Below are 54,464 nucleotides of genomic sequence, written 5' to 3'. Positions count from 1 at the left end.
CGAACAGCACGGCATCGAAGGGGAAGGGGGCCATGGGGGACTCCGGGTAACGCGAGGTCCGGAATTGTCGCACGCTGATGGCGCGACCGCTTTGCTCTGGTAGTGGGCACGCTGTTCGCGGGGCGCCGCTGCGCGCGAATCGCTCTGGTAGGTGCCCACCTTGGTGGGCACGCTTCGCGATTCAGTGCCAACCCAGGTTGGCACCTACAAGAGCCTGCGCGGAGTAGACTGCCCCGATGACGCACTGCCAGGAGGGCGAATGAAGGCGATCACGATGGCACGCACGGCGGTCTTGCTGCTGGCAGTCGCTGCGGCAGGCTGCAGCACCTTCGCACGGCCGCCGTCGCCGAATCTGCGTCTGGTCACCCTGGTGCCGGCCGAAACGAGAGTTCTGCTGACCGCTGCGGCTAGCGGCACCATCGAGCCGATAGGCGAGTGCGTGTACTTTGTCAGTGCATCGGGACATCGCAGCCTGGCGCTGTGGCCAGACTATTTTGAACTGGCCAGGCAGGGTGGTGTCCCTATCGGGGTGCGCAGCACGTCCAGCAACACTGTCGTGGCGTTTGGGCAGACGCACACCTTTGGCGGCGGAGAACTATCCCCAATGCCGCAGATGCTGACCCGACCGTTGCCAGCAGGCTGCCGCGGTCCGGCGATGATGCTTTACTTCCATTAGGGCAGCTGGTGCTGCGGCTTTGGTGGGCACGCCTTGCGCTTGAGTGCCAACCAAGGTTGGCACCTACCAGGGCAGTGCACCCCGACGCTGCGGTAGGTGCCCACCTTGGTGGGCACGCTTTGCGCTTCGGTGCCAACCAAGGTTGGCACCTACCAGGGCAATGCACCCCAACGTTTCGGTAGGTGCCCACCTTGGTGGGCACGCTTTGCGCTTCAGTGCCAACCAAGGTTGGCAACTACCAGGGTAATGCACCCCAACGTTTCGGTAGGTGCCCACCTTGGTGGGCACGCTTTGTGCTTCGGTGCCAACCAAGGTTGGCACCTGCCAGGGCAGTGCACCCCGACGCTGCGGTAGGTGCCCACCTTGGTGGGCACGCTTTGCGCTTCGGTGCCAACCAAGGTTGGCACCTGCCAGGGCAATGCACCCCAACATTTCGGTAGGTGCCCACCTTGGTGGGCACGCTTTGCGCTTCGGTGCCAACCAAGGTTGGCACCTACCAGGGCAGTGCACCCCGACGCTTTGGTAGGTGCCCATCTTGGTGGGCACGCCTTGCGCTTGAGTGCCAACCAAGGTTGGCACCTACCAGGGCAATGCACCCCGACGCTGCGGCAGGTGCCCACCTTGGTGGGCACACTTTGCGCTTGTGTGCCAACCAAGGTTGGCACCTACCACGGCAAGTAAGGTTGGCACCTACCGGGTTAGTAGTGGCTGTCAGCTCAGGTCGCAGCCGCTCGGCAGCGGCCAGCTGGTGGCCGGCAGCATGTTCTTCAGCGAGGCTGGTGCATTGATCGCCACGTAGCTGGCGCCCAGCAGCTCTTCCAGATCGGCGATTGTCACCAGGTAGTCATCCAGGCTGCCCAGGCCGGCTTCGTTGGGGAAGATCCAGCTGATCGCCTTGGCGGTACCGGTGTTGGGGTCGCGGGTGATGATGGTCTTCCAGAAGAATTCCGGCGTGGGAATGCCGTGGCTGCTCAGGAAGTAATCGTTGCTGGCATCGCCATACACAACGCCGCCGTACACATCCACCGGCGCGATATCGCGGTAGCATTCGGCCACGTTCTCGGCCTTCACCCAGATGCCCTGGTTGAAGCCGGACACCTGCGGAACGATGTTGGTCATGTAGTTGGCGCGGCGGATGTAAGTACTGTCGTAGTCCATGTGGTTGGAGGTGACCAGGTGGCCGCGGTCATAGCCGGATTTCACGCTGGCGTAGGAGCCGGTGCTGGTCTGGCCCTGGCAGCCTGTGGGCAGATCCGGGTCCTTGTAGAAGCTGGACGGGCGCGCGGCCGAGCCGGTATCGGCCAGCAGCGTGTATTCGTAACGGGTGGCGCTGTGGATGCCGCAGTCGTAGGTCAGCACGAAACCGCCCTTGTTCAGGGTGACGGTCTGGGCGTGTGCGGCGCCGGCGAAGGCGCTGATGACAAGCGCGAACAGGAACGTTGCAGAGCGCATTGGGTGATCTCCTTGAAGTTTCCAGGACGCAGTTGCCCGTGCCGGCGAAACCGCGTTTCGACGGAGTTGGGCGCTGCGACGGATGGGATGAAGCGGACTGCCGTTGAATCGGACTGACGTTGAAGCCCGGCCTTGGCCGGCGGTGCTGCGGAATCGCAACCGCGCCCCTTAGGCCACGATGTGGCGCGCGGTGGCGTAAGCGTCAATTGCTGACGCTCTCAGGTCAACGCTGGATGTCCCAAGGTGTGACTTCGCGCAAGGAGTGCGCTGTGTCGAGCCGGATCATGTCCGGCGCACTTCCTGTTCAGGCGAGGTCGGAGTACACGCTCGGCCCTGCACTCACACTACGGCGCTTGGGGCGCCGCTGCACCGTTCGCTCTGGTAGGTGCCCACCTTGGTGGGCACGCCTTGCGCGTGAGTGCCAACCAAGGTTGGCACCTACCGGGCAATGCACCCACGCTACGGTGCTTCCTGCCGCAGTTTCTTCGCCTGCGCCGCATTCACCGCGCTGGCCTTGTTGCCGAAGTCCTGGCGGATGAAGGTCGCCAACTGCGCGATCTCTTCATCGCTCAACCGATCGGCGAACCCGGGCATGCCCAGGTTGGACGGCCGCTGCGCAGTGGAAGGCAACGCGCTGCCGTGCAGCAGCAGGCGCACCAGCGTGGTCGGATCGTCGGCCAGCACCGTGGGGTTGCCGGCGATGGCCGGGAACACGTTGGTATAGCCCTTGGCATCGGTGCGATGGCAGGCGGCGCAGTTGTCCACGTACAGTTCGGCACCTCGGCTGTCATTCACCCCGGCCTGCAGCTTGCGCGCGGTGGCATCGTTCTGGGCGTATGCAGAAGGATCGTTCGCGCTGGCCGGCAGGCTCTTCAGATAGACCGCCATGGCCTGCAGGTCGGCATCGGTCAGGTGCTGGGTGCTGTGCACCACCACGTCGGCCATCGGCGAACCCACCACCGCGCTGTGTGCATTGCGTGCGGTACGCAGTGTATCGACGATATCCTGCGTGCTCCAGCGGCCCAGGCCATCGGCGTTGTTGCCGCGCAGGTTCACCGCGTTCCAGCCATCGATGATCTGCCCGCCGGCCAGGTACGCGCTGCCCGATTCATCCAGAGCCTGTTCCTGCAACGCCAGCCCGCGGGGGGTGTGGCAGCTGCCGCAATGGCCCAGGCCCTGCACCAGGTACGCGCCACGCGCCAGTTCGGCGCTGCCATAGCGGCTGGGGTCGAAGGCCACCGCATCCGCATCGGGGGCGAAGGTCTTGCGCCAGATCGCCAACGGCCAGCGCATCGACAACGGCCACGGAATGTCGGCGGCCTGGTTGGCCTCCTTCACCGGGGCGATGTCACCGTGCAGGAAGTAGGCATGCAGCGCCCGCACATCGTCATCGGTCAGGCGTGCATAGGACGGGTAGGGCATGGCCGGGTACAGCGTGCGGCCATCGGGGGTGATGCCGTGGCGCACGGCCCGGTCGAAATCATCCAGCGAATAGCCGCCAATACCGGTGTCGCGGTCCGGGGTGATGTTGGTGCTGTAGATGTTGCCCAGCGGCGAGGCCACCGCCAGACCGCCGGCGAACGGCTTGCCGCCGGGCCGGGTATGGCAGGCGGTGCAGTCGCCAGCCGCAGCCAGGTAGCGGCCGCGTTCGATCAGCGCCGCATCGGCCGCCGGCGCATCGCCCAGTACCCGCGTGCGGGTCGGCACGAAGGCGTAGACCAGGGCCAGCAACAGCAGCACCAGGGCAAGCACCACGATCCACAGGAGAAGCTTCTTCATGGGCGTCTCCTCAGGCCTGTACCAGCGGGCCCGGATCGGGCAGGTACTTTTCGCGGATGGCGGTGGCCGCCCAGTACGCCAGCCCGCCGACCAGCCCGGTGGGGTTGTAGCCGTTGTTCTGCGGGAACGCGTTGGCGCCGATCACGAATACATTCGGCACGTCCCAGCTCTGCAGGTAGCGGTTCAGTGCCGAGGTCTTCGGGTCGGCGCCCATGATCGCGCCACCGCAGGTGTGGGTGCTCTGGTACTTGGTGATGTTGTAGTGCTCGCGGTCCTTCTTGGCATCACCGCTCATGGAAAGCGGATTCAGCACGCGGCTCATCTCCATGGCCTTGCCGACGAAGAACTGCGAGGCCTTGATCTCGTTGGGGTGCCAATCGAAGGTCATGCGCAGCAGGGGCCGGCCGAAGCTGTCGGAGTAGTTGGGGTCCAGGCTGAGGTAATGCTGGCGATAGGCCATGCACGCGCCCTGTACTTCGTAATAGAAGTTGTGGCGGAAGTTGTCCGCAGCCGCCTTCTTCCATGCCGCGCCCCAGCTTGGCGTACCCGAAGGCACGTTGATGCCGCGCACCGGGCCGGCGCCGGGCTGGCGCGCCCAGACCAGACCGCCACCGACGAAACCGGCCTTGGCGTTGTCCAGCTGATTGCCGTTCAGATCGTCCATGGTGGTGCCCGCACCGCCAATGCCGATGAAGCCGTTGGCCTGCACGCTCTTGTCGAAGAACAGCACCACCCGGTTGAGGTTCTGGTAGGAGTAGTTGCGCCCCACCGTACCGGTGTTCGATTCGGGGTCGTAGGGCGTACCGATGCCGGACAGCAGCATCAGATGCACGTTGTACAGCTGGAAGGCGCACAGCAGCACCAGGTCGGCCGGTTGCTGCACCTCACGGCCCTGGGCATCCAGGTAGGTCACGCCGGTGGCCTGCTTGCCGGTGTTGTCCAGGTCCACCTTCAGCACCTGCGAATGAGTGCGCAGTTCGAACTTCGGGCGCTGGCGCAGCACCGGCAGGATGCAGGCGTTGGGGCTGGCCTTGGAATAGTTCAGGCAGCCGTAATCGCTGCAGAAGCCGCAGGCATTGCATGGGCCCAGCTGGCAGCCATAGGGGTTCACATACGGGCCGGAGGCATTCGAGGCGGGAATGGGATAGGGATGCCAGCCCATTTCCTTGGCTGCCTTGTAGAACAGTTCGCCGCCCAGGTAATTGGGGTTGGGGCCCAGCGGATATTCGGCCGAGCGCGACCCTTCGAACGGGTTGCCGCCGGCCTGCACCACGCCATTGATCACACCGGCCTTGCCAGAGGTGCCGCAGACCAGCTCGAACATGTGCAGGTGCGGTTCCAGTTCGGCGTAGCTCAGCGGGAAATCCTGGATGGTCATGTCATCGGGAATGAAGCGCTTGCCGTAGCGTTCTTCCACGTTGGTGCGCAGCTTCATGTCTTCCGGCAGCGGGCGGAAATGCGCGCCCGACCAGTGGCTGCCCGCACCGCCCACGCCGGTGCCGGGCTTGAACGAGCCCATCTGCCGGTAGGGTACGGCGGTGTCGGCCGGGGTGTGGCGAATCGTGACGGTTTCCTGCGCCAGGCTCTGCAGATAGCGACGGTGCACCGAACCTTCAAGCTCGTCCACCACGTTGGGATAGGCGAAATCAGGTTGGGTATCGCGGTCGCCGCCGCGCTCCAGCGCGACCACGTGCAGGCCGGCGTCGGTCAGTTCCTTGGCCAGGATCGCCCCGGTCCAGCCCATGCCGACGATCACAGCGTCTACTTTCGGTTTCGTGATGGCCATGCGCTCAGCCCCTCCGCCCGGCCAGATCCACCGGCGGCAGTGGGTAGGCCTTGTCGCGCACCCCGATCCAGTCCAGGTAGTCGGCACGCACGCCGGGGTAGCCGATCATCTTCCACGCGGCCATTCCCTTGTTGGCCCCGTACTTGGGGTCGGCGAAGTAGCCGTTCTTCACTTCACCCAGCAGATTGGAGAAGAACAGCTTGCTGGAAATGGCGTCCAGCTCCAGCTTGCCGCCCTCGGCGGCCTTCAGCAGGGTTTCCTGCTGGGCGTGGTCCAGCTGGGCGAAGGTCTTGCCCTGGAACTGTGCGCGGCAATGCGCATCGAAGGCGCCAATGCCCACGCGCACGATATCGCGCAGCGGCAGCTTGCCCTGGTAGCCGAATTCACTGGGCGCTTCCAGGAACGGGCCCTGCATGTACCAGATGGCGCCAGCCGCATAGGGCGTCTGCATGTGCCGGTCGAGGAACTCGGGCACCCCCGATTCCACAGCGCCGGGGCCGGTCTCGTCGGCGGGGATCAGCCGATCACAGGCCGCAACGATGAAGGCCCATTCGGCGGCATTGAAGAATTCGGGGCGGTAGTCGGCGGTATCAGCGGCAGGTGCCTGCGCGTCTGCCGCCGGCGTGCCGGGCGCACAGGCGGGCAGTGCGGCGGCTACGGGAATCAGGGTCAGGCCCTGGAAAAAGCGGCGGCGGCTCAGCGCCGGCGCCATCGGTTCGGCGTCATCGTTCATGGGGGGTGGCTACCTGTGGGGTGGCTGGTGCACAGCTTTGCGCGCGTCCTGTCGCGGTGGCGTGCTCGACATCGGGCCCGGCGCCGACCGCTCCCCGGCCGACATGGATCGATCCATTGTGTTGCTGCGTGACGCTTTCCGGAATGGCAATATGGGAAAGGTGCTGTTGCCTGAAAGGAAAGAATCGCGATGATCGAAGACCTGAGCGAACTGCGGACCTTCGATCGCATCGTGCATGGCGGCAGCCTGTCGGCCGCCGCACGTGACCAGGGTGTGTCGCTGGCAGTGGTCAGCAAGCGGCTGTCAGCGCTGGAGCGCCGGTTGCAGGTGCGCCTGCTCAACCGCAGCACGCGCCGGGTCTCGCTTACCGACGAGGGCAGCGTGTTCCACCAGCACTGCCGCCAGGTACTGCAGGCAGTGGAAGCGGCCGAAGCGGCGCTGGCGCAGCGCCAGGACCTGGTGGCCGGCGTGTTGCGGGTGACCGCCCCGAATGGTTTCGGGCGGCGGCACGTGGTGCCGGCGGTGCGGCGGTTCCAGATGGCGCACCCCGGCGTGCGCGTGCATCTGTCGCTGCGCGATGAGATCGTGGATCTGGTGGGCGAGGGCATCGAACTGGCCCTGCGCTACGGCACGCTGGACGATTCGCGCCTGGTCGCCCGGCAACTGGCGCCGAACCGGCGGGTACTGTGCGCATCGCCAGATTACCTGCAACGGCGCGGCATGCCGCGCAGCATTGCCGATCTGCAGCAGCACGACTGCATTGCCTCGGGCAGTCCGCCGGTCAGCCACTGGCGCTTCGGCCAGGGTGATGCCGCGCTGGCCCTGCCGCTACAGGCCAGCACGCTGTGCGACGACGGTGAGGCTGCGCATCTGATGGCGCTGCAGGGCGCCGGCATTGCACGCAAGTCGATCTGGGACGTGGCCGAAGACCTGCAGGCCGGGCGTCTGGTGGAAGTGCTGCCCGACCATGCCCTGGCCACCTCGCCGCTGAGCGCGGTGCATGGTTCAGGCAAGCAGCTGGCACCGCGCGTGCGCGTATTCCTGGACCACCTGCTGCAGCACCTGCGCAGCACGGTGGCCTGGCGCTACGCCAACGCCGATTAGCCGCGCGCGTCCTTGGCGTTGGCCAGCGCCTGGTCGGCGCGCACGAACACCGCGGTGGTGCTCTCGTCGCGGGTGCCGGTGGCCGCGCCCAGCAGCAACGGGCGGCCCAGGCGGCTGGCGGCTTCATCGGCCACGCCCTGCAGCGCATGCAGGGTGGCATCGGCCTGGTCGGAGCCGAGCACGGCAATGAACTCGCCGCTGCCGGTTACCCGGTTGATGCTGTCGCCACGCTCGGTCTGCAGGCAACGCTCCAGCGCCGCATCCAACTGCTGCAACTGGCGGTCCAGGCCGCGCTCGCCCAGTTGTTCGGCCAGCGCGGCCAGATCCTGCAGCTCCAGAATCACGATGGTGTAGGGCGTGCCCGCCGCGGTGTCGTTGCCGATGGGCTCGGCGGCGACCGTCTGTTCCAGCAGAGCGACCACTTCCTGCTCGCGTTCGCGGCTGCGCGCTTCCATCAGGTTCATGGTCAGCCGCGCCAGCGCCTGCAGGGCCTCGCGTTGCACCGGGGTAAGCGAGCGCGGTGACAGGTCGACCACGCACACACTGCCCACCGCCGCACCGCTGCCGGTCACCAGCGGCATGCCTGCGTAGAAGCGTGCGCCGATCTCCTTCAGCACCGGGTTGTCGGCAAAGCGCGCGTCCTGGCTCAGATCACCGACTTCCAGCAGTTGGCTGGGCTCGCGGATTGCATGGTCGCAGACCGCTACATCGCGGTCGGTCTGGCTGCCGTCCACCCCGGTGCGCGCCTTGAACCACTGGCGGTCGCGGTCAATCAACGTGACCAGCGCCATCGGCGTGCCGCACACGGCGGCGGCCACTTTCACGATGTCATCGTAGGCCGGCTCGGGCAGGCTGCCGACAATGTGCAGGGCATCGAGCGCACGCTGGCGTTCGGTTTCGGAAAGGGCGGTCGAAGCGTGGTCGGTCATCGTGTTCCCGGGCAAGCGTTGGACACCACCATGCTAGAACACGCGCGTAAGCGCTGGATGAACCACTGCCGCACCTCAGCCGCAGGCGGGCGGCGGCAGCGAGAGCGCCTGCAGATCAGCTGTGCCGTGTACGATCTGCATCGCCCCGAGCACGAGCGCATGCATGCCCTGGGCGAACTCCCGTTCGATTTCCGCCGCATCACGCGCGCGCTCATCGTCAGACAGTCCATCTTCCCGCATGCCGGCGTACAAGGTGTTGGCTGCGGCCACGCAATGGAAGGCCACGGTCGACAGCAGCCAGCGTGCCTGCGCCAACGGCAGGCCGTAGGCGGCCGCAACGGTCTGCTGGTGCGCGGCGATGCGAGCACTTATCGACGGCGAGGCCACCGAGAGGCGCAGCAGATGGGGGGCAAGGCCGGGGTGGGCGATCACCAGATCGCGCAGCGATGCGATGAAGGCGATTAGGTAACGCGGCAGGTCCTGCCCCTTGCCATCGTCGACCGGCGGCATGGTCCAGCCCTCGAAGATCGCATCGGCCACGGCAGCCTTCAGTGCTTCCAGGCTGGGAATGTGGTTGTACAGGGTCATGTGGGTGACACCCAGCTGCCCGGCCAGCCCGACGAATGTCAGGTCACGCAGGCCCATGGCCATGCCGGCCTCGACGATGCGTGCATGGCTGAGTTTCTTCGGGCGCCCCCGCGCCGGGGCTTGCTGGCTGTCGGTCATCGGTTTTCCATTGGTGCGGGCAAGGCCATTCGGCGTCGTCGCCGGATGGCTTGACCATTTATTTTATAGCAATGATAATTAATCGCATCGCGCAGCACATCGCCAGCGCCAAGGCGTGATCGTGGCAATCGCGCCCACCTGCTCCCAGCCAGGCATCGGCCCAGCCAACAACCTCCGCCTGCACCAACGCACTCCCCCCGTCGGGCTCCCGGCCACGGCGCAGGCTTCGTCATGCCCAGGAATACCGATGACGTCCGATGTCCGTTGCCTCCCTCCCTTGTACTGCGGGCGCGCAGGTGCAGCCAGCCCGCTGCGGTTCGCGCTTGCCGCCATGCTCGTGCTCCCGGCGCCTTCGGTGCTGGCACAGGCCGTTGCTGCAGCCACCACCGACGCACCCACGGTGTCGACCCTGGATTCGGTGAACGTGCGCGAGACCCGGGGTGTCACCGATCCCTACGCCGGCGGCCAGGTAGCCTCCGGCGGGCGCATGGGCCTGCTGGGCAACCGCGATTTCATGGATACCCCGTTCAACACCATCAGCTATACCGAGGCCTACATCGCCGACCGGCAGGCGCGTGACATCACCTCGGTCATCGCCGCTGCCGACCCCACAGTGTTCACCAACAACGCCTCGGGCGCGTGGAGCGAGAACTATTCCATCCGCGGCTTCGCCTCCAGCACCACCGACATGACCGTGGACGGCATGTTCGGCATGGCGCCGTTCTACCGTACCTCGCCAGAGATGTTCGAGCGCATCGATGTGTTGAAGGGGCCCTCGGCCCTGCTCAATGGCATGCCGCCGGGCGGTTCGGTCGGCGGCACCGTCAACCTGATCCCCAAGCGCGCGGCCGATGCGCCGCTGACGCGGGTGAGCGCGGATTACAGCTCTGACGCTCAGTTCGGTGGTCACGTGGATGTCGGCCGCCGCTTTGGCAGCAGCAAGCAGTGGGGCGTGCGCTTCAATGGTGTGTACCGTGACGGCGAGGGTGCCGTACGCCACCAGGACAAGGGCTACCAGCTGGGTGCGCTGGCCTTGGACTGGCGCGGCGAGCGCAGCCGAGCATCGCTGGATGTCTACAGCGCCGAGGACCGCATCCACGGCCCCACCCGTGGCGTCAGCCTGGCGCCCGGCGTGACCGTACCGAAGCCGCCGCGGGCGGACGTGCTGATCAACCCCGACTGGGGCAGGGTGGAGAGCCGCGACAAGGGCGCGCTCGCCCGTGGCGAGTTCGACTTCAACGAGCACGTGATGGGCTACGCGGCCTTCGGCGCCAGCGACACACGCTACAGCTACAACGGTGCCATCAGCGCCCTGGTGCTCAACGATGCCGGTGACTTCCGCACCACCGTGGCGCAGTTGGCGTTCCACACCCGCAAGCAGTCGGCCGATGTGGGTGTGCGCGCCCGTTTCAACACCGGGCCGGTCAGCCACCAGCTGGCCGCCAATGCCACCGCCTACCAGCACAAGCAGGATGACTACGGTCGCCGCAGCGTGCCTGAAGCGAGCTGGGTCACCAACCTCTATGCCCCGGTCTGGAACGAGGCGCCGCCGTTCATCACCCCGCACATCATGCAGACCGAGGTGAAGCTGCGCAGCATCGGCCTGGCCGACACGATGGGCTTCGCCGGTGATCGCCTGCAGCTGACCCTGGGCGTGCGCCGGCAGCAGGTGCAGAGCGATGCGTTCGACATCAGTTCCGGCGCACTGTCCTCGCGTTACAAGCAGAGCGCCACCACGCCGGCGGCAGCGGTACTGTTCAAGCTGGGCCGCAGGGTTTCGCTGTATGCCAACAGTATCGAGGGCCTCAGCCAGGGCGCCACCGCACCCACCACCGCAGCCAATGCCGGCGAAGTGTTCCCGCCGTTCAAGACGAAGCAGGCGGAGCTGGGGCTGAAACTCGATGCCGGTCGCTTCGCGCATTCGTTCAGTCTGTTCCAGATCAAGCGGCCCAGCGGCTTCACCGACCCGGTGTCGAACCTCTATTCCTTCGGCGGCGAACAGCGCAACCGGGGTGCGGATTGGAGCTTCTTCGGTTCACCGTTGGACGGCGTGCGCCTGATGGGCGGCGTGGCCTATGTGCAGCCCAAGCTGACCCGTACCCAGAGCGGCATCAACCAGGGCAAGCTGGCCACCGGCCTGCCCAAGCTGCAGGGCAAGCTGGGTGCCGAGTGGGATCTGCCGATGCTGGAAGGTGCCAGCCTCAACGCCGGCATCACTTCCATGTCCAAGCAGTTCATCAGCGCCGACAACACCCAGTGGGTGGCCGGGCACACCGTGTACGACCTGGGCGCGCGCTACAGCACGCAGTTCGCCGGGCGGCCGCTGACCCTGCGCGGCACGATCAACAACCTGACCAACAAGGCGTATTGGGGCCAGCCGCTGCTTTCCAGCCTCGCGCTGGGTGCACCGCGGACATACACGTTGTCGGCGACCCTCGATTTCTGATGGGTACGGCTCCCTCCGGCATGCCGGTTGTGCCGGAGGGGATGCATCAACGACACATTTCGCAAGATTTCACTAATTGATAACCATTCTGAATTGGCATAGCATTCCGTCCGCCAGCCCCGGACCTTCGTCTCGCCAGCGCCCACGCTCTCCGACACGAAGGCCCCATGAAGACTCTTTCCCTGCTCGCCGGCGCTGCGCTGGCGCTGGCTGCATCCCTGCCGGCACACGCCCACACGCCGTACCTGTCGCCCAGCACCTATGCACCGCGTGCGGGGCAGATGGTGGCGCTGGACGCCTCGTTCGCCGAAGTCTTCTTCGTGCCGGAAACCGCGTTCGACGATAGCCAGTTCAGCGTTACCGGCCCGGACGGCAGGACCGCCGTGCTGCCTGCGCAGGTGATGAAGACCCGCACCGTGGCCGAGTACACGCTGCCGGCCGGCACGGGCACCTACCGCCTGAGCACTGGGCAACGCCTGGGCGCGCTGTTCCGCAAGTGGGAAATCAATGGCAAGCGCGAAAGCTCGCGCGATCCCGCAGTAAAGATTCCGGCCGGCGCCAAGGTGATTTCCGATTTCCAGTCGCGCACGCTGGCCGAGACGTACGTGACGGCCGGCAACCCCGACCGCGCGGCGCTCGCGCCACACAACCAAGGCATCGAGCTGGTGCCGGTCACCCATCCCAACGATCTGTACGTGGGCGAGGCATTCGAGTTCATCGCCCAGTACGACGGCGCGCCGCTGGCCAGCCAGAAGATCGAGATCACCGAAGCGGTCTGGAGCAGTGACCGCACACCGCAGGTGGTGACCGTCACCACCGACGCCAAGGGCCATGGAAGGTTCCCGCTGACATCTGCCGGCACCTGGATTGCGCTGACCCGCCACCGCACGGCCGCGCCGGCCGGGGCCACGGTGGCCGAGTACAGCAACAGCTACACGCTCAGCTTCCGCGTGCTGAACCCCTGATCCCTTCCATCGTTCGTTCCTGAGGTCACCATGAAGATCACCCTGCTTGCCAGTGCGTGCGCCTGCACGCTGCTGCTGTCGTCCGCTGTCCACGCCCAGACCGCCCCGCGGCCGCTGGTGGGCGGGCACGGCAACAATGTCACCGCGTTCATCGGCGAACATGATGACAACGCCGATGGCAAGGTCACTTGGGCCGAGTTCGAGGCCTTCCGCCGCGCCCGTTTCGATGGCACCGACAGCAACAAGAACGGCACGGTGGATGAAGACGAGTATGTGGCCGAGTTCGACCAGCGCATGACGGCCGAGATCGAACGCGAACGTGTCGCCCAGGTCGAACAGACCCGTGCCCGCTTCGCCGCACTGGACACCGACAAGGACGGCAGCGTGTCGCGCGCCGAGTTCGACGCCGCAGGCGAGAAGACCTGGCAGGGCGGGCAGAAGGCGCTGGCCAACCGTGGCAAGGACAAGGCCGCGCCGGCCGCCGGTGGCACCGAAGCCCGCACGGCGGCCGGTGCGCAGCGCTTCGACAACCGCCGCAGCCGCCTGAACATGCCCACCAGCCACACCGCCGAAGGCTTCCTGGAGCTGTACGACGGCAATGGCGATGGCAAGGTGGACAAGGCCGAGTTCGACAAGTCCCGCGACGAGCAGTTCGCGCGCACCGATCGCAATGGCGACGGCCGCCTTTCGCTGGATGAATACTTGGGCGAGTTTCAAGAGCGCCTGGACCGCCGCGCCGCCTCGCTCACCCAGGGCGATGATCGCCAGGTGCACGTGCGCTTCGGTGTGCTCGATGCGGACAAGAGCGGCGAAATGACCTTCGCCGAGTACCAGGTGTCAGGCAAGCGGTTGTTCGACACCGCCGATCGCAACAAGGATGGCGTGGTCGATGCGACCGATGCGGCACTGCCGCCGCCGGCTGCGCCGCGCCGCTGAGTCCTGTGCGGGGCCCGTTGCCACGCGCCCCGTTGTTGCGGATTTCCGCGCACTCCCCAGTTGCTTCCCATGTTCCGTCGTACCTCCCGCCTGCTGCTGGCCCTGGCCGCACCGCAGATCTTCCATCGCGACGATGTGCTGGGCACCTCGCTGGATATCAGCGTGGACGCCAGCGAGGCGCCTGCGCAGTCCGCGCTGCAGGCCGTGCTGGCCGAGACCGCGCGTCTGGACGGTGTGCTCAGCCGCTGGCGCGATGACAGTGAGTTGAGCCGGTTCAATACGCGCAGCGGCGCGCAGGCGGTGTCGCCCGATCTACGTGCGGTGTTGCAATTGTGCGAGCACTGGCGGCAGCGCAGCGAGGGTATCTTCAGCTGCCGGCTGGGCCGGGTGGCCGAACGCTGGCGCGATGCCGCGACCAGCGGCGTGCTGCCGCCGCGCGATGAACTGCGTGCGTTGGCGTCGGCCGCGGCACAGGCTGAGTTCGAGCCGGCGCGCGGCGGCGCGCTGACCCGCCCCGAGGCGGTGGTGTTCGATGTGGACGGCGTAGCCAAGGGCTACATCCTGGACCGGGCGCTGGACGTGGCGCGCAAGGCCGCACCGGCAGCACGTGCCATCAAGATCGATATCGGTGGCGATGCGCGCTACTGGCAGGCGGCTGGCGAAACCGCGCCGTGGCAGGTTGGGGTGGCCGATGCGCGCCGCCCGCGTGACAACGGCACCCCGCTGGCCACACTGGCCTTGCGTGACGGCGCCATTGCCGGCAGCGGCCATGCCACGCGCGGCTACACGGTGGGCCGGCGCCACTACAGCCATATCCTGGATCCATTCTCGGGCTGGCCCATGCAGTTCGCGCCCGCCGCGACCGTGGTGGCGCCCGATGCCGCCAGTGCCGATGTGCTGGCCACCGCGCTGTCGGTCATGCCGATCCGCGATGGGCTGGCCCTGGCCGATGCACTGCCGGACGTCGCCGCATTTGTGTTGAGTGATACCGGCATTCCGTTCGTGTCGCAGCGCTGGCCGGCATTGCTTGCTGACGCACCACCGCGCGCGGCGAACGAGGAGCGGCTGATGGTGGACTACCAGATTCCACAGATCGCAGCCCAGCGCTATTTCGCGCCCTATCTGGCGCTGTGGGTGACCACGGTCGACGGCACGCCGGTGCGCCAGTTGCTGGTGCTGGGCACGCGCTCTCGTTACCTGCAGTCGCTGCCACAGTGGTGGCGGCGGTATGGCCGCGACGATCTGCCCGCCATCCAGGGCATCGCGCGGCCCACCCGATTGCCGGGCCAGTACTCGCTGGCCTGGGACGGGCGCGACGACCGTGGCCAGACCGTCGCCGATGGCGCGTATCTGCTGCAGGTCGAGGCCGCGCGCCAGGCCGGTGGGCATGAGTTTCTGTCATTGCCGTTCACGCTGAAACAGGGCAGGGCGGTGGACAGCCAGCGCCGTGGCCAGAGCGAAATCGGCACGCTCAGTCTGCATCTGACCGGGCGCTAGCGCCGGTCCTGCTTCACCCCGAACTGTCAGTACCCCTTCCCAGCAACGCACGCAACGCCATCGCAATGGCGCCCCGCAGCCAGGAAACCACCGCCGCTCCAATCGGAGCGACGGAACGCCCCTTTCCACCCCTCTGCGGAGTCATCCATGCACCTTTCACCCTCCCTGCTTGCGCTGGCGGTAGCCACCAGCCTCTCACTTCCCGTTGTTTCCCGTGCGGCTGCTGCCGATGCGGACAGCACCCTGGATACCATCCAGGTCACTGAAACCCGCAAGAAATCCGACAACCAGAACGTCACCACGCTTTCGGCCAAGACCCTGCAGCAGCAGGGTGCGCAGAGCATGGAAGACGCCATCCGCTACGTGCCCGGCGTGGAGATGGTCGACCTGGGCCGTGCCGGCTTCAATGGCTTCAACATCCGTGGCCTGGAATCGGATCGCGTGGCCATCACCCTGGACGGCCTCAGCTTCCCGCAGAGCATGGACCCGGGCACCTACCAGCCTTATGAGTTCTTCCGTTCCGGTCGCGGCAGCGTCGACCTGGAAGCGGTGAAGAGCGTTGAAATCATCAAGGGTGCCGATGCGATCACCGCCGGCAGCGGCGCGCTCAGCGGTGCAGTCATGTTCACCACCAAGGACCCGTCCGATTACCTGAAGGCCAGCGGCAACGACAGCTTTGGTTCGGTGAAGTACGGCTACACCGGTTCCAGCGACGAGAACATGGGTTCGCTGACCTTTGCCAACCGCACCGGTCGTTTCGAATCGCTGCTGGTCTACACCAAGCGCGATGGTCACGAAACCGAATCGTGGTACGACACCACCCGCGCCCAGCTGGGCCCGGACCGCCGCACGCCGGACCCGGTGGACCGCGAGAGCGACAACCTGCTGGCCAAGGTCAACTTCCTGGCCACCGACACGCAGACGCTGGGCATCGTCTACGAGCGCGCCCGCGCTACCAACGACGTGGACAACTGGACCCGCAGCGATGGCGTGGGTTCGTACTACTTCCGCAGCGCCGAAGACCGCAGTGACCGCGACCGCTACGGCCTGAAGTACACCTGGCGCGCCAACAACGCGCTGTTCGACAGCCTGGAAGCGACCGCCGACCACCAGAAGAACTACATCCAGGGCCAGACCAACGTGCTGGTGGCCAACGGCACGGCGGCCACCTATGGCACGCGCTGCTCGGTGGCGGCACCGTGTGCGCGCCAGGAAGACCGCTGGGATACCCAGAAGCGCAACCGCGTGGCGCTGGATTTCGACAAGAGCATCGAAGCCGGCGGCGTGCGCCATGACCTGGTGTACGGCGCAGCGTGGCAGCAGGCCAGGATCCACTGGAACTCGGTGGATTCGCGCTGGGGCAACGATGGATCGCTGTTCACCCGCGATACCGACCCGTCGCTGTGGCCTGACACCAAGGAAACCGACTTGACCGCCTACGTGCGCGACCGCGTGCGCCTGCTGGATGATCGCCTGAGCCTGACCGGTGGCCTGCGCTACGACAGCTACAAGTACACCCCGGAAACCTCGGCCGGCGGCAATGGTGACTCTGGTTATGTAGATGACGGCGGCAGCGTGGGCACCTCGAAGTTCGCCGCGCCGACCTGGAACCTGGGCGCCGAGTTCAAGTTCACTGATACCCAGTCGCTGTGGACCCAGGTGGGCCGTGGCTTCCGCGCGCCCGGTGTGAACGACATGTACGGCACCTCGTCCACGACTGAAGTCACGCATGTTTCCGACGGCGCCACGGTCACCGTGCCCGACGGCAAGAGCAACCCGGACCTGGACGCCGAGCGCAGCCTGAACCTGGAACTGGGCTGGCGCTACCAGAGTGATCGCCTGCGCCTGGGCGTGTCGCTGTTCCGCGACAAGTACAGCAACTTCATCGACACCGCCCAGTTCGTCGGCGATGCCGGCACCCAGTACAGCACCACCGTGCGCGGAGTCACCACGGTCACCAATGGCTACACCTACACCATGCCGATCAACCGCGGCGAAGTGGTGGTGAAGGGCGTGGAGGCCGAGGGCCTGTGGTTGCTGGCCGACGACTGGCTGGCGCGCGTGGCCTATTCGTACAACGAAGGCACCGACAATGACGGCCGTCCGCTGGCCAGCATCATTCCGGCCAAGGCCGTGGCCGGGCTGACCTACAACGCCCCGTCGCGGCGCTGGAGCGTGACCGCCAATGTCACCCACCAGGACCGCAAGGACCCGTCCGACTACGGCCTGAGCGTGACCAACGCCAGCTACGGCGCCGAAGTGCTGCCGGTGTATGCCTACAAGGCGCGCGAGTACACCTTGCTGGATGTGTTCGGCAGCTACAGCATCACCCCGCGCATCCACCTGACCGCCGGCGTGTACAACGTGTTCAACAAGGAATACTACCTGTGGAACCGCGTGCGCACCGCCGGTGGCGGCACCGCCATCTTCCAGGGCGCCACCAGCTACGAAGGTATCGGCCGCTGGTCGCAGCCGGGCCGTAACGTGCGCTTCACCCTCAGCTACGACTTCCTGTAAGCCGGGCAGGGGTCAGATCCCTTTCCGCCAGGAAAGGGATCTGACCCCATGGATGGCTCGCAGTAGATCCACGCCATGCGTGGATGCTCCATGGGTTATCGCGAGCGCCAGTCGAGCAAGCTCGACTCTACCGAACTGCGGCGGGGTCAGAGCCCTTTCCGCTAGGAAAGGGCTCTGACCCCATGGATGGCTCGCAATAGATCCACGCCATGCGTGGATGCTCCATGGGTTATCGCGAGCGCCAGTCGAGCAAGCTCGACTCTACCGAACTGCGGCGGGGTCAGATCCCTTTCCGCGAGGAAAGGGCTCTGACCCCAACCACCGAAAATATCCACGCGCGACGTGGATCTACTGGATAGTGCCGCAGTAGATCCACGCCATGCGTGGATGCTTCGCGATCGGTCAAGCGTTGCAGTCGAGCAAGCTCGACTCTACCGGACGGTGCTCAGGCGCAGCAGTTCCTTGGCCACCCATTCGGAACTGGCCGGGTTCTGCCCGGTCACCAGCAGGCCGTCGGTCACGCCATGCGGCGCCCAATCCGCGCCCTTTTCGTATGCAGCGCCCAGCGCGATCAGCTCGTCCTCCACCAGGAACGGCACGATATCGGTCAACTCGACCGCCGCTTCCTCGCTGTTGGTGAATCCCGTCACCTTGCGTCCCTTCACCAGGGGCGAACCGTCGGCCGCCTTGACATGGCGCAGCACGCCCGGCGCATGGCAGACGAACCCCACCGGCTTGCCCGCACGCTCGAAGGCTTCGATCAGCGCGATGGATGCCTTCGATTCGGCCAGATCCCACAGCGGCCCATGGCCGCCGGGGTAAAACACCAGGTCGAAATCCTCCTGCTTCACACTGTCCAGCTTCACGGTGCTGGCCAGCGCTTGCTGCGCCTTCGCATCGCCCTTGAATCGTTCGGTCAGCGCGGTCTGGAAGTCGGGCAGGTCGCTCTTCGGGTCCAGCGGTGGCTGGCCACCAGCGGGGGAGGCCAGGGTGATCTGCGCACCGGCATCGCTGAACACGTAGTACGGCGCAGCGAACTCCTCCAGCCAGAAGCCGGTCTTCTTGCCGGTGTCGCCCAGTTGATCATGCGACGTCAGAACCATCAGGACCTTCATGAAGCGCTCCGCAGTGGGGTGGGGCAGCAGTATGCGCGCGACCGGGGATGCTGGGCGTCAACTGTGCGACGCTTTAAACCATCGGCAGGCCCGTTGCATCCAAGCTCATCAGACCTCAACCGGCAGATATCTGGTCCATGCGCACCGTTACCCTGCGGCACCTGTCCCTCGTCCCCCTTCTTGCCATGGGGGTGCTGGCTCTGGCTGGGCTGCTGGTACCGGGTTACAGCATCCTCAGCCAGCACATGAGCGAACTGGGGCTGCTGCAGGGGTGGCCGAGGTGGGTGGAACGGTCGGCCGCCGTCATCAGCGGCGCCGCGATCCTGATCTTCAGCGTGGCCTTGTTGGCCCATGGCAGCCGCTTCGCCTGCTCCGCGCTTACCTCGTTACTCTTTGCTGCCTGCATGATCAGCAACGGGGTTTTCACTACGGGCAGCCCACTGCACGGGCTCTATGGCATCGGCATGTTCTCGGTGCTAACACCACTGGCGTTCATCAGCGAGTACGGGCAGGCGGGTTCGGCGTGGCTGCGCGTTGCCTCGAGGGCCGTTTCTATTATCGGCGTGCTGTACCTATGGATGATGGTGTGCGGGTTCGACCCGGCCGCCTACCGTGGGCTGACCCAGCGGCTGGCGGCACTGCCAGCGTTCGCGTGGTACGCGCTGGCGGCAATTGAACTGCGCCGCGCGCATGGTGCCGATGACCGACATGACGGCTGAATAGGGCAGACCTCGCCCCAACGTGCATGAAGGGAGAAGAAAACCGTGTGCGCTTTGGCTACAAGGAACGCTGGCTGCAGCAATAGCGGCCATTACAACCGGGGTTTGAACAGCCTCTGGACCATGAACATTTACACGCCATTTCACATTTCTTCACACCCCCTCCACCTCGTCCAACCGTAGCTGAAAGGCGCTCGGTCAACTGCCGAAAAGGTCGCTATATTCGGGCTTCCCCAGACGAAGGAGGGAGTGCAATGTTCCTGAACCAGCAATACAAGACCCTGGCCCGCACGCTCGGTGTAGCCATCCTCGCCGCCGCCGCTCTCAGTGGTTGCGCCACCTACAAGGACGAATTCGCAACCATCAATTCGCGTCTCGACGCGCTTGATGTGAAGGTGCAGGGCGCAGCCCAGAGCGCCGAGTCGGCCAACCAGTCGGCACAGCAGGCCAACCAGCGCCTGGACCAGATCGAAGGCCGCGTACAGCAGCTTGAATCGGCACCGCGCCGTACCCCGCGCGGGTGATCGCTCCCCCACGCAGTACCCGTACTGTTTGACCCGGACACCGGTGGCCTTCGCGGGCCACCGGTGCCCACCCCGTAGTACACGCAGCAAGGAGTCGTGCCACCCCTATGTTCCCCAACCCTGCAAACCGGCCGCTGCGCGCTGCGCTGGCCATGGCCCTGGCGCTGACCCTTGCCGGCACTGGTGTGGCAAGTGCGAAGAACGGCACGCCACCGGCACCGTCTTCGGCGGTTGATGAACTGCCCGAAGGCCAGAGCGTGTCCGACACGGTGATTGAACTGGCCGGTTGGGTGGTGGCCAGCAAGGACAGCCAAGGCTATCCGTTTGCCATCATGGACAAGGCGGCCGCACAGATCCTGGTGTTTGGTGGCGACGGCAAGCTGCGCGGCGCAGCACCGGCATTGTTCGGCTCGGCCAAGGGTGACCACATCGCCCCCGGAGTAGCGGGCCTGGCCCTGCGCGAGATTCCCGGCCGCGACCGCACCACGCCGGCGGGCCGTTTCATCGGCGGCTTCGGGCCGTCCATCGATGCCGGCCGCGTGCTGTGGGTCGATTACGAATCTGCGGTTTCGATCCATCCCATGCCCAAGGGCACGTCGAAGGAGAAGCGTGCGGAGCGCCTGGCCTCGGCCACCCCGGACGACAACCGCGTGACCCATGGCTGCATCAATGTCTCGCCGGTGTTCTACGACGAGGTGGTGAAATCCACCTTCGAAAAGGGCGGCGTGTTCTACGTGCTGCCGGACAAGGCATCCATTGCCGAAACCTTCCCCGAGTTCGCGCAGAGCCGCGGGAGTGCAGCGCAGAACGGCGAAGGCGAACGCCACGCCGGCGCCAAGTAATCGGGCTCACAATCGGGCACGTCATCCGGTTGGCAAGCGCGCCGCGCGGCGCGCTTGCATCCGGCGCTGGCGCAGCCCACCATGCAGGTCGGCCTTGGGGAACCCTGCAATGGAACTGCTGACGCTCGATCATTTCGCCCGCCACGTCGATCAGACCTTCTCGGCCGTCATCAATGACGGCGAAGTGCCGTTCGTGCTGGTGGAAGCCCGCGCCCTGGATGCATCGCGAGCGATGCCGGGCGCCGCACGTGCGCCGTTCTCGCTGTTGTTCCGTAACGCGTCGGCGTTCCTGTTTCCGCAGCAGATCTATCCCATGCGCCACCCAGACGTAGGCGAGGTCGGTATCTTCCTGGTACCCATCGCCCGTGAACAGGCCGGGTTCCTTTATCAGGCCGTTTTCAACTGATCTTGCCGGTCTGCTGCGCGCAGGCGCGCTGCCAGCGCATCAGCAGATGCGTGCCTTGCTGCTCGACCCCCACGAAACCAAGACGCTGGTAGAGGCGCAGCGCGGCTGGATTGGCACCGTCCACGTGCAGTTCCATGCCGCTGCCACGCAGGCCGGCTTCGTGCTGGCTGTGCGCGATCAACGCCGAGGCAACACCGCAACCGCGCTCGGCGGGGAACAGGCTGATATCCACGATCAGATCATGCGACGGGTTGCGCTGCAGGTAATAGCGCCCCACCGCGGCGCCATCGCGCTCGATGGCCAGAAAGTGCGAGTCGCCGAAGTGGGCCAGATAGTGCTGGTGCTGCAGCGCGAACTGGCTCTCCAGGAACAGGCGTTTGGCCGCCTCCGGCCACGGCACCGGCGCCAGTTCCTCGGCGCGGGTGCTGGCATACAACTCGCGCAGCCACGAAAGATCGCCCGCAACCAGCGGCCGCAGGCCATACCCGCGCTGCAGCAGCAGCGCGGGCAGGGTGGGGCAGGCATCGCGGCTTGGCGGAAACGCGGCGAGCGGTGCGGGCGCGGCCATCGGCTCAGCTGAAGCTGGGGAACACGCCCTGCAAGGCGATGCAGAAGTTGGTCGCCAGATAGGGCTGCCGGTTCTCATGGGGCTGCCCGCCACCGGAAGCGCCGATCATTCTCGGGCTGAACGGCGCATTGGCCGTGGCGTTGGTCACAAAGGGCATGCCTGTAGCAGGCACGCCGAGGTAATTGCCCGCCTCGGGCGTCGCATTGCGTTTGCTGCTGTCGCGCTGGTTGTAGAGCGTCAGCGAATGGCTGTGCGCCGGAACGGTCTGTTGGGTCAGGGCCACAGCATTGGTGCCGAAGGCCTCGCCAATGCTGTGCGGTGTCAGGCCCGGGCCCTGGCCCTGGCTGGTAGCCGCGCGATTGACGAAGTTGGGCAACTTGAATGTGTTTACGCCATCGCCGCCGTAGCTCGTTCCCAGCAGTGAAAACAGAGCAGTGTTCTGTCGGATGGGCAGCGTCGTGCCATTGCAGGTGGCCCAGTTCAGCGGGGCGAAGTTGAAGCCGAACAGCTGGATCTCGCCGAAGAATGGTTCGGTCATGGTGAATTCCTTGTCGGATGCAAAGAGGGGTTCAGCCCTGCGTCGGGAAAACGCCTGCCCAGGCAATACAGAACTGCACCGTCAGCGTGGGCATCTGGTTCTCGTGCGGTTGATTGCCACCCTGGCTGACAATCACATTGGGGCCCAGTACGGCCGCGTTGGCGCCGGTGATGTCTTTCACGAAGACGCTGTCGCCCGCCACCGTTGCCGGCAGCACGCCGTTTCCTACCGTGCCGGTAGTAGCAAGGGCGGTGGTGGCCATCAGTGGCGGCGCATGCGCAGGCATCTGCACGGGAAGCACGGTGACCTGCTCAGTGCCTGCCATCTGGCCCACCACGTAGCGGCTCAGTCCTGGGCCTTGTCCCTGGTGGATCGGTACCCGGCCGCGCAGATCGGGCACGCCGAAGGTGGTAATGCCATCGCCACCGTAGGTGGTGCCCAGCAGCGTGTACAGCACTTCATACTCGGCGATCGACTTCAGTGACCCGTCGCATGTAAACCAACCGTTGGGCACGCGCTGAAAGCCGAACATGCGGATTTCTCCGACGTAAGGGGTACTCATGTGAAGCTCCTTGAGCAGTCGTCGGCGCGGTCAGCTGCGCGAGGGGTAAATGCCCTGAATTGCGATAACGAAATTGATCGCCGTATAGGGCTGCAGGTTCGGATGGGGCTGGCTGCCTCCCCCTGTGCCAACGCCTTGCAGGGGAACCAACGTGCCGTTGTCCGGGCCGAACAGAAGTCCGCTGTCGTTGCCGTACAGACCGTTGGTGGGGTTGCGTACCGCACCCGCCGCGGTGGTGCCGTAGGCCTGCGCGGTGTGCGCGGGCACTTCGTTGCTGATCAGTGTCACGTTTTCCACGCCAGCCGCCAGGCCTTGCTGATACTGCGGTGGATTCCAGCCCGGATCGGCCGACGGCCCGGCGCCGACCGGCGTCCGCGATTGCATGTTGGGCAACGCGAAGTTTGTCGTGCCGTTCCCGCCGTACTGCGTGCCCAGCAGCGAAAACAGGGCCTGGTTCTGTGCAATCGAAAGCAACTGGCCGTTGCAGAGAGCAAAATCCTTGGGTGCAAACGAGAACCCCGTGAGCATTATCTGCCCGAGGAAGACTTCGGTCATGCCTTGATTCCCCCGATAGCGTGATGGCCGGACGTCATGTCCGGGCCGCATTTACTCTCGCTCAGTCAGGATGGGCGGTTCAAGTGAAATTTTTGTGCATGCGCAGCAATATCGAAAGCCGGGCAAAGGGGGCACTTCCCTTTACCCCCGGAATACTGTTTGAATATGGCGCAGCCGTTCTAAAGGGGTGCGGCCCGGGTTATCGACCTGGCGTCCGCGGACAGGGGTAGGGTCTCGCTGTACCGGCACGGACGCCTGGGAGTGTTCGCGCCTGTGCAGTGCCAACAGGGGCAGAACATGCAACTTTCGTCAGCGCACAGCGTGGGGGCGTCGCGTGCGCGTCCGCATGCCCTGGTTTCATGGTTCGGTTCCTGGCTGGCGATTGCACTGCTGTGCATCTGCGGCCTGTGGCCGCAGATGGCCGCCGCTGCACCGTCCGCGTTCTGCCCAACGCTGAGCATGTCTGTGGCCCATAGCGGCTCGCAGACCATCGACATCGACCATTGCCACGGCGGCTTTGGTGTTTCTGCAGGTACAGCAACCACTACTCATGGCACCCGCACCGTGGGCCAGCAGACGGTGAATGCGCAGCCGCTCACGTACACCCATAACGGCGACAACGGCACCAGCGATACCTTCGTCATCCAGGATGACTCGGGTGGCGACATCACCGTTACCGTCACCATCGGCCCAGCCGCGGCCATCACCCTGGACGCCAGCCCGGCCGTGAGCCTGCAGGCCGGCACCGCGTTCAGCAGCACCCTCAGCGCCAGCGGTGGCACAGCGCCGTACACCTTTACCCTCGACGCCGGTGCGCTGCCCCCCGGCGTTACCCTGGGCGGCAATATGCTCAGCGGCACCCCCACCCAGCGCGGCGCATATTCCTTCACCCTGCGCGCAACCGACAATGTCGGAGTCAGTGGCACGCGCGCGTTCAGCGGCACCACCGCCAACCCGGTACTGAGCCTTGCGCCAGCCTCGCCTCCGCCGGCCGGGCAGGGCGTGGCCTATTCGGTTACTTTCACGCCCAGTGGCGGCGTGGCGCCCTACACCCTGGCCCATGAAGCCGCCAGCGGCGCACTGCCGCCGGGTCTGTCACTCAGCGGCAATACGCTCAGTGGCACGCCCACGGCACAAGGCACCTACACCTTCGGCATCCGCGTGACCGACAGCAGCAGCGGCCCCGGCTTCTATGCCGAGGTGGAGACGGTCACGTTGGTGGTGGCGGCGCCGCCCACCATTGTGGTCAACCCGGCCTCGTTGACCGTTGCCGCCATCGGGGTGGCGTACAACCAGACGCTCACCGGCAGTGGCGGTACCGCGCCGTACACCTTTGACCTCAGTGCTGGCACCTTGCCGCCCGGGCTGACCCTCAACACCACGACCGGCGCGGTGAGCGGCACGCCAACGTCGGGAGGCACCTTCAACTTCACCGCACGTGCCACCGATGCCAGCGGCTTCCAGGGCACGCGTGCGTACACGCTCACCGTGAACGTGCCGACGATTGCCGTCGACCCCAGCACGCTGCCCAACGGTACGGTTGGCGCCAGTTACAGCCAGGTCATCACGGCGACAGGGGGAACGCCCACGTACAGCTACGCGGTTACCGCTGGCTCCCTCCCTACCGGACTCAGCCTGGCTTCCAGCGGCACAGTGTCGGGCACCCCAACGGCCGGCGGCACGTTCAATTTCACCCTCACCGCCACCGACAGCTCCGGCGGTACCGGCCCGTACACCGGCTCTCGTGCGTATGCGCTGGTCATCGCGCCGCCCACCGTCAACCTTCCGGCTACCAGTCTGGCCAATGCGACCCAGAACACGGCGTACAGTGCCGCACTCAACCCCGCCAGCGGTGGCGTGGCGCCTTATGCCTATCAAATCACTGCCGGTGCACTGCCGGCAGGCGTCGTGCTCTCTGCGGCTGGCACACTGTCCGGCACGCCCACGGCGTCGGGCACGTTCAACTTCGCAGTAACCGCAACTGACAGCGGCACCGGCACCGGCCCGTACAACTCTGCACCGCGCGGCTACGTGCTTCAAGTCATCAGCAGTCCGCCGGTAGCCAATCCTGTTTCGGCAACCGTGGCGTATAACAGTGGCGCCAACCCGATCACGCTGAACCTCACCGGCGGCGCCGCCACTTCGGTAGCAATCGGCACCGCGCCCGCACACGGCACGGCCATTGCCAGCGGGACGACAGTGACCTACCAACCCAACGCCGGCTACGCCGGCCCGGACAGCTTCACCTATACCGCCACCAACAGTGCCGGAACGTCTGCACCGGCTACAGTGACGATCACCGTGGGCAACCCGACCATTACCGTCTCGGCCAATAGTCCGTTCAGCGCCACGGTCGGCTCTAGCTACAGCCAGACATTCACCTGGAATGGGGGCGCGGCGCCCTACAGCAACTACACGGTCACGGGCCTGCCGGCCGGGCTGAGCATCACCGGAACTACGGCAAACAGCGTTACGGTCAGCGGCACACCTGCGGCGGCGGGTACCTTTACGCTCAATGCCAGCGCCACCGACAGCAGCACAGGGACCGGGCCGTTCACCGTTGGCCAAGCGTTCTCGCTTACGGTCGCTGCACCCACGCTCAGCATGACGCCGGCGCCGGGCAACCTGCCCATGCCATACGGCACCGCCAGCACCATCAACTTCGGCACGAGTGGCGGAACCGCGCCTTACAGCTATTCACTGGTTACGGGTTCACTGCCGGTGGGCGTCAGTTTCAGCTCGGCAGGCGTTCTTTCCGGTACCCCGACGATGCCGGGGAGTTACAACGTCACGATCCGCTCGACGGACTCCACCGTCGGTACCGGGGCCCCGTTCAACGTGCAGCAGAGCTACACCATCGTGGTGAGCGCGCCGACGATCAGCATTGATCCGCCGAGCTTGCCCAATGGCACCGCAGGGGCGGCCTACACGGCGCAGTTCAGCGCCAGCGGTGGCGTCGCCCCGTACACTTACACACTGCTGGCAGGCGCGCTGCCACAGGGACTGTCCTTCAGTTCCAGTGGTGCAATGACCGGCGTTCCGCGTTCGGATGGCAACTTCAGCATCACTGTTCGGGTGACCGATGCCAACGGCCAGACCGCTGACCGCGTCTACACCTTCTCGGTTGACCCGGCCACCGTGGTCATCGCCCCGGCCACGCTGCCGGGCGGTGTGGTCGCTACGGCTTACTCGCAGAGTCTGACCAGCAGCGGCGGCATTGCGCCGTACACCTACGCAGTGGTTTCCGGTGCACTGCCACCCGGTCTCGCCTTCAGTTCGGCAGGCCTGCTCAGCGGTACCCCGGTAGCCGCGGGCAGCTACACGTTTGTCCTGCGCACCACCGACGATGCCGGCTACAACAGCACCCAGAGCTACACCTTGGTCATCAGTGAAGCGTTGCCGGTCGCCAACGACGATACGGCCACCACCCTGGCGCAACAGGCGGTCACCATTCCGGTCACGGGCAATGACACGGGTGTGATCACCGCAATTGCCGTGGCAAGCGCGCCCGCGCACGGCACGGCCGTCGTCAGCGGTCTGAATGTGGTCTACACCCCAGCAGCCAATTACTTCGGCGCCGACAGTTTTACCTACATCGCCAGCGGGCCAGGTGGCAGTTCGGCCGCCGCGACCGTGGCCATTACGGTCAATGCACTGCCGGTGCCGGTGGGTCAACCGCGCGCAGGCGTGGTCACACTGGCCGGCCAGGCCGTGCTGATCGATGCAGCTGTGGGCGCCAGCGGCGGGCCGTTTACCGGGGTCACCCTGGTGTCCGCACCGGCCACCGGCACTACCACGGTGGACGGCACGATCATCGCCTACACGCCGCTGGCCACCACGTCTGGCCCGCAGAACATCGTCTACACCTTGAACAACAGCTTCGGTGCATCGGCGCCTATCACCACCACGGTGACGGTGAACGCGGTACCAGTGGCGGCTTCGCACCGGCTCACCGCCAATGCGGGCGTGCCGGTCGTGGTGGAACTGACCACCGGCGCGACCGGTGGCCCGTTCACCGCGGCGACGCTGGTTTCGCTGTCGCCGGCCAATGCCGGTACCACCACCATCGCGGCTTCGGGCAGCGGCGCGAATGGCGGCTACCGCCTGACGTTCACCCCGGCTGCGGCGTTCTCGGGCACCGCCACGGCCACCTTCACCCTGGCCAATGCGTTCACCACCTCGGCCCCGGCCACCGTCACCTTCGATGTGATCAGCCGGCCGGACCCGACCCAGGATGCCGAAGTGATGGGCCTGCTGGGCGCGCAGACGGCCACCGCGCGCCGCTTCGCCACCACCCAGATCGGCAACTTCCAGCGCCGCATGGAAGGGCTGCATCAGGGCGGGGAGGGCGCACGCTTCGAGAACGGGCTGAGCTTCGGCGTGGACCGCCGCTGCCAGGAAGACGGGTGGCGCACGCCGGGCAGCGACTGCCGTCCGCTAGGCATGCCCGATGACACGGCAGCAGGCGCAGGCGCAACTGCAGGCAACGCAGCGGCGCCGCGCAGCCGTGGCGGCGAAGGCGGCAGCCTGACGCTGTGGACGGGCGGTTCGATCAACAGCGGCGACCGCGATGGTCGTGCTGGAAGTGCCGGCTTCGACTTCCAGACCAGCGGCGTCAGCGCCGGTGCCGATGCCCGCCTGAGCAGCGATTTCGCCATCGGTGCGGGCATCGGCTATGGCCGCGATACCACCGATGTCGGCCACAGCGACACCCGCAGCAAGGGCGAAAGCTACACCCTGGCCGTGTACAGCAGCTACCACCCGGGCGACCACTTCTTCGTGGACACCCTGCTGGGCTACCAGTTGCTGTCGTTCGACTCGCGCCGTTACGTGGCGGCCAATGGCGCGATGGTGCAGGGCAAGCGGGATGGCAGCCAGTGGCTGGCGTCACTTTCGGTGGGCGGTGACTACCAGCGCGACCGCCTGTCGCTGACCCCGTATGCGCGCCTGGACCTGGCCCGTGCCACGCTGGACGCCTACACCGAACAGGCTGACGCGATCCATGCGCTGCACTACCAGGACCAGGACGTGGACACCACCACGGCCAGCCTGGGCCTGCGCATGGACTACCGCGTACCGGTCAGCGTCGGTACGTTCACGCCGCAGCTGCGGCTGGAATACCAGCATGATTTCCAGGACGACAGCACGGTGATCATGAATTACGCCGATTTGCCGGGCGGGCCGTTCTATCGCAGCGCGATCGATGGCCTGAAGACCAACCGCTTCGTGTTCGGCCTGGGCGCGGTGCTGCAGACCGAGCGTGAGTTCAGCCTGCGGCTGGAATACCGCGGCCTGTTCGTCAGCAGCAGCGACACCGACCACGGCGTGCAGCTGAACCTGGAAAAGAAGTACTGAGTACAGAGGGCAGGGCCGAGCACGTACTCGGCCGTGCCATGCTGCGAACCTGCCGTCAGTTCAGCACGAAGCGGATCGGCACTTCCTGTGCTGGCTCGGAGGCATCGAATTCTGCGCCGCAGGCAAACTGCCAGCGCTTGCCTGCGGCCAACGCAGCGTCGTCCAACAGCGGTGAACCGCTGCTCTGGGTCACGTAGGCAAGGCGCGCGGTCTTGCCATCGCCCTGCGGTTGCAGCGCCAACAGCACGGTGCCCTGCACGTTGTCGCGGAATGCGGCAGGGGGATAGCGGGGAGGATTGTGCGCCTTGCTGGTCAGGTCCACCTTGCAGTGCTGGGCCGCATAGGGAACCACCCATTCGGCGGTTCCGCCCTGGTTGCTTTCGCAGCGGTAGCGCCATTGGCGCGCACTACGGCGCACCGGTTCCGCATCGTGCGGGCTTTCCACTTCCACTTCCTTGGCAGTGCCATCGGCCGCCACCTTCACGCGCAGCTTTACTTTGTGCGCCGGTGCGAGGGCGGTAGCGGGATACTTCAGTTCGGCAACCGCTGCAGGGTGGCGAGCCATCGAATCGGCAATCACTTCGCAGTCCGCCGAGGCCTGCGCTGCGGCCGGCAGCAGGCCAGCAATCATCAATGCAAACAGCGGCGTATGGCGATGGTATTTTTTCACTCACGCTTCCTTGTCGGTGATGGATGGGGCAGGGCGCAGCATAGCGGCGATCACGCCTGGTTTCATTCTGGCATTGCACACTACGTGGCGTTTCCTTCGCAGAGAACCTTCAATGAGCCGGATATTCGTGATTGGCGCGGCCGGAAAAGTCGGCCGTTTACTGGTGCAGCAAGCGGCGGCGCGGGGGCACCGCGTGGTGGCCATGCACCGTTCCGCCGAACAGACGCCCGAGCTGTCTGCCTTGGGCGCACAGCCCGTGCAAGGCGACCTGCTGCAGCTGCAGGCCGATGCACTGGCCACGTTGATGCAGGGCAGTGACGTGGTGGTGTTCACCGCCGGCGCAGGCGGCAAGGGCGGCACGGCCATGACCGATGCCATCGACGGGCGCGGCCTGGAACTGGCCGTGGCTGCCGCAACCCTAGCACAGGTCCCGCGCTTCCTGCTGGTGTCGGCGTTCCCGGAGGCCGGTCGCGGCAAGCACCTGTCGGATACGTTCGAAAACTACATGGCGGTGAAGAAGGCGGCGGATGTATACTTGGCCAGTAGCAGTCTGGACTGGGTGATCCTGCGCCCTGGCACGCTGACCGATGGGCCCGGCAGGGGGCGGGTGCGTGCGGGACTGGCCATTCCCTATGGTGAGGTTTCGCGTGCAGATGTGGCGGCCGCGCTGCTGGCGTTGGTGGAGCAGCCACAGGTCAGTCGGCGCATCATTGAACTGACCGAAGGCTACACCCCGGTGTTCGAGGCCGTGCATCAGTTGTAGAGTCGAGCTTGCTCGACTGAACCGCCCGCACACCCACCTGCGCTAGCATGCAGCTTCAAGCAAGGAGCACAGCATGGGCGATGCAATGGACACCCAGTATCTGGACGCCACACCAGCTCCTGCGCACGCGCCCGATGAAGGCCTCACTTTCCACGCACTCTACCGCCGCGTGCAGGGGCTGACAGGTCAGAGCATCTACCCCAAGCCGGGCGCCGTTGAACGCTGGTCGGTGCGCGTGGGCGCAGGCGCGGCGCTACTGGGGCTGATCACGGGGCTGCTGCTGGACCGCTGGGTGCCTGCCAATGTGCTGCTGCCGTTCCTGCTGGTCTGCCTGACCGTGGAGGTCGGTGGCTTTGTCATCAGCGGTGTACTGATGGCGCGCAGGGAATACCGCCAGTACATCCAGCCCAGACTCTCGCACGCCAAGGAAATGGATAATGAGTTCGGGCATTGGCTGGCCGTTGTCGCCGAGCTCCAGCGCTTTCCGCGGCGTGAGCGCGAACAACGCCTGCGCTTTGTCACTGTGCTCCGCGCCAGCATGGGTGAGCGGATGGGCCTGCTCTACGGCGGGCTGCAGAAACTGGGGTCGTTCCCACTGCTGGTTGCACTCTACGTGCAGTACTAAAGCTGGAAGACCAGCGGCTGGCAGGGCGTATTCGACGTGGGCTGGCCAGGTGGCATACTGATCCTTTCGATGGTGCTGCTGTACGTCATCGGCTGGATGCTGATCATCCAGCGCGCCCGCCTGGATACCTACGTGAACCTGCTCGAAGCCTCGCTGCACCACGAACCCGTAGCGTCGAGCGTGCTTGACTGACGTCATGGCAACCGTGACGCGCACCTTGGCCGTATGTGTGTTCCTGCTGTTGCAGTCCGGATGCGCAACATTCGGAGGCGATCTGATCGTACGCGTCTCCGGAAGCGTGCCAGAACCGCATGGTGACGATGGCGGTCGACAGTGCCAGCTGAACATGCACGACGGCTCGGGCCACGCAGTGGCGGCGATGCCCGTTGGCAGCCATTTCTCGGTCCCGATGATGGTTGTTGCCGGGCCGGAACCCAAGCAGTATCGCTTCACGATTGAATGCGTCGATGGCCGCCGATTTGAATCCGCGGCAGTTCCGATCAGTAGTCGGCGCGTCTCCCCCAGGAAAATCGATCTGGGCGTACTTCAGTCCAGGTAGGTTGAAGAAGCAAGCAGCTCGGCGTGCGTCATCAGTCGTGCGCCGCGTTGAAAGCCGCGGCTACTTCCCCCAACGCCATCCAGGCGGCGCGCCTTTCAGCCAGCACACCAGCACCAGTACCAGCGATACGGCCCACGTGTACAGCATGAAGGCCAGGGGGCGGCTGAAGGGCGAGAACAGGAACGGCCCCGCTACCAGCAATGCGAAGGCCACGCCGTAGACCACCCAGCCTTGCCACGCGCAGGGCCAGCCCCAACCCCAGCCATAGCGCTTCGGGGTAAACCAGTAGTTCTTCTCAGTCACATCCGTGTCCCCACATTACCCGTGTGCTTGCCTGTGCCATACCCCGTCTGCTGCAGAGCGTACCGCGTTCATCCCCGGCAACAGGTCCGCAACAGCTTCCACGTCCGGGTGTAACCGCACGATGGATCCCATCGAAACCACGTGTGCCTGCACGGGGTCAGCCACCGCGCCGTCCAGGAAGGCCCATGAGTGGTCATCAGCGTAGTGGGTCACTACCAGCACCGGGCTGCCGTCCAGCACGGCCTGGCTGGTAATGCATGCGACGTTCGGGGCCTGGTCGAATTTCCATTCCATTGTGGTCTGTTCCATGTCCGGGTGGTTCAACGGTCCATCTGCTCGTCCAGCATCTTCGCCTGTTGCGCGTAGTAGCGGGCCGATGCCTCATTGTTCTGCGCCTTGTATGCCGCGCTCGCGGCCTGTGCGGCCTTGCTGGCTGCGGTGAAGGCGTCCGCGTTGTCCTGCCAGACGCTGTCCTCGCGGGTCGCCAGATCACCGTCCTTCCAGCGCCCGGCGATCAGCCCGCCTTGGTTGCCGCGGGCGGTGTCGATCACCCCGATCAGCGGCACGCCATCCTTAAATTCGCCATAGAACACCTCGCCAGCGTCCGCGCCATCGCGACGGCGCAGCACGCCCAGGCCGTCGGCCTTTCCGCCGGGGCAGGCACCGATCCAGTAGGTGGGGCCCGAGGGTAGGGAACGAGGCGCCAGGAACTGGCAGCCGCTTGCCGGGTCCTTCAACCAGCCGTCGTCCGGGGTGTCCGGGCTGGCGGCCATTGCGGTGAAGGGCAACACCAGCAGGGCGATGATAGGCGCAGGTTTCATGTCACAACTCCTTTGGACATTCAGCGGCAGGGATCCTGGTCAGGCGCGGCATCGGGGTAGGGGCAGGGGAGGAAGCCCGTGTTGCCCAGTTCGGCAGTCGTTGCCTGCGCCACGCTAAGTGCAACCCGCCAGTGGCCATTTTCCAGTACGGCGCCCACTTCGGCCTGCTGCTCCTGGTCAATCAGGCGTGCAAGGAAGGGGAACGCCACTCGCATGTCACGGTGCTCGGTCCAGGCCGGGGCATCGCTGCGAATACCCAGTTGCTTCATGCGGGGGGATTCTCCTTTTGGAAATCCCATCTTAGTTCGTGGCTGCAGCGGGCGTTTCAGACGCCCATCACGAAGTGAGCACCATCACTCAAGCATTTCCACGGCGTCGGCCGTCGGCAATGGATAACCGTAGTGCCAACCCTGGCCCACGGCATCGGCGGCCAGTTCACGCAGCAGGCTGGCCTGCTGTGGCGTTTCAATACCCTCGATGATCACGTCCATCCCCAGCTTGCGGGCAATCTGGTACATCCCCGGCAGCACCGAGCGCAGCGGCGAATCTTCGGTAATGGCGGTCACGAACATCCGGTCGATCTTCACGCCCTGGAACGGCGATTCGGCCAGGTGCGAGAAGTTCGCACTGCCGGTACCGAAGTCATCGATCAGCAACTTGTAACCCATGGTCTCCAGCTCGCCGATGTTGGCCTTGCCGACCGCGCACAGTTGTTCCCGTTCGGTCACCTCAATGCGTATCTGTGATGGGCGCAGGCCTGCCTCGTGCAGTAAGGCATCCAGATAGCGCACTACATTGGGCTGGGCCAGATCATGGGGTTCTGCGTTCACACTCACATAAAGGTGCGGGTGGCGGCGCAGCGACGGCCCCAGTTCCTGCAGCGCCCGGGCCAGCACGTGGCGAAACAGCAGCGGCGTCAGGTTGAACTGCCGTGCAATGGGTACGAACACCGAAGGGGGAATGTCCTCGCCGGCGTCCGGATGCCAGCGGCTCAGGGCTTCGAAGCCGACCAGTTGCTGATCGCGTATACGGCAGAGCGGCTGATACACCAGCTTTATCTCGCCCTGTTTGATGGCCTGGTCCAGGCGCGCGTGGATCGAGCCATCCTGTGCATTGCGCCGGCGCGCCAGAACGTAGGCGCCGACCGCACCGGCGATCGCGCTCAGGCACAGCATCAGCACCAGCATCCAGCCGGGCAGCCCGGCAACGGACCGGCGCGGGGTTTCCACCACCACGCAGACGGTGTTCTGCGTGCTGCAAGTGCGGCTGTGCACCGTAGCGGCCTGCGTGGCGGAACTCTTACCCGGCTGCAGTTTTCTGATGGTGTAGCTGCGATCGCCCGCGACGATGCTGAGCGTGCTCGTGCTGGTGGCCAGGCCATCTATGCCGTCGAATGCCGACGTGGACGAGACACTGAAAATGCCGTCGCGAGCAATCAGCGTCGTGCCCTCGTACTGGGTGCCGGCCAGGTCTTCACTCAGCCAGACCCGCGAGTTTCCCAGGTGAAACGTGGGCGGCGGCAGCGCCCGTGCAGCCAGGTCCCCCCAGGTGGCCGAACAGGTCAAACGACCCTCATCAAGCCGCCCAAGATCGGCAATGAAACTGGAGTGGAAGGTAAGCGCCTTGAAGCGCGCCAGTTCTTCGGCGGAGCAGGGCGTGCCCGGTACGCGCAGCGCCTCATCCATCACATCGCGGCGTACGCGGGTAATGGTCTCCGAGCGGCCCAGGACCGCCTGGGCGATCCGCTCGGACGTGGCATTGTCTTCTGAATAGAGCACAGCCTGCGCCCCGGCCAGCAGGGCGGCGGCGGCCAGCGCGGCGATCACGATGGCCTCGGTAACAGCGCGGCGGCGGGCGGTTGCTCGAATCAGGCTCAAGTACGGCCCCCTGTACGACATGGCGTCTTGGGCTGGGCCCAGCATGGGGCCAAGGGGCGGTGGGAGCAAGGGGGAGGGGCCGGCAATCCGGTCGCAGTGCCGGTAGAGTCGAGCTTGCTCGACTGAGCGCCGGCACTGTAATTTGCGTTAAGGCATGTAAAGCCAACCTTCAATCGTACGGTCCGCCTCGGTGCCCACGGAACGCACAGGTGCAGTGCAATGACTTCACTTGACCGTGTCACTCGGGACATCGAGGAGACATTCCCTGATTGCAAGGTCTACCTTGACCCCAAGGATGTCCCACCAGGCTTGGCACTTCCCCTAGGTTGGCACAGGTTCGGCCTGAGCCTCGAGGCCCCGCCTCAGTACCCCGCTGGCTGGAGCGGATTCTCGACTGAGTTTCCGACAACACTGCGGCTGCTTGATGAGTGTCTGCTGGGCACGGTGCTGCTCGTCGGTGCCGAGATCGAGATGGCGTACATCTTTCATGATGGTTCCAGCGTCTACTACTACGTGGGGGGTGCCCCACTAACAGGGGGTGCACTCGTCACACCAGAGTTCAAGCGCCTTCGGGCAAGGCTGCAGGACTTCCATCGCGAGGTCCACGACGGGTACACCTTCTTCCCGGCCGGTTCGATGGGGCCGCAGCGCCTCTGCGATCAATCACGCGTTTCCGACATGATTGACGAGGAGGATGATTCATTTGCCCGCAGCTGGATAACGGTGTTCTCCAACGGGGGCGGCGACTACGTTGCGGTGGAGGAGGGCCGGCTGGAAGCTGCGGCGGGCCTTATCTGGTGGCATGAGGCGCCGGAGGCCCCGGAGCGCGGCATCGACATCTTTGCAGTGATGGACGCATGGATGGCAATGTTCCTGGAGGACACCCGACCGCGCCAGTCAGTAGAGTCGAGCTTGCTCGACTGAACCCACATTCGGCTACCATCCCCCCAGACACCAGGGGGCTGGCATGGACGCAAGAATCGGTTTCTTCATGGCGTTGATGGCATTGGCGCCGCCCGCGCACGCCCAGCAGATGCGCTCTGCCACCGGGCCCCAGCCCGCGCCGAAGCACACGCCATCCGTTCCGAAGGCACACAACCCCGGTGCCGATCCGATGAAATGCGATCAGTTCCTCGACCCGCGCATGCGGCTGTACTGCGCTGACATCGAGCGTGGCTACGTACAGGGCGAGGCCCGGCGCCAAGGGCTGCCTACGCCATCCAGTGAAGTCGTCCGTCTGCCGGCCTATGGAACGGCTGAGTCCAAGCGGGTAGGGGCAGCCTGCTTGGGGGGCACGGCCATGCGGCGCCTGAGCAATGGTTGGGAGCAGCTACGCACTGCCAAGGGGGAATGGCTTCGGTGCCGGGACCAGTAAGGCAGGGGCAACGGATGTGTAGCAGGCCGGCCTGTCAAAATACTGTTGCGCTGTAGACAAGATCCATTTCCCTATCGTGCGTGACCCAATGGGTCGTCGTGCCCTCGGTGCACAGATAGAACATGCCGTTGGACGCCGATGCGCGCGACCATGCATCGCGGGCGAACATTGGGAACCGGCCAATTACCTGCTTGCCGGGCATTTCTGGCCGCGCAGTTCTTCTGCAATTCACGGGCAACACAAGAGCGCCAGATCGCAGGCGGAAGACCACCCATGACGCATTCGTGTCGATGTCGTGGGTCTCGCGGATGTTGACCGCATCCGCAGGCAACCAGGCGGGCAGCCACTTCGCTTCGCCGATGGCATTTCTGTTCTTGGCCTCATCGCGGTCGGCGTATTCAGCGCTCACCACTTCCATGCAGCCGGCCACCGGGAGTAGTACCGCGATAATCAGCACGTTCCAGAGAATCTTCATCGGCATCCTGCGTTTGGAGTTCTATCACCCAATCCCAAATGGTCCAGCGACAGCACAGTAGAGTCGAGCTTGCTCGACTGGACCGCCAATCGCAATCAGTCCGCCGCCATAACCCCCGCCCTTGCTCGGCGCGCCCCCGAAAGCGCATGCCCCGCCATGGCAACCACAATCAGCCCCAGTGCCGCTGCTTGCATCGCACTCAGGCGCTGCCCCAGCAGCAACCAGCCCACCACCGCCGAAACGGCCGGCGCTGCCGACAGCACCACCCCAAGCGCAGAAACAGAAAGCCGCCGCATCGCCCAACCCGCGCGAACTGCCCGCAGCCAGTGACGGAATCGATGAAAGCAGGGCCCCCGTCGCGCTGCTCAATGCCAAGGCGCGCCAGCCCCACAGCCAGGGCTTCAAGGCACCCATCAAGGCACCGGTCGCCATCGCCGGAATGGCACCCATTGGGTAGGCAAACAACAACAGGAACAGCATGGCCAAGGGGTTAAGCACGGTGCCCGCTTTCAGTGAGACGGCGAGAAAGGCAGCCAGCGTTCCCACCAGCGGACCCACAGCCAGGAAAAGGGCCCCGCCCTTGAATTGATCTACGGCGCAGTCCCGCGCAGAGATCCGGGCGCTCCCATCCAAACTCGCACTGGCCCAAATGCGGAACACCGCCGCAAGCACGGGAAAGATCAGGATCAGGGCATAGCCTATCGGCATCTGAAGAGTGGATCTAGGCAAGCCGGATCGGCGACCATTTATACAGCCGTGCGCTTGTCGGCAGCAATGGTTCGCCGCCTTCGTGATTCAACTCACCGTGCGCCACACACGGTCGTCGCTTCCCAAATCCACAACCGCCTCTCCCGCACCCACAGGCGGTTTGATCGCCTCGGCCAGACCACCCAGGGTATAAGGCTTGCGCAGCACGACGAAGCCATGGTCGGTCTCCCGCGCCAGCAGTTCGCTGTAGCCGCTGGTCAGGACCACATGCAGCCCAGGATAGGTGGCACGTACTGTCCTGGCCAGTTCCAGGCCGGTAATGCCCGGCATTACCACGTCCGAAAAGACCACGTCGTAGCGCGCATGATGCAGATCCAGGTCGGCCAGAGCCTCTGCGCCGTTGCGCGCCAACTGCACGCCGCAGCCCAGTTCCCGCAGTGCCGAAACCGCGAATGCCGCAACATCCACGTTGTCTTCCACCACCAGCACGTTCAAGCCCTTCGCTTCCTGCAGTGCATGCAGGGACGAACCTTCCATTGAAACCGGCTCCTGGTCGGTCAGCGGCAGGTACAAGACGAACGTGCTGCCTTCGCCCACGGTGCTGGTGACATCCACCTCGCCTTCGGACTGCTTGACGAAGCCGAACACCTGGCTGAGTCCCAAGCCAGTGCCTTCACCCACACCCTTGGTCGTGAAGAACGGATCGAATACCTGGCTCAAGACCGACTCTTCGATGCCGCAGCCGTCATCGCTCACCGCAACCGCCGCAAAGGCGCCCTTCAGTGGCGGCGCGAACCGTACCGAAGGCATGGTATCGACCCGGCGTACGCAGATGCGCACCGTGCCGTTCTTTCCGATGGCATCGCGTGCGTTCACCGCCAGATTGATCAGTGCCGTATCCAGCTGGGTCTTGTCCAGCAGCACGTGCAGCGGATCATCGGGCAGATCCAGCTGCAATGCCACCCGGCTGCCGAGCAGGGTGCGGATGATGTCGGCCAGTCCTTCCACCCCCTTGCCCAGATCGAACACTTCCGGTGACAGCGTCTGCCTGCGCGAGAAGGACAGCAGATGCGAGACCAGGCTGGTCGCCCGGTCTGCTGCCGCGCCGATGGCTTCGATGTGCCGGCGCTGCTGCTCGTCGCGGGGTTTGCCATAGCGGAGCATGTCCACCGAGCCGGTGATTACCTGCAGAAGATTGTTGAAATCGTGCGCCACGCCGCCGGTCAGCTGGCCAATGGCTTCCAGCTTCTGCGATTGCCGCAGCTGCTCGCGTGCCCTCACCAGCTCAGCGTGGGCCTGCCTTGCCTCCTCACTGATCGATTCGACTTGGCGCGAATGCTCGTTGCGCTCGGAAACGAACTCGGTCTGGTCGCTGACCACGCACAGAATGCCGCCCACGCTGCCATCTGCCACGCGGATGGGGGAATAGGAGAAAGTCCAGAAGGTTTCGCGACGCGTGCCATCGCGGTCCATGAAGACGCGCAGGTTGCGGAAGCTGCGGTGGGTGCCGGCCATCGCATCGGCGATGGCTCCACCCAGCTCATCCCACACGTCGTGCCAGACGATTCTCACCGGCGTGGCCATCGCGCCGGCCAGTTTGTTGCCCATCCAGGGCGAGAATGCGTCGTTGAAGTAGAACAGGTTGTCCGGTCCCCAGGAAATCCACAGCGGCTCTGGGCAATCCAGGATCATCGTCAGCACGGTGCGCAGCTCGTCCGGCGCCGCCTCTGCAAGCCCACCATGTGCCCAGTCGCTGTCCTGCAGCAGGCGATAAGCGAGGGAGTCGGGCGACGACACGGGCAGTTCGCTGCGAGACATGTGAAGACCTGTTGAATACCTCCTCACAGCGTCGATCATGAATGGTACAGACAGCGTGACGAGTCACCGCGCGCAAGGGTTGTGATGATCCTGCCACCGCGCGTTCATGTGCCCGCTACATCCGCAAGACGGCCGTATGACCTCGCGCGACTTACGTTGAAGGCCCGCCTCCACAGTTAACTGCGAATGCTCGCTACCGTGCTGCCGTCACCGCTTTCGAATCTGGCCCGGCAGCGACTGCTGCAGGTCAACGCACTGCCATTGCCTGGTCAAGGCCGTACGCTGGAGCGCTGGCGAGGGCTCGCTGCCTTGGGGCATGAGGATCTGTGTCTGGCGAAGGTGCTTGAAGCCCATCATGACGCCGTGGCGATCCTGCACGAACTCGGCGCAGCGCCGTCGGACGGCCAGTTGCTGGCGGTTTGGGCAGCAGAGGGACCCGCCTGCACCCTGCGCGCCGATGCAAGCGGCCGACTGCGCGGCGACAAGCCGTGGTGTTCGGGCAGCCAGCTGGTGGATGCTGCGCTGGTAACCGTGCGCGACGAGAGAGGGGTGCAGCTCTATCGGGTGGATGCATCGCAGTGGCATGCACTGGAGGGTGAGCCGTGGCCCGCCCCCGGCATGGCCGGCGTACCGTCCACCACGGTGCGTTTCGACGATGCCCAGGCCGAGGCGGTCGGCCCACTGAATGCCTATCTGGATCGTCCCGGGTTCTGGCATGGCGGCGCGGGCATTGCGGCCGTGTGGTTCGGCGCGGCCACCGCGCTTGCAGAGCGCATGCAACATGCCTGCAGCGAAGGCCTGCGCGCGCGTCTGCTGGGCAAGGCTGACCTCGCTCTGGCACCGGCCGCCGCGCTGCTGCGCGAGCTGGCCGCCGCGATCGACCTGGCGCCGCAGCTGACCCACCGCGTGCAGGTGGTGCGTGCGCGCAGCGTGGTGGAACGCGCGGCCACCCAGATCCTGGACCTTGCCGGCCGCGCACTGGGACCAGCGCCCATGTGCATGGAGGACGCGCACGCGCGCCGCTGGGCCGATCTGAGCGTGTTCCTTCGGCAAAGCCACGCGGACAAGGATTGGGAATGGCTGGGACAGCAGTGTGCAGCACAGGTGAAACCATGGGCGCTGTAGCCATCATCAACGGGCGCGGTTCGGAAGCGAGCGCGTGGGACCGCTGTGACTGGCTGTGGCAGCAACCCACAGCGACCGCGGCCGAGCTGTGTGCCGGGGCAGGGCGGATTGTAGTGGTTGCACCGCATCCCGATGACGAGGTGTTGGCCTGCGGAGGCCTGATGTGCGCCGCCGCCCGCATGGGCATGCCGGTGCAGGTGGTGGCGGTGACCGACGGCGAGGCGTGCTACCCCGGTGAGCAGTGGTGGACGCCGCCGCGCCTGCGGCAGGCCCGGCGCGAGGAGCTGCGCGATGCATTGTCCGAGCTGTCCATTGCTGCAGAGTCCATCGTGCATCTGGGCGTCGCCGATGGCGGCGTGACCGATCACGAAAGCGGTTTGGAAGACTGGCTGTGGCAGTGCCTGCGCGAAGACGACCTGCTGCTGGCGCCGTGGCGGTTCGATGGCCATCCCGACCACGAAGCTGCCGGACGCGCCGCGTGGCGGGCCGCGCGTGCCGTTGGCTGCCGCCTGCTTGAGTACCCCGTCTGGGGTTGGCACTGGCTGGACCCGGGCTGCGCGCACATGGCATGGGAGTCGCCACGCCTGCTCGACATTTCCCCGGTGGCCGCCCACAAGCGGCAGGCCATTACCCGTTTCCGTACACAGACCGGCGATGTGCCCCGGTTGCAGGCCGAGCCCATCCTGCCTGCGTACGTGCTCGACCGTTTCCATCGTACCCAGGAGGTTTATTTCGCATGAGTGCCCAGCCGTACTTCGACGAAGTGCATGCCATCGATGATCCCTTCGGCTACCGCAGCCGCTGGTACGAGGAGCGCAAGCGCGGCGTGCTGATGGCCAGTCTGACGCGCCGCAGCTTCCAGCGCGGCTGGGAACTGGGCTGTTCCAACGGGGTGCTGACCGAAGCATTGGCCGGCCGCTGCGAGCGCCTGCTGGCAACCGATATCAGCCCGCGGGCGACGTTCCAGGCGCGCCGCAGTCTGGCCCATCTGCCGCACGTGCAGGTGCATTGCGCGCAGCATCCGCAACAGTGGCCGGCCGGCCGCTTCGACCTGATCGTTTGCAGCGAGATGGGCTACTACCTGGGACCGGACGCGCTGGTGGAGCTGCGCGACGGGGTACACGCTGCATTGAAGGATGACGGACTGCTGGTGGCTTGCCACTGGTTGCCCTCCTTCAACGGCCGCGCCAGCCGCACCGCGCTCGTGCATGAGCGTCTGGGGCACGGGCTGCAGGAAGCGTTCTGCTACCGGGACAGCGATTTCGTGCTGCAGGCGTGGTCCCGCGCGCCACTGTCGCTGGCCAGCGAAGAGGGCCTGAGATGATCGGCATACTGGTGCCCGCACACAACGAGGCGGGGTGCCTGGACGCGTGCCTGCGCTCGCTGTCCATTGCCGCCGCGCACCCGCGGCTGAAGGGAGAGCCAGTACGGATGACGGTGGCGCTGGATGCCTGCACGGATGCCAGCGCGGATATCTGCCGGCGCCACGGCGTCGGCATGGTGCAGGTGCAGGCCCGCTGCGTGGGTGCAGCGCGAGCGGCGGCGGCGGACGACTTGATCCGCATGGGCGCACGGTGGCTGGCCAGCACCGATGCAGACAGCCAAGTGCCAGCCGATTGGCTTGTGGCGCAGTGCGAAGCGGGCGCTGACGTCTTCTGCGGGGTCGTGGATCTTGGTGATCTGTCGCCCGGGCAAGGCTGGCTACGAAACTGTTTCCACCGCGGAGAACGCTGGGAGCACGGGCACGGCCGCGTACACGGCGCCAACATGGGCGTGTCGACACGTGCCTACCTGGCGGCCGGAGGTTTCGCGGCGCAGCATTGTTCGGAAGATGTGGATCTGGTGAAACGATTGCAGGCAAGCGGCGCATCCATCTGCTGGGCCGGTGATCCGGTGGTGAGCACCAGTGCCCGCTTGGTCGGGCGCGCCAGCGGCGGTTTTGCCGATCATCTGGCGGCCCTTGCAGCGCAGGAGCATGGTGTACCGCCCCAGCTGGCCTTGGCCAGCTGAGGCGTGTAAAGCCTCATTCCCCATCCACCGCGAATGCCGCGTGCACCAGGGCAAGATGGCTCAGGCCCTGCGGGGTGTTTCCCAGCCCTCGCTCGGTAAAAGGGTCCCACATCTCGGGCATCAGGCCCACGTCGTTGCGAACCCGCTGCAACAGGGCATGGAACAGCCGATGCGCCTCCTCCTGCTCGCCCAGCAGGCCATACGCCTCCACCATCCAGAACGCGCAGCTGATGAACGTGCCTTCGCATTGCTGCATGCCGCTGTAGCGCCACAGTAGATCACCGCTGGCATCACTCAGTTCGCGGCGCATCGCCTCACGGGTGGCGATGAACCGCTCGCGCCGTGCCTGGGCCAGGCCGAAGCGTGATGCCAGCATCAGGCTTGCATCCAGTCGGTCACTGCCGGCGTGCATCACATAGCTCTGCTTCTCTTCGTGCCAGCAGTGCGTGTCGATCCAGTCCAGGATGCGGTCGCGCTCGCGCTGCCAGCGGGGCAAGCGGGCGCGGGTAATGTGGCCCTGTTCGGCCAGTTCGCACGCCCGGCGCAGGGCCATCCAGCATTCCACCTTCGACATGGTGTAATGCTGCAGGTCATCCAGCTCCCAGAACCCGCAGTCCTTGCGCATCCAGCGGTCAGCGCATTCGTCGGCCAGCTCGAACAGCAGCCGGGCAGTGGTCGGGTCCAGAATATGGCCGGCATCGATCATGCGGCTGGCCATTTCCATCACATCGCCGTAGACGCAGGTCTGCAATTGGTCGGTTGCAGTGTTGCCTACCCGCACCGGCTGGCTACTGTGATAGCCGGGGATGTCGATGTATCGCTCCTGTTCAACCGTTTCGCCGCGCAAGGTGTAGCAGGGCCGCAGCGCCGGGCGGTGTCTGCCGATGGTGGTCATCAACCAGCTGAAACCGGCCTTGGCGTCGGGCAGGGCGCCCACGCGCAGGAAGGCCTTGATGATGTAGGCGGCGTCGCGGACCCAGGCGTAGCGATAGTCCCAGTTCTTGTCACCGCCCAGGCGCTCCGGCAGCGAAGCGGTCACGGCTGCGGCAATGGCGCCGGTGGGCGAGAACCACAGGAATTTCAGCGCCAGCGCCGAGCAGATCACTTCACCGCGCTGGCGGCTGACGCAGTGCAGGTCCGCGACCCATTGCTGCCATTCGCGATCGGAGCGGTCGATGCGGGTGTCGATATCGTCCAATGGCGGAACGGGCAGCACCTCGTCCTGCGACGCCAGCAACGCGACAATGCCGCGGTAGCCCGCCGTCACGCGCAGTTGCCCCTGCACGGCGCGGTCGTCACACAGCTCGATGTGGGTGTCTCCCGGGTAGCGCAGCATCGTCATCACCGGACCCACGTGGTGCACGCACCCATTGGGCGTATCGCTCATCCATGGCGTGCAGGTGCCGGCACGGGTGCCCGGCTGGTAGTGCAGGTCGAAGAGCACCTCGCCTTCCAGCCCTTCCACCCGCCTGGCCAGCTCGGACCACGGCAGGCGCCCGGCCGGACCGCTGTTCAGCGATTCGGTAACGCGGGCGAATCCGGTGCTAGTGCGGATCTCCGTTTCAAGTACGTTGCTGTCGGCCCGATAGCGCCGGCGTACAGACACGACGCCCCGTGCCTGCAGGGCAAAGCGCCCGCCGGCCTCGGCGTCCAGCAGACGATCAAACAGCGGCGGCGAATCCATGTTTGGCGCGCACCACCAGTCTATGCTGCCGTCAGGTGCAATCAGCGCCGTGGAGCGGCCATCGCCGATGGCCGCGTAGGCATGGATGGGGGCATGCCCCTGCGCGTCACGTGCAGGGCTTGCCCCGCTATCTGGCGCGGACCTCACGGAAGCAGCATGCCGCCGGTGGCACCAATCACCTCGCCGGTGATGTAGCTCGATTCCTGGGTGGCCAGGAGCACGTAGGCCGACGCCATCTCGACCGGTTGGCCGGCGCGCTTCAGTGGTGTCTGCGCTCCAAATTCTGGGATGGCCTCTGGCGGCTGACCGCCCGCCGGCTGCAAAGGAGTCCAGATCGGGCCCGGGGCTACGGCGTTCACCCGGATGCCGCGCTCGGCGACCTGCTGCGCCAACGATTTGGTGAAATTGACAATGGCCGCCTTGGTCGGCGCGTAGTCCAGCAGATTGGGCGAGGGCTGATAGGCCTGGATGGAGGCCGTGTTGATGATGGTCGCACCCGCTGGCAGGTGCGGCAGGGCCGCCTTGCATACCCAGAACAGCGCATGCACGTTAGTGCGGAACGTGGCCTCGAACTGCTCGGTGTCCAGGTCCTCGATCTTCTCCACGGCCAATTGCTTGCCGGCAATATTGGCCAGAACGTCCAGGCCGCCCAGCGCATCCACGGCTTTGGCCACCAGATCGCGGCAGAACGCCTCGTTCTGCAGGTCACCGGGCAGGGCAATGGCTTTGCGCCCTTCGGCCTCGATCAGCGCGACGACCTCGGCGGCGTCCGCCTCCTCCTCGGGCAGGTAGTTCAGCGCTACATCGGCACCCTCGCGGGCGAAGGCAATCGCCACGGCGCGGCCGATGCCCGAGTCTGCGCCGGTCACCAGTGCCTTGCGGCCCTTCATGCGGCCCAGGCCCACGTAGCTCTTCTCACCATGGTCGGCCTGTGGGCTCAGTTCGTGCACGGTGCCGGGCGGTGTCTGTACCTGCGCCGGGTAGGTCGGCTGCGGGAACTGGGTGACTGGGTTCTGCATGTCGTACTGATTGCGGGTCATTGCGGCATTCCTTGGGGGAGGAAGGAGTGGGGTCCAGAAAAGTCAGAGCGTGACGGCGCCACCGGAAATGGTCAGCAGCGCGCCGGAGGTGTAGCTGGCGCTGTCGGCGGCCAGCATCACGTAGGCCGATGCCAGTTCGGCCGGCTGACCCGGTCGACCGAACGGCGTCTGGCTGCCGAACTGCTCGACCTCTTCGGCGGCCATGCCGGCAGGAATGAACGGCGTCCAGATCGGGCCTGGCAGCACCGCGTTCACCCGGATGCCTTTTTCCGCCAGCAGGCCGGCCAACCCGATGGTCAGATTCGCAACCGCGCCCTTGGTGGTGGAATAGGGCAGGATGTTCGGCGTGGGCTTCTTGGAATTCACCGATGCGGTGTTGATGACCGCGCCGCCGTCCTGCAGATGCGGCACGCACAGGCGGGTCAGGTTGAACACCGCGTGCACGTTGGTATCGAAGGTCTTGCGCCAGTCGTCCATGGTGATCTGTTCGAACGACTCGTAATAGCGCTGGTAGGCGGCGTTGTTCACCAGGATGTCCAGGCCGCCCAGCTCGTGCACCACGCGCTTCACCAGTTCTTCGGCCTGCGCCTCATCGCTGATGTCGCAGGGAATCAGTACCGACTTCTGGCCGGCTTCCTGTATCAGCTTGCCAATGGCCGCCGCATCGTCCTTTTCGCTCTCCAGGAAGGCGATGGCAACATCAGCGCCTTCGCGGGCATAGGCAATGGCCACGGCAGCGCCAATACCGCTGTCGCCGCCGGTGATCAGCGCCTTCTTGCCTTCCAGCTGTCGATGGCCTTTGTAGCTGTGCTCGCCGTGGTCCGGGCGCGGGTCCATCTTGCTGGTCTTGCCGGGGAAAGTCTGCTGCTGTGCCTTGAACGGCGGCTTCGGATATTGGGGGGCAGCCATCGGACGACTCCTTCGGAAGGGGAATCGTTACTGTCTGCCAGAACGGGTAAAGGCAGTGGCCCGGTGGTGTCGCCGCGATGTGCACGGCGCGGCCCTACAGCGGGTAGGCGATCGTGGTCATGATGCTGTTCTCTGCCTGGCGCGAATCCAGGCGCGTGTGTTGCACCACCACCGGCACATCCGAATCGATCACACAGGAAAAACCCACGCCACGCGGCACAGGCGCCGGGTCCTGCAGATCGTTGAAGCGCTTGTGGCAGGTGCGCTGGGCCGGCACGGTGAAGAGATAGGGGCCCTGCGGCTCGCGGTCCTCGAAGTACAGCATCAGGCTGATCTGTGCATCGGTACTGCCGGTATTGAGGATGCAGCAGGTTTCGTGGCTCTGCAGTTCGGGTTCGGGGCCATTGCTCCAACCGGGAATATAGCCTTCGGCAATGGGCCCAGCGGGTACGGCCCAGCGCGGCGTTGTTGGCATCGGACATCTCGTGGCTCCTTCGATTGGGCGCTACAGAGTGAGGGTGCCGGGCAGCGCACGCCGTGCAGACCGGGTGCGCTGCGCATCAACGTGAAGCATTCAGCGCGCTGTCTGACCCTGCATTGGCGCCGGTCTGGCCGGTGCCTATCATGGGTTGCTGCATTCATCGATTCCCGCTGTCGCCGTACATGCCTTCAAGCGCCCAGTCCGCGCGCCGTTCTGCCCGCGCCGCCGGCTATGTCTTTCCTGAGCACCTGCGGGAGCAGGCTCGCGCCCTTCCTGCCCAACCAGGGGTGTACACCTTCCACGGTCGCGAGGGTGGGTTGCCCCTGTATATCGGCAAGAGTGTGAACCTGCGCACCCGTGTGCTTGATCACCTGCGTACTGAGGGAGAAGCCGCGATGCTGCGGCAATCCGAGCGCATAAGCCATCTGCCAATGGCCGGTGATCTTGGCGCACAGCTGCTGGAAGCCACGATGGTCAAGACCCATCGACCGCTCTATAACCGCCTGCTGCGGCGGGTGCCGCGGCAATTCAGCCTGCGCCTTTATCGGGGTGAAGTGAGCGTGCTGCATTCAGGCGAAGTCGACCTGACATCAGCGCCGCTGCTGTACGGCGTCTACTCCAGTGAGCGTTCCGCCCGCGAAGCACTGCGACGCCTGGCTGACGACAACCGCCTGTGCTATTCGCTGTTGGGCCTGGAGCGCCTGCCGGCCGGGCGACCTTGCTTCCGGTCGATGCTGGGCCAGTGCCTTGGCGCATGCTCGGGGCGCGAGAGCCTGGCCGAGCACCAGCGCCGGCTGACCGAGGCACTGGCCCTGCTGGAAGTCGTGCAATGGCCGTACGCCGGCCCCGTCGCCATCGAGGAGCGCGGCCCGGACCTGCGCCAGTTCCATGTGGTGGATGGGTGGTTCTATCACGGCAGTACCGAGACCCTCGCTGCTGCCCGACGCCTGCGCCGCGGGCCCGCCCAGTTCGACCGCGACGCCTACCGCATTCTGCGCAAGGGCCTGTGCAGCGGTCAGTGGACCTTGCACCCGCTGTAGACACAGCCAAGGCAATCAGGTCACAAGACATGGACGTTTGTTTGGGTATGCCTGCGTGCAGGACCATGCCGGGAGATGATCGTGACTGACCTGTTGGATCTGGGGATGCCCTGGTTCGAGTTCGTGCTGCGCGCCAGCGCGGTCTACATCGTGGTGCTGCTGCTCACCCGGCTCAGCGGCAAGCGCTCCATCGGGCAGTCCGCGCCGTTCGACATGCTGGTGATCGTGCTGCTGGGCACCGCGGTGCAGAATTCGCTGATCGGCGAAGACACGTCATTGCTGGGCGGGCTCATCCTGGCCGCGACGCTGCTCGGCCTGAACTGGCTGGTGGGGTACGCCACGGCACGCAACCGTCGCCTGCACCGCTGGGTGGAAGGCGCACCCGTGGTGCTGGTCCGCAACGGCAAGGTGTTCTGGGAACAGCTGCGCCGCTGCAACGTGGCGCCGGAAGACCTGGATGTGGCCATGCGCAAGGCCGGTTGTGATGGACACCATGACATTACCCTGGCGATGTTGGAGACGTCCGGCGAGATCAGCATCGATTCGCGGCAGCGCTGAGCCCCTTCAGTCGCCGGTTTGTGAATGCGGTGCCTCGACCGCCTTGGACTGCGGCGAATCCTTCTGCCGCAGGAAAATGGTCAGCACCACCAGTGCCAGCACGGCCAGGAACTCGCTCTGCCAGTTCTGCATGGACTCGAACCAGAAGGTGCTGCCGGAAATGTGCTGCAGAAAGCCAAGCGGCGGCAAACCCTGCAGTTGCTGCTCCAACTGTTCCGCCCGCCAGCTTCCTGCCGCGTGCAGCGCGAAGCTGAGCAGGAACATGCACCCGAAGGCGATAGAGAGTGAGTGCCCGTACAGTGTCTTCCAGATGCCACCCCGACGCACAGGCCATGGGGCCGGGCCTGGCGCTACGCGCTGGTTCTCCTGCGCAGGGTCCAGCGGCCGCGATTCAGCAGAGCCGCGCTGGCGCAACGAGACGGTGAGCAGCACGTACATGCCCATCTGCAGAAATTCACTCTCCCAGTTCTCGAAGGCGGCGCTGATGAAATGGCCGCTGCCCAGGTAGTGCCAGACGTCCAGAGGCGCGCGACCGTGCTGGAGCAGCTCCTGGTTATGCACCTGCAGGCCTGCAGCGACCTGGCCGCTCAGGAAGAGCAGCATGAGGCCCAGCAGGACAATGGATAGTCCATTGCGTTTCCACATATGCGTGCCTCGCGCCAGCTAATCCGGGCAGAGCCTGCGCGTGTGCGTCGCAAGCACCGGTGAAGGTCGCGCAAGATTGAAGTGACCACGGCCACGCACAGAACTGTTAAGCCAGCCATGCAGCCGGTAGACGGCGCGCATACCTTCGGGTCACCTGGCCTGCCCGCGCGAGGTGCCACCCTGTGGCTTCCAACCGCACGGAGACGGATCATGCAGGCATTGACCTATCACGGCCGCAAGGATGTTCGGGTGGAAACCGTGCCCGACCCGGTACTGGCGGCCGACGACGATCTGATCCTGCGTGTGACCGCCACGGCCATCTGCGGTTCCGATCTGCACCTGTACCGCGGAAAGATCCCTGACCTGCACACGGGTGACGTGCTGGGCCACGAATTCATGGGCGTGGTGGAGCAAGTGGGTCGTGGCGTGACCCAGGTACAGCCCGGCGATCGGGTGGTCATCCCCTTCGTGATTGCCTGCGGCGAGTGTTTCCATTGCCAGCTGGCCGAATACGCGGCCTGTGAAACGACAAACCCGGGCAAAGGCGCTGCGCTCAACGGGAAAGGCATGCTGCCGCCCGCCGCGCTGTTCGGCTACAGCCATCTGTATGGCGGGGTTGCGGGCGGGCAGGCCGAGTATGTGCGCGTACCCAAGGCAAACGTCGGCCCGCTTCGCATTCCCGAGGGGGTTGCCGATGAGCAGGTGCTGTTCCTGTCCGACATCCTGCCTACCGGCTACCAGGCGGCGTTGAACGCCGGCATCAAGCCCGGCTCGACCGTGGCCATCTTCGGCGCCGGTCCGGTGGGCCTGATGAGCGCGGCCTGCTGTCGGTTGCTGGGCGCCGAGACGATCTTCATGGTCGATCATCTGCCTTACCGCCTCGACTTCGCCCAGCGCACGTACGGGGTCACGCCCATCAATTTCAGCGAAGTGGATGATCCGGCGGACTACATCGTCAGCCAGACCAGCGGGCGGGGCGTGGATGCCTGTATCGAAGCGGTGGGGTTCGAGGCTGAAGGCAGCGCCCTGGAAAGCGCGCTGACTGCGGTGAAGCTGGAAGGCAGCAGTGGCGTGGCGATCCGCCAGTGCATTGCCGCAGCGCGACGCGGGGGCGTTGTCAGCATCCCCGGCGTGTATGCCGGTTTCATCCATGGTTTCCTGCTGGGCGACGCGTTCGACAAAGGCCTTACCTTCAAGATGGGGCAGACGCATGTGCAGGGGCTGATGCCCGAGCTGCTGACGGCCATTCTGGAAGGGAAGCTGGACCCCGGCAACATCATCTCGCACCGCATGACACTGGCCGAGGCCGCCCAAGGTTATGCGATGTTCGACGCCAAGGACGATGATTGCCGGAAGATCGTGCTGACCCCATGACGACCGCCGGCATCATGGCCTGCCTGTATGCCATCTGGCTGCTGGCAGGCACGCTGGACTTTCACTTTCACAGGCGCACGGATATTGGGCACACATCCGGCCTGCGAGAGAGCGCGCTGCATGGGGTGCAGCTGGCTCTGATCGGGGCAGGCGTGCTTGCTTGGCTGTCGCTGGCCCCCAGTCGGGGCTTGGCTGTGATGCTCTTTGCACTGGTCGCCCTGCACGCGGTGGTTGGCTATCTCGATACCGCCAGTGCAGACGGCCGCCGGCGTATCAGCCCAGCCGAGCAGCACGTACACAGTATTCTGGATATCGCGCCATGGGTCTTTCTGCTGTGGATCGCCGAACAGGCCGATTCAACGTGGTCGCTGCAGAAGCAGTTGGCACAGGCCTGGCACTGGTGGGCCATCCTGGTCCCGGCTGCATTGATTGTTGTGATCCCGTGGCTGTATGAACTCCGGCGCTGCCTGGCGGCTGCAGGAGCCCGCGTATGAATGCTTCAGCACCGTTGACCCCGGACGGCCGGTATATCGTGGTGCGCGGCCGTCTATGGCGCGCCAGTAACCCCCATTTGTCCTCAGCCGCGCGTGAGCAATGGGTGGCGCAGCTGATGAGCGGTCGGCGAGCGGTACAAGCGGCCATGCGGGCAGGTGACCGGGAAGCGTTGCAGGCCGCGCGCCGAGCTGTGGACGATGCCAAGCGTGGGCTGGGTGAGCGGGGCCCGGTATGGTGGACAGACGGGGAAAAGGACTATAGCCGCTACCTGGTCAGGAACAGTCCTTACGCGGAATGGTTCAACAGAACCTATTAGCCTCACGCCATATTACAGCCGGTGTGGGACAGTGATCTGCAGCTTTCTGCTGCGTTCGCTGGAGATTATCGTGCCCCAACGCGCTATCGCCTACGCAAGTGAGGCGGTGCCAGGGCTGTCCATTGACCACGTGGATGACCTCACTCGTGCCGCCGCCCGTTTCAATCTGGAAGCAGGTGTGACTGGCGTCCTGCTATATGACGGCTCTCGCTTTCTGCAGTACATCGAAGGGCCGGATGACAGCATCAACGTGGTCTACGATCGCATTCTTTCAGCCCGCAGCCATCATGAGCTGGTGGAACTGGGCAGGGCTCGTATCTCAGCCCGGCTCTTTCCCTACTGGTCCATGCGCTGGCTTCCTGCCCAGCCGACCGAGATCCGCATCATCTCCACTGGCGATTGGTCTGGTCTGAACCGCAGCGGCGGCGTCCACCGCCTGAGCCTCCTGGTATCACAGCATCTGGCCTCGCCACCGGCGGCATGATGCTGCAGGCCGGCAGCTCTCACCCGCGCTTGTTGCCGGTGGGATCTGATGGCGGGCGCTCGTAATCCTCCGGGTGAGCGGTCTCTTCCTGTTCGGGCATGTCCTTTTCCTTTTTCCAGCTGCGGTCGGTCCGCACCTTGTCCGGCGTGTGCGCCTTGTCCTCATCGCTGGCATCGCCGGCGGGATTGAAAGGAAGCTTGCTCATAGCCTTCTCCTGTAAATGATCATCCGTTGGGTTGGGTGCCCAGCCGACCTTTCTGGATCGTGGCATTCACCGCTTCCTGCAACTGGGGAATATGGAACGGCTTGGCGACAAAACGCGCCCGCTGGTGGCGGGCTGGCACTACCTGCTCGTACACGGCGGAAGCAAACAAATACGGCACGCCGAGATCAGCCAGGCGATCGGCCACCGGGAACACCACGCCGTCACGCAACTCGATATCGAGGATGGCGGCGTCGAATCGTCCGTCCTTCAGAAGGCTTATCGCTTCAAACACACTGTAGGCGTGGGTGACTTCGTTGCCTTGGTCGACCAGAGCCTGCTCGACCAGTTCTGCCAGGTCGAATTCATCTTCCACCAACAGCAGGTTGCACCCACTGTTCGTACCGCGTTCCAGGTCTTGCATGTGGTTCACGTACTCGCGTTCTGCGTTGACCCCACTGTGTACTTCAAACCATCAAAATGATGACGTTTCGCCGTGTGCGGGGTGCGAAGAGCGCGCGTGCACCTCGCCAATGCACCGCATTGACGCGTTGTTGGCGCGTGCCGTGGATACTTCCGCCGTCGCCATTGCGGGAGACATGACCCATGAATCAGCGGGAAAGCGCCAGCCACCCCAAGGTGCTGCGGCTGGAAACCATGCTGCTGGACTGCGGCGAACGGGCCGTCGTGGTGGAACTGGACTGCGCGCCGGGCAAGGCCTGGGCAAAAGCGCTGAAGCGGGTGTTGGTGTCCACCGATGGGCTGGAGTCGGTACGCCCGCGCTGCGATGGTCGGTTCGTCTACATCATCGGGGTCGACCCAGCGCTGCGCGGGTATGCACATCGCATCCACCATGCCTTGGCTGCGGCCAGTGAGCGAAGCCCTGCACCGGACACTTCCGGCGCATCGGCGCCCACGTCGGCCTGTTCGCCCGCGTGGTCTGCGGTCAGCCCTTGACCCAGGCGGCAGCATGAGCGAGGGCGAGATGGCGGACGCGGCGGGCACCATGCGCGTCGGCTGCGCGGGCTGGTCGTTGCCATCTGCGCACGCGACCGAGTTTGGACCCGGCGACAGCGCACTCCAGCGCTATTCCACCCGGTTTTCAATGGTGGAAGTGAACTCATCCTTCTATCGGCAACACAAGCCAGAGACCTATGCGCGCTGGGCGCAGAGCGTGCCGGCCGACTTCCGTTTCTGCGTAAAGATACCCCGCGCCATCAGCCACGAGCATGCGTTGGTTGCCACAACCCCCTTACTGGATGCGTTTCTGTGCGGCGCTGAACGTCTAGGCGACCGGCTTGGGGTGCTGCTGCTGCAGCTTCCGCCCAGTGCGGCCTACGACGGGCGCGTGGCGTCGGCGTTCTTCCGCGCCCTGCGCCGTCGCAGTAACGCTGCCATCGCGTGCGAACCTCGCCACGCAAGCTGGTTTACTGCCCAGGCCGATGCAATGCTGGCCGGTCAGGGTGTTGCCCGCGTGGCTGCCGACCCGGCGCGGTACCCGCTCGCTGGCGAGCCCGGCGGCGCACGAGACTGGAGCTACTGGCGCTGGCATGGCCGCCCGCGCATGTACTACAGCGCCTATGAAGAGGCAGATCTGAAGACCCTGGCATGCCGCTGCAGGGAATCGGCGATGGCCGGGCCGGCGTGGGTCATCCTGGACAACACCGCCCATGGCCATGCGGTCGGCAACGCGCTGCGACTGCAGGCGCTTCTGCAGCACACGGACCGGGCAAACCGCTGTCCAGATTGAATTCACAACACAGTGGCGGGTCGAAGACTGCGCGTTGACGTGCGATCCGTACATTTCTCCCTCAAACTAAATCCACTTCACGCACCATGGTAAACCGCGCTATCGCCTATGCCAGCGAAGCACTGCCGGACCTCGATCCTGACCGCCTGGCCCACCTGGTGGAAGACGCAGCCCGATTCAACCGCGACGCGGGTATCACCGGCGTGCTGCTGTTCGACGGGCAGCGCTTCCTGCAGTACATCGAGGGCCCCGAAGACGCCCTGAAAATCGCCTACGGCCGAATACTGGCGTCCAGCAGCCACCGCGAAATCATCGAGCTGGCTCGCGGCCCCGTGGGCAGGCGCATGTTCCCCTACTGGTCGATGCGATTGCTGCCCACGGGCGACCGCGAACTGAGCCAGGCCGCCCATGCCGACTGGCGCGGCTTCGTGAAGCGGGCAGGGCGCGAGGGAAGCCCATGGGCGGCCATGGACTATCTGGCCGCCGTGGCCGAGCCGCACCTGGCCTGATCACTGGGGCGCTATTCGCCTTCGGTGTCGTCCAGCAGCGCGATCACCTCCCGGTTGTCCAATACCGTTGCCGCATCCGAGCGCTGCAGTAGCTGCAGCGCAGGTTGCCGCCGGTCGGGCAGGGCGGCCGTGGCCTCCCACGCAATGACGGTTTCGTACTCGCGGGAATTGGCATCCAACGCTGTGGCGAGCACGCAGGAATCCAGCGCCATTCCGGCCAGCACCACGCGGCGAACCTGCAGCTTGGCCAGCAACACCGGCAGCGGTGTTGCCAGGAACGCAGAATGCTTGGGCTTCAGAATGAAGTAATGGGACGGCTCCGGGGAAAGGGTCGAGGCAATCTGCGCGGCCGCGCCGCCTTGCTTGCGGCAGGCCGCCACCAGGCCAGGGAAATCACGCTTCCAATCGCCGAAATTGTCGTTCGCATGGATCACCGGCAAGCCGCGCTGGTCAAATGCAGTGCGCAAGGCAGACGCCTTCTCGGCAGCCTTTACAGCCAGCGGCGCCATCCGCCGCCCTTGCGGGAAGTCGAACAGGCTGAACAGGTCGATGATGATCAGCGCGCTGCGTGAGCTCATGGCGCCACCTCATTGCGGGGTAGGTTTCCACGTCGTTGCCGCCGGCGCCACGCCATGACCTGGCCAACAATCGCCGTGATCAACAGCAGCGCGTTGGTTACCACGAAAACGGTAGCGCCCAGCAGGGCGCTGTAAATCGTGAAGAGCATCGAAGCGGTAATCTGGCCGAGAAACAGCCACTTCGAGACCGTTTCCGGGTGGGGTGATTGCCACTGCTTCACCATCTGGCGGATCAGCGTAGCCATCAGCACCGCGGTCGCCGCCCAGCCCAGTACATCCGGATGCATGCAGATCTCCCTGGGGCGTAAGTCAGGCGCCGCCTTCAGCGGCGGCGCCGTAGAACGGAGGCAGCCTGCTCAGGCCGCCTGCGCCGCCTTGGCGTTGCCGCCCCCCTTGGCGAGCAGGGTCAGCTTTTCGTCGGTGGCCTTTTCCTCTTCCAGCGTTTCCAGCAGCAGCGGCAGGGCCTGCTTGTAACCCAGCTGCTTGGCCAAGGCCGCGATCGTGCCGTAGGAAGCAATTTCGTAATGCTCGACCTTCTGC

61 protein-coding genes (2 of these 61 running past the window's edge) are annotated in these 54,464 nt (G+C 65.3%); 30 read left to right on the top strand and 31 right to left on the bottom strand.

What is annotated here, in order from left to right; translation table 11 throughout:
* Positions 1-34 carry the 5' end (the start) of an HAD family phosphatase gene (locus tag C1932_RS10330; RefSeq protein ID WP_108762077.1) on the bottom strand. Its footprint begins 662 nt before the window's first position, so only the first 34 of its 696 coding nucleotides appear in the window; it begins with the start codon at positions 32-34; its stop codon lies off the left edge, out of view.
* A gap of 225 nt (positions 35-259) precedes the next feature.
* On the opposite strand from C1932_RS10330, the gene C1932_RS10325 reads away from it, so the two are divergent.
* Entirely contained in the window at positions 260-676 is a 417-nt protein-coding gene (locus tag C1932_RS10325) for a hypothetical protein (RefSeq protein ID WP_108762076.1), read from the top strand.
* Positions 677-1,387: 711 nt separating this feature from the next.
* Here C1932_RS10325 and C1932_RS10320 read toward each other — a convergent pair.
* The 4 genes from C1932_RS10320 to C1932_RS10305 all read right to left on the bottom strand — a co-directional run bounded on the left by C1932_RS10320 (position 1,388) and on the right by C1932_RS10305 (position 6,426).
* Positions 1,388-2,128 carry a DNA/RNA non-specific endonuclease gene (locus C1932_RS10320; protein ID WP_108762075.1) on the bottom strand — a complete coding sequence of 247 codons (741 nt, stop codon included), beginning with the start codon at positions 2,126-2,128 and terminating at the stop codon, positions 1,388-1,390.
* Positions 2,129-2,587: 459 nt separating this feature from the next.
* On the bottom strand, positions 2,588-3,907 hold the full coding sequence (locus C1932_RS10315) for a cytochrome c (protein ID WP_199911957.1): 1,320 nt from the start codon (positions 3,905-3,907) through the stop codon (positions 2,588-2,590).
* 10 nt (positions 3,908-3,917) lie between these two features.
* Positions 3,918-5,693, bottom strand: coding sequence for a GMC family oxidoreductase (locus tag C1932_RS10310; RefSeq protein ID WP_108762074.1), 1,776 nt, complete (start codon positions 5,691-5,693; stop codon positions 3,918-3,920).
* A gap of 4 nt (positions 5,694-5,697) precedes the next feature.
* The gene (locus C1932_RS10305; protein ID WP_108762073.1) at positions 5,698-6,426 is read right to left on the bottom strand and encodes a gluconate 2-dehydrogenase subunit 3 family protein; all 729 of its coding nucleotides are present in this window, start codon (positions 6,424-6,426) and stop codon (positions 5,698-5,700) included.
* A gap of 189 nt (positions 6,427-6,615) precedes the next feature.
* Here C1932_RS10305 and C1932_RS10300 point away from each other — a divergent pair, with 189 nt between their 5' ends.
* Entirely contained in the window at positions 6,616-7,530 is a 915-nt protein-coding gene (locus tag C1932_RS10300; RefSeq protein WP_108762072.1) for a LysR family transcriptional regulator, read from the top strand.
* Here C1932_RS10300 and C1932_RS10295 read toward each other — a convergent pair.
* Both C1932_RS10295 and C1932_RS10290 read right to left on the bottom strand, forming a co-directional pair.
* Positions 7,527-8,459 carry a GAF domain-containing protein gene (locus tag C1932_RS10295; RefSeq protein WP_108762071.1) on the bottom strand — a complete coding sequence of 311 codons (933 nt, stop codon included), beginning with the start codon at positions 8,457-8,459 and terminating at the stop codon, positions 7,527-7,529. The two genes, C1932_RS10300 and C1932_RS10295, sit on opposite strands and share 4 nt — an antisense overlap.
* 75 nt (positions 8,460-8,534) lie before the next feature.
* Positions 8,535-9,185, bottom strand: a complete 651-nt coding sequence (locus C1932_RS10290) for a TetR/AcrR family transcriptional regulator (protein ID WP_108762070.1) — start codon at positions 9,183-9,185, stop codon at positions 8,535-8,537.
* 331 nt (positions 9,186-9,516) lie between these two features.
* Here C1932_RS10290 and C1932_RS10285 point away from each other — a divergent pair, with 331 nt between their 5' ends.
* The 5 genes from C1932_RS10285 to C1932_RS10265 all read left to right on the top strand — a co-directional run bounded on the left by C1932_RS10285 (position 9,517) and on the right by C1932_RS10265 (position 17,546).
* Positions 9,517-11,631, top strand: a complete 2,115-nt coding sequence (locus C1932_RS10285) for a TonB-dependent siderophore receptor (protein WP_234412084.1) — start codon at positions 9,517-9,519, stop codon at positions 11,629-11,631.
* Between the two features lie 167 nt (positions 11,632-11,798).
* Positions 11,799-12,596: a DUF4198 domain-containing protein gene (locus C1932_RS10280; protein WP_108762068.1), complete on the top strand. Its 798-nt coding sequence runs from the start codon at positions 11,799-11,801 to the stop codon at positions 12,594-12,596.
* A 30-nt stretch (positions 12,597-12,626) separates the two neighbouring features.
* Complete coding sequence (locus C1932_RS10275; protein WP_108762067.1) at positions 12,627-13,532, top strand: hypothetical protein; 906 nt, start codon at positions 12,627-12,629, stop codon at positions 13,530-13,532.
* A gap of 69 nt (positions 13,533-13,601) precedes the next feature.
* Positions 13,602-15,029 carry a DUF2271 domain-containing protein gene (locus tag C1932_RS10270; protein WP_108762066.1) on the top strand — a complete coding sequence of 476 codons (1,428 nt, stop codon included), beginning with the start codon at positions 13,602-13,604 and terminating at the stop codon, positions 15,027-15,029.
* A gap of 147 nt (positions 15,030-15,176) precedes the next feature.
* Positions 15,177-17,546: a TonB-dependent hemoglobin/transferrin/lactoferrin family receptor gene (locus C1932_RS10265; protein WP_108762065.1), complete on the top strand. Its 2,370-nt coding sequence runs from the start codon at positions 15,177-15,179 to the stop codon at positions 17,544-17,546.
* 431 nt (positions 17,547-17,977) lie between these two features.
* Here C1932_RS10265 and C1932_RS10260 read toward each other — a convergent pair whose 3' ends face one another.
* Complete coding sequence (locus tag C1932_RS10260; protein ID WP_108762064.1) at positions 17,978-18,661, bottom strand: type 1 glutamine amidotransferase domain-containing protein; 684 nt, start codon at positions 18,659-18,661, stop codon at positions 17,978-17,980.
* Between the two features lie 137 nt (positions 18,662-18,798).
* Between C1932_RS10260 and C1932_RS10255 the strand changes: the two genes are divergently transcribed.
* The 4 genes from C1932_RS10255 to C1932_RS10240 all read left to right on the top strand — a co-directional run bounded on the left by C1932_RS10255 (position 18,799) and on the right by C1932_RS10240 (position 21,152).
* On the top strand, positions 18,799-19,380 hold the full coding sequence (locus tag C1932_RS10255; RefSeq protein ID WP_108762063.1) for a DUF998 domain-containing protein: 582 nt from the start codon (positions 18,799-18,801) through the stop codon (positions 19,378-19,380).
* Positions 19,381-19,634: 254 nt separating this feature from the next.
* On the top strand, positions 19,635-19,904 hold the full coding sequence (locus tag C1932_RS10250) for a hypothetical protein (RefSeq protein ID WP_108762062.1): 270 nt from the start codon (positions 19,635-19,637) through the stop codon (positions 19,902-19,904).
* A gap of 158 nt (positions 19,905-20,062) precedes the next feature.
* Positions 20,063-20,746: a hypothetical protein gene (locus C1932_RS10245; protein WP_108763417.1), complete on the top strand. Its 684-nt coding sequence runs from the start codon at positions 20,063-20,065 to the stop codon at positions 20,744-20,746.
* 109 nt (positions 20,747-20,855) lie between these two features.
* Entirely contained in the window at positions 20,856-21,152 is a 297-nt protein-coding gene (locus C1932_RS10240; RefSeq protein WP_108756256.1) for a hypothetical protein, read from the top strand.
* On the opposite strand, the gene C1932_RS10235 is transcribed toward C1932_RS10240, so the two are convergent.
* Genes C1932_RS10235 through C1932_RS10220 form a run of 4 tightly spaced genes read right to left on the bottom strand, consistent with a single transcriptional unit; the run spans position 21,145 to position 23,375 of the window.
* Complete coding sequence (locus C1932_RS10235; protein ID WP_108762061.1) at positions 21,145-21,720, bottom strand: GNAT family N-acetyltransferase; 576 nt, start codon at positions 21,718-21,720, stop codon at positions 21,145-21,147. The genes C1932_RS10240 and C1932_RS10235 overlap by 8 nt on opposite strands.
* Positions 21,721-21,724: 4 nt before the next feature.
* Entirely contained in the window at positions 21,725-22,258 is a 534-nt protein-coding gene (locus tag C1932_RS10230) for a tail fiber protein (RefSeq protein WP_108762060.1), read from the bottom strand.
* Positions 22,259-22,289: 31 nt separating this feature from the next.
* A complete protein-coding gene (locus C1932_RS10225; protein WP_108762059.1) occupies positions 22,290-22,820 on the bottom strand; it encodes a tail fiber protein in 531 nt (176 codons plus the stop codon).
* A gap of 30 nt (positions 22,821-22,850) precedes the next feature.
* Complete coding sequence (locus tag C1932_RS10220; protein WP_108762058.1) at positions 22,851-23,375, bottom strand: tail fiber protein; 525 nt, start codon at positions 23,373-23,375, stop codon at positions 22,851-22,853.
* Between the two features lie 297 nt (positions 23,376-23,672).
* Here C1932_RS10220 and C1932_RS10215 point away from each other — a divergent pair, with 297 nt between their 5' ends.
* Entirely contained in the window at positions 23,673-28,730 is a 5,058-nt protein-coding gene (locus C1932_RS10215; protein ID WP_159094531.1) for a putative Ig domain-containing protein, read from the top strand.
* Between the two features lie 55 nt (positions 28,731-28,785).
* Here C1932_RS10215 and C1932_RS10210 read toward each other — a convergent pair whose 3' ends face one another.
* Positions 28,786-29,400, bottom strand: a complete 615-nt coding sequence (locus C1932_RS10210; protein ID WP_159094530.1) for an energy transducer TonB — start codon at positions 29,398-29,400, stop codon at positions 28,786-28,788.
* Between the two features lie 112 nt (positions 29,401-29,512).
* On the opposite strand from C1932_RS10210, the gene C1932_RS10205 reads away from it, so the two are divergent.
* The 4 genes from C1932_RS10205 to C1932_RS19820 all read left to right on the top strand — a co-directional run bounded on the left by C1932_RS10205 (position 29,513) and on the right by C1932_RS19820 (position 31,347).
* Positions 29,513-30,163 carry an NAD(P)-binding oxidoreductase gene (locus C1932_RS10205; protein WP_108762055.1) on the top strand — a complete coding sequence of 217 codons (651 nt, stop codon included), beginning with the start codon at positions 29,513-29,515 and terminating at the stop codon, positions 30,161-30,163.
* A 73-nt stretch (positions 30,164-30,236) separates the two neighbouring features.
* Positions 30,237-30,788 (top strand): hypothetical protein, encoded by a 552-nt coding sequence (locus C1932_RS10200; protein WP_234412083.1) that lies wholly within the window; start codon positions 30,237-30,239, stop codon positions 30,786-30,788.
* Positions 30,789-30,857: 69 nt separating this feature from the next.
* A complete protein-coding gene (locus C1932_RS20115) occupies positions 30,858-30,980 on the top strand; it encodes a hypothetical protein (RefSeq protein WP_267895878.1) in 123 nt (40 codons plus the stop codon).
* A gap of 4 nt (positions 30,981-30,984) precedes the next feature.
* A complete protein-coding gene (locus C1932_RS19820; protein WP_159094529.1) occupies positions 30,985-31,347 on the top strand; it encodes a hypothetical protein in 363 nt (120 codons plus the stop codon).
* A gap of 60 nt (positions 31,348-31,407) precedes the next feature.
* Here the strand turns inward: C1932_RS19820 and C1932_RS10195 are convergent, their stop codons facing one another.
* The 5 genes from C1932_RS10195 to C1932_RS10175 all read right to left on the bottom strand — a co-directional run bounded on the left by C1932_RS10195 (position 31,408) and on the right by C1932_RS10175 (position 34,348).
* Positions 31,408-31,650, bottom strand: a complete 243-nt coding sequence (locus C1932_RS10195) for a hypothetical protein (RefSeq protein ID WP_108762054.1) — start codon at positions 31,648-31,650, stop codon at positions 31,408-31,410.
* A gap of 15 nt (positions 31,651-31,665) precedes the next feature.
* Complete coding sequence (locus C1932_RS10190) at positions 31,666-31,944, bottom strand: hypothetical protein (protein ID WP_159094528.1); 279 nt, start codon at positions 31,942-31,944, stop codon at positions 31,666-31,668.
* Positions 31,945-31,970: 26 nt separating this feature from the next.
* Positions 31,971-32,471, bottom strand: coding sequence for a hypothetical protein (locus C1932_RS10185; protein WP_108762052.1), 501 nt, complete (start codon positions 32,469-32,471; stop codon positions 31,971-31,973).
* Between the two features lie 20 nt (positions 32,472-32,491).
* Positions 32,492-32,740: a hypothetical protein gene (locus C1932_RS10180; protein ID WP_108762051.1), complete on the bottom strand. Its 249-nt coding sequence runs from the start codon at positions 32,738-32,740 to the stop codon at positions 32,492-32,494.
* Between the two features lie 84 nt (positions 32,741-32,824).
* Positions 32,825-34,348, bottom strand: a complete 1,524-nt coding sequence (locus tag C1932_RS10175; protein WP_159094527.1) for an EAL domain-containing protein — start codon at positions 34,346-34,348, stop codon at positions 32,825-32,827.
* A 219-nt stretch (positions 34,349-34,567) separates the two neighbouring features.
* Here C1932_RS10175 and C1932_RS10170 point away from each other — a divergent pair, with 219 nt between their 5' ends.
* Positions 34,568-35,272, top strand: coding sequence for a hypothetical protein (locus tag C1932_RS10170; protein WP_108762049.1), 705 nt, complete (start codon positions 34,568-34,570; stop codon positions 35,270-35,272).
* 485 nt (positions 35,273-35,757) lie between these two features.
* On the opposite strand, the gene C1932_RS10160 is transcribed toward C1932_RS10170, so the two are convergent.
* The 3 genes from C1932_RS10160 to C1932_RS10150 form a co-directional block, all read right to left on the bottom strand.
* Positions 35,758-36,198 (bottom strand): hypothetical protein, encoded by a 441-nt coding sequence (locus C1932_RS10160; protein ID WP_108762048.1) that lies wholly within the window; start codon positions 36,196-36,198, stop codon positions 35,758-35,760.
* A 24-nt stretch (positions 36,199-36,222) separates the two neighbouring features.
* Positions 36,223-36,906: a hypothetical protein gene (locus tag C1932_RS20025; protein WP_234412081.1), complete on the bottom strand. Its 684-nt coding sequence runs from the start codon at positions 36,904-36,906 to the stop codon at positions 36,223-36,225.
* Between the two features lie 87 nt (positions 36,907-36,993).
* On the bottom strand, positions 36,994-38,724 hold the full coding sequence (locus tag C1932_RS10150; RefSeq protein ID WP_108762046.1) for a PAS domain-containing sensor histidine kinase: 1,731 nt from the start codon (positions 38,722-38,724) through the stop codon (positions 36,994-36,996).
* A 363-nt stretch (positions 38,725-39,087) separates the two neighbouring features.
* On the opposite strand from C1932_RS10150, the gene C1932_RS10145 reads away from it, so the two are divergent.
* Genes C1932_RS10145 through C1932_RS10130 form a run of 4 tightly spaced genes read left to right on the top strand, consistent with a single transcriptional unit; the run spans position 39,088 to position 41,859 of the window.
* Complete coding sequence (locus tag C1932_RS10145; RefSeq protein ID WP_234412080.1) at positions 39,088-39,849, top strand: acyl-CoA dehydrogenase; 762 nt, start codon at positions 39,088-39,090, stop codon at positions 39,847-39,849.
* Positions 39,837-40,589: a PIG-L family deacetylase gene (locus C1932_RS10140; RefSeq protein ID WP_108762044.1), complete on the top strand. Its 753-nt coding sequence runs from the start codon at positions 39,837-39,839 to the stop codon at positions 40,587-40,589. The genes C1932_RS10145 and C1932_RS10140 overlap by 13 nt, the downstream gene beginning before the upstream one ends.
* Positions 40,586-41,173, top strand: a complete 588-nt coding sequence (locus tag C1932_RS10135; RefSeq protein ID WP_108762043.1) for an SAM-dependent methyltransferase — start codon at positions 40,586-40,588, stop codon at positions 41,171-41,173. Before C1932_RS10140 ends, C1932_RS10135 begins: the two co-directional genes overlap by 4 nt.
* Positions 41,170-41,859, top strand: coding sequence for a glycosyltransferase family 2 protein (locus C1932_RS10130; protein WP_108762042.1), 690 nt, complete (start codon positions 41,170-41,172; stop codon positions 41,857-41,859). The genes C1932_RS10135 and C1932_RS10130 overlap by 4 nt, the downstream gene beginning before the upstream one ends.
* Positions 41,860-41,872: 13 nt before the next feature.
* Here C1932_RS10130 and C1932_RS10125 read toward each other — a convergent pair whose 3' ends face one another.
* The 4 genes from C1932_RS10125 to C1932_RS10110 all read right to left on the bottom strand — a co-directional run bounded on the left by C1932_RS10125 (position 41,873) and on the right by C1932_RS10110 (position 45,967).
* Positions 41,873-43,690, bottom strand: coding sequence for a glycoside hydrolase family 15 protein (locus C1932_RS10125; protein WP_108762041.1), 1,818 nt, complete (start codon positions 43,688-43,690; stop codon positions 41,873-41,875).
* On the bottom strand, positions 43,687-44,583 hold the full coding sequence (locus tag C1932_RS10120; protein ID WP_108762040.1) for an SDR family oxidoreductase: 897 nt from the start codon (positions 44,581-44,583) through the stop codon (positions 43,687-43,689). The genes C1932_RS10125 and C1932_RS10120 overlap by 4 nt, the downstream gene beginning before the upstream one ends.
* A 42-nt stretch (positions 44,584-44,625) precedes the next feature.
* Positions 44,626-45,492, bottom strand: a complete 867-nt coding sequence (locus C1932_RS10115; protein WP_108762039.1) for an SDR family oxidoreductase — start codon at positions 45,490-45,492, stop codon at positions 44,626-44,628.
* A 94-nt stretch (positions 45,493-45,586) separates the two neighbouring features.
* Complete coding sequence (locus tag C1932_RS10110) at positions 45,587-45,967, bottom strand: sensory rhodopsin transducer (protein WP_108762038.1); 381 nt, start codon at positions 45,965-45,967, stop codon at positions 45,587-45,589.
* Between the two features lie 188 nt (positions 45,968-46,155).
* Here C1932_RS10110 and cho point away from each other — a divergent pair, with 188 nt between their 5' ends.
* The gene (gene cho, locus C1932_RS10105; protein ID WP_108762037.1) at positions 46,156-47,013 is read left to right on the top strand and encodes an excinuclease Cho; all 858 of its coding nucleotides are present in this window, start codon (positions 46,156-46,158) and stop codon (positions 47,011-47,013) included.
* Positions 47,014-47,094: 81 nt separating this feature from the next.
* The gene (locus tag C1932_RS10100; RefSeq protein ID WP_108763415.1) at positions 47,095-47,571 is read left to right on the top strand and encodes a YetF domain-containing protein; all 477 of its coding nucleotides are present in this window, start codon (positions 47,095-47,097) and stop codon (positions 47,569-47,571) included.
* Positions 47,572-47,577: 6 nt separating this feature from the next.
* Here C1932_RS10100 and C1932_RS10095 read toward each other — a convergent pair whose 3' ends face one another.
* Complete coding sequence (locus tag C1932_RS10095) at positions 47,578-48,216, bottom strand: DUF6766 family protein (protein WP_108762036.1); 639 nt, start codon at positions 48,214-48,216, stop codon at positions 47,578-47,580.
* 210 nt (positions 48,217-48,426) lie between these two features.
* Between C1932_RS10095 and C1932_RS10090 the strand changes: the two genes are divergently transcribed.
* Genes C1932_RS10090 through C1932_RS10075 form a run of 4 tightly spaced genes read left to right on the top strand, consistent with a single transcriptional unit; the run spans position 48,427 to position 50,885 of the window.
* Positions 48,427-49,590 carry a zinc-dependent alcohol dehydrogenase gene (locus tag C1932_RS10090; RefSeq protein ID WP_108762035.1) on the top strand — a complete coding sequence of 388 codons (1,164 nt, stop codon included), beginning with the start codon at positions 48,427-48,429 and terminating at the stop codon, positions 49,588-49,590.
* Positions 49,587-50,084 (top strand): hypothetical protein, encoded by a 498-nt coding sequence (locus tag C1932_RS10085; protein ID WP_108762034.1) that lies wholly within the window; start codon positions 49,587-49,589, stop codon positions 50,082-50,084. The genes C1932_RS10090 and C1932_RS10085 overlap by 4 nt, the downstream gene beginning before the upstream one ends.
* Positions 50,081-50,401, top strand: coding sequence for a hypothetical protein (locus tag C1932_RS19925; protein ID WP_108762033.1), 321 nt, complete (start codon positions 50,081-50,083; stop codon positions 50,399-50,401). The genes C1932_RS10085 and C1932_RS19925 overlap by 4 nt, the downstream gene beginning before the upstream one ends.
* A gap of 31 nt (positions 50,402-50,432) precedes the next feature.
* On the top strand, positions 50,433-50,885 hold the full coding sequence (locus tag C1932_RS10075) for a BLUF domain-containing protein (RefSeq protein WP_234412079.1): 453 nt from the start codon (positions 50,433-50,435) through the stop codon (positions 50,883-50,885).
* Between the two features lie 19 nt (positions 50,886-50,904).
* On the opposite strand, the gene C1932_RS10070 is transcribed toward C1932_RS10075, so the two are convergent.
* A complete protein-coding gene (locus tag C1932_RS10070; RefSeq protein WP_108762031.1) occupies positions 50,905-51,090 on the bottom strand; it encodes a hypothetical protein in 186 nt (61 codons plus the stop codon).
* 19 nt (positions 51,091-51,109) lie between these two features.
* Positions 51,110-51,511, bottom strand: coding sequence for a response regulator (locus tag C1932_RS10065; protein WP_108757723.1), 402 nt, complete (start codon positions 51,509-51,511; stop codon positions 51,110-51,112).
* A 182-nt stretch (positions 51,512-51,693) separates the two neighbouring features.
* Here C1932_RS10065 and C1932_RS10060 point away from each other — a divergent pair, with 182 nt between their 5' ends.
* The 3 genes from C1932_RS10060 (at position 51,694) to C1932_RS10050 (ending at position 53,346) form a co-directional block, all read left to right on the top strand.
* Positions 51,694-52,044, top strand: a complete 351-nt coding sequence (locus C1932_RS10060; protein WP_108762030.1) for a hypothetical protein — start codon at positions 51,694-51,696, stop codon at positions 52,042-52,044.
* 13 nt (positions 52,045-52,057) lie between these two features.
* On the top strand, positions 52,058-52,837 hold the full coding sequence (locus tag C1932_RS10055) for a DUF72 domain-containing protein (protein WP_234412078.1): 780 nt from the start codon (positions 52,058-52,060) through the stop codon (positions 52,835-52,837).
* Between the two features lie 86 nt (positions 52,838-52,923).
* Entirely contained in the window at positions 52,924-53,346 is a 423-nt protein-coding gene (locus tag C1932_RS10050; RefSeq protein WP_108762029.1) for a BLUF domain-containing protein, read from the top strand.
* A gap of 11 nt (positions 53,347-53,357) precedes the next feature.
* Here the strand turns inward: C1932_RS10050 and C1932_RS10045 are convergent, their stop codons facing one another.
* From C1932_RS10045 to C1932_RS10035, 3 genes are all read right to left on the bottom strand, one after another.
* On the bottom strand, positions 53,358-53,924 hold the full coding sequence (locus C1932_RS10045) for an isochorismatase family cysteine hydrolase (protein WP_108762028.1): 567 nt from the start codon (positions 53,922-53,924) through the stop codon (positions 53,358-53,360).
* Positions 53,921-54,211, bottom strand: a complete 291-nt coding sequence (locus C1932_RS10040) for a hypothetical protein (RefSeq protein WP_108762027.1) — start codon at positions 54,209-54,211, stop codon at positions 53,921-53,923. Before C1932_RS10040 ends, C1932_RS10045 begins: the two co-directional genes overlap by 4 nt.
* 69 nt (positions 54,212-54,280) lie before the next feature.
* A protein-coding gene (locus tag C1932_RS10035) for a DUF892 family protein (RefSeq protein ID WP_108762026.1) crosses the window boundary here: on the bottom strand, positions 54,281-54,464 show its 3' end. The gene runs 314 nt beyond the window's last position; the window shows 184 of its 498 coding nt (coding positions 315-498); the start codon falls outside the window, past its right edge; the stop codon is at positions 54,281-54,283.

The sequence above is a fragment of the Stenotrophomonas sp. YAU14D1_LEIMI4_1 genome (genome assembly GCF_003086815.1).
In the GTDB taxonomy this organism is placed as follows: Bacteria; Pseudomonadota; Gammaproteobacteria; order Xanthomonadales; family Xanthomonadaceae; genus Stenotrophomonas.
Note: the sequence above shows the minus strand (reverse complement) of the source record. Positions and strands in the feature narration are given on the sequence as shown.

Excerpts from the sequence above, each read along its gene's own strand:
- C1932_RS10325 (WP_108762076.1), top strand. The coding sequence starts at position 260 with ATGAAGGCGATCACGATGGCACGCACGGCGGTCTTGCTGCTGGCAGTC.
- C1932_RS10320 (WP_108762075.1), bottom strand. The coding sequence starts at position 2,128 with ATGCGCTCTGCAACGTTCCTGTTCGCGCTTGTCATCAGCGCCTTCGCC.
- C1932_RS10315 (WP_199911957.1), bottom strand. The coding sequence starts at position 3,907 with ATGAAGAAGCTTCTCCTGTGGATCGTGGTGCTTGCCCTGGTGCTGCTG.
- C1932_RS10310 (WP_108762074.1), bottom strand. The coding sequence starts at position 5,693 with ATGGCCATCACGAAACCGAAAGTAGACGCTGTGATCGTCGGCATGGGC.
- C1932_RS10305 (WP_108762073.1), bottom strand. The coding sequence starts at position 6,426 with ATGAACGATGACGCCGAACCGATGGCGCCGGCGCTGAGCCGCCGCCGC.
- C1932_RS10300 (WP_108762072.1), top strand. The coding sequence starts at position 6,616 with ATGATCGAAGACCTGAGCGAACTGCGGACCTTCGATCGCATCGTGCAT.
- C1932_RS10295 (WP_108762071.1), bottom strand. The coding sequence starts at position 8,459 with ATGACCGACCACGCTTCGACCGCCCTTTCCGAAACCGAACGCCAGCGT.
- C1932_RS10290 (WP_108762070.1), bottom strand. The coding sequence starts at position 9,185 with ATGACCGACAGCCAGCAAGCCCCGGCGCGGGGGCGCCCGAAGAAACTC.
- C1932_RS10285 (WP_234412084.1), top strand. The coding sequence starts at position 9,517 with ATGCTCGTGCTCCCGGCGCCTTCGGTGCTGGCACAGGCCGTTGCTGCA.
- C1932_RS10280 (WP_108762068.1), top strand. The coding sequence starts at position 11,799 with ATGAAGACTCTTTCCCTGCTCGCCGGCGCTGCGCTGGCGCTGGCTGCA.
- C1932_RS10275 (WP_108762067.1), top strand. The coding sequence starts at position 12,627 with ATGAAGATCACCCTGCTTGCCAGTGCGTGCGCCTGCACGCTGCTGCTG.
- C1932_RS10270 (WP_108762066.1), top strand. The coding sequence starts at position 13,602 with ATGTTCCGTCGTACCTCCCGCCTGCTGCTGGCCCTGGCCGCACCGCAG.
- C1932_RS10265 (WP_108762065.1), top strand. The coding sequence starts at position 15,177 with ATGCACCTTTCACCCTCCCTGCTTGCGCTGGCGGTAGCCACCAGCCTC.
- C1932_RS10260 (WP_108762064.1), bottom strand. The coding sequence starts at position 18,661 with ATGAAGGTCCTGATGGTTCTGACGTCGCATGATCAACTGGGCGACACC.
- C1932_RS10255 (WP_108762063.1), top strand. The coding sequence starts at position 18,799 with ATGCGCACCGTTACCCTGCGGCACCTGTCCCTCGTCCCCCTTCTTGCC.
- C1932_RS10250 (WP_108762062.1), top strand. The coding sequence starts at position 19,635 with ATGTTCCTGAACCAGCAATACAAGACCCTGGCCCGCACGCTCGGTGTA.
- C1932_RS10240 (WP_108756256.1), top strand. The coding sequence starts at position 20,856 with ATGGAACTGCTGACGCTCGATCATTTCGCCCGCCACGTCGATCAGACC.
- C1932_RS10235 (WP_108762061.1), bottom strand. The coding sequence starts at position 21,720 with ATGGCCGCGCCCGCACCGCTCGCCGCGTTTCCGCCAAGCCGCGATGCC.
- C1932_RS10230 (WP_108762060.1), bottom strand. The coding sequence starts at position 22,258 with ATGACCGAACCATTCTTCGGCGAGATCCAGCTGTTCGGCTTCAACTTC.
- C1932_RS10225 (WP_108762059.1), bottom strand. The coding sequence starts at position 22,820 with ATGAGTACCCCTTACGTCGGAGAAATCCGCATGTTCGGCTTTCAGCGC.
- C1932_RS10220 (WP_108762058.1), bottom strand. The coding sequence starts at position 23,375 with ATGACCGAAGTCTTCCTCGGGCAGATAATGCTCACGGGGTTCTCGTTT.
- C1932_RS10215 (WP_159094531.1), top strand. The coding sequence starts at position 23,673 with ATGCAACTTTCGTCAGCGCACAGCGTGGGGGCGTCGCGTGCGCGTCCG.
- C1932_RS10205 (WP_108762055.1), top strand. The coding sequence starts at position 29,513 with ATGAGCCGGATATTCGTGATTGGCGCGGCCGGAAAAGTCGGCCGTTTA.
- C1932_RS10200 (WP_234412083.1), top strand. The coding sequence starts at position 30,237 with ATGGGCGATGCAATGGACACCCAGTATCTGGACGCCACACCAGCTCCT.
- C1932_RS20115 (WP_267895878.1), top strand. The coding sequence starts at position 30,858 with ATGGTGCTGCTGTACGTCATCGGCTGGATGCTGATCATCCAGCGCGCC.
- C1932_RS19820 (WP_159094529.1), top strand. The coding sequence starts at position 30,985 with ATGGCAACCGTGACGCGCACCTTGGCCGTATGTGTGTTCCTGCTGTTG.
- C1932_RS10190 (WP_159094528.1), bottom strand. The coding sequence starts at position 31,944 with ATGGAATGGAAATTCGACCAGGCCCCGAACGTCGCATGCATTACCAGC.
- C1932_RS10185 (WP_108762052.1), bottom strand. The coding sequence starts at position 32,471 with ATGAAACCTGCGCCTATCATCGCCCTGCTGGTGTTGCCCTTCACCGCA.
- C1932_RS10180 (WP_108762051.1), bottom strand. The coding sequence starts at position 32,740 with ATGAAGCAACTGGGTATTCGCAGCGATGCCCCGGCCTGGACCGAGCAC.
- C1932_RS10170 (WP_108762049.1), top strand. The coding sequence starts at position 34,568 with ATGACTTCACTTGACCGTGTCACTCGGGACATCGAGGAGACATTCCCT.
- C1932_RS10160 (WP_108762048.1), bottom strand. The coding sequence starts at position 36,198 with ATGAAGATTCTCTGGAACGTGCTGATTATCGCGGTACTACTCCCGGTG.
- C1932_RS20025 (WP_234412081.1), bottom strand. The coding sequence starts at position 36,906 with ATGCCGATAGGCTATGCCCTGATCCTGATCTTTCCCGTGCTTGCGGCG.
- C1932_RS10150 (WP_108762046.1), bottom strand. The coding sequence starts at position 38,724 with ATGTCTCGCAGCGAACTGCCCGTGTCGTCGCCCGACTCCCTCGCTTAT.
- C1932_RS10140 (WP_108762044.1), top strand. The coding sequence starts at position 39,837 with ATGGGCGCTGTAGCCATCATCAACGGGCGCGGTTCGGAAGCGAGCGCG.
- C1932_RS10135 (WP_108762043.1), top strand. The coding sequence starts at position 40,586 with ATGAGTGCCCAGCCGTACTTCGACGAAGTGCATGCCATCGATGATCCC.
- C1932_RS10130 (WP_108762042.1), top strand. The coding sequence starts at position 41,170 with ATGATCGGCATACTGGTGCCCGCACACAACGAGGCGGGGTGCCTGGAC.
- C1932_RS10120 (WP_108762040.1), bottom strand. The coding sequence starts at position 44,583 with ATGACCCGCAATCAGTACGACATGCAGAACCCAGTCACCCAGTTCCCG.
- C1932_RS10115 (WP_108762039.1), bottom strand. The coding sequence starts at position 45,492 with ATGGCTGCCCCCCAATATCCGAAGCCGCCGTTCAAGGCACAGCAGCAG.
- C1932_RS10110 (WP_108762038.1), bottom strand. The coding sequence starts at position 45,967 with ATGCCAACAACGCCGCGCTGGGCCGTACCCGCTGGGCCCATTGCCGAA.
- cho (WP_108762037.1), top strand. The coding sequence starts at position 46,156 with ATGCCTTCAAGCGCCCAGTCCGCGCGCCGTTCTGCCCGCGCCGCCGGC.
- C1932_RS10095 (WP_108762036.1), bottom strand. The coding sequence starts at position 48,216 with ATGTGGAAACGCAATGGACTATCCATTGTCCTGCTGGGCCTCATGCTG.
- C1932_RS10090 (WP_108762035.1), top strand. The coding sequence starts at position 48,427 with ATGCAGGCATTGACCTATCACGGCCGCAAGGATGTTCGGGTGGAAACC.
- C1932_RS10085 (WP_108762034.1), top strand. The coding sequence starts at position 49,587 with ATGACGACCGCCGGCATCATGGCCTGCCTGTATGCCATCTGGCTGCTG.
- C1932_RS19925 (WP_108762033.1), top strand. The coding sequence starts at position 50,081 with ATGAATGCTTCAGCACCGTTGACCCCGGACGGCCGGTATATCGTGGTG.
- C1932_RS10070 (WP_108762031.1), bottom strand. The coding sequence starts at position 51,090 with ATGAGCAAGCTTCCTTTCAATCCCGCCGGCGATGCCAGCGATGAGGAC.
- C1932_RS10065 (WP_108757723.1), bottom strand. The coding sequence starts at position 51,511 with ATGCAAGACCTGGAACGCGGTACGAACAGTGGGTGCAACCTGCTGTTG.
- C1932_RS10060 (WP_108762030.1), top strand. The coding sequence starts at position 51,694 with ATGAATCAGCGGGAAAGCGCCAGCCACCCCAAGGTGCTGCGGCTGGAA.
- C1932_RS10055 (WP_234412078.1), top strand. The coding sequence starts at position 52,058 with ATGAGCGAGGGCGAGATGGCGGACGCGGCGGGCACCATGCGCGTCGGC.
- C1932_RS10050 (WP_108762029.1), top strand. The coding sequence starts at position 52,924 with ATGGTAAACCGCGCTATCGCCTATGCCAGCGAAGCACTGCCGGACCTC.
- C1932_RS10045 (WP_108762028.1), bottom strand. The coding sequence starts at position 53,924 with ATGAGCTCACGCAGCGCGCTGATCATCATCGACCTGTTCAGCCTGTTC.
- C1932_RS10040 (WP_108762027.1), bottom strand. The coding sequence starts at position 54,211 with ATGCATCCGGATGTACTGGGCTGGGCGGCGACCGCGGTGCTGATGGCT.